Raw genomic sequence first — 54,379 nt, 5'->3', positions numbered from 1 at the left:
GTCAGCGAGCGGAGGGTCGCGCCCTGGTGCCAGCCGTACCGGGGGTCTTTCAGGCCCAGCGCCTCCGCGACGGCGCGGGCGGTGGCGTGGTCGGGCTCGCCCTCCAGGCAGAAGAGGAGGAAGCGGCGGCCCCCCGGCGCGATGCGGATGAAGAGGTTGGGGTCGAGTTCGAGCTGCTGGGTACGGCTCACTTTCTCGGCGCGGCCCTGGGCGTAACGCAGCGCGTCGCGGATGCGGACGGTGACGGTGGGGAAACTCACGCACCCTCTCCCTTCCCGGCGCGCAGGCCGCCGAGCAGCATGTCGGCATAGCCCTCCGCCACGTCGCGCGGCGAGAGGGGGCCGCCGGGGCGGTACCAGGTATACGCCCAGTTCACGGCGGAGAGGATCAGGTTGGCGGCCATCCTCACGTCGAGGTCGGCGCGGAGCACCCCCTCGCCGACGCCCTGCCGCACGAGGTCACGGTAAAAGGTGTCGATGGTGTCGCGCCAGTCGGTGACGTGGCGGTACGCGGCGGGCGAGAGGTGCTTCCACTCGTGGAAGAACACGGTCGCGCTCTCCATGTTGTCGGCGACCACCCGCAGGTGGCGGTACATCGCCTCGCGCAGCTTGGCCTCGGCAGGAAGGGCCTCATCCCGCAGCGGGAAGAGGGCCGCGTCGAACTGCCGCGCCGCCCGGTTGACGATCTCGATCAGCAGTTCCTCCTTGCCGCTGATGTGGGCGTAGAGGCTGCCCCCCTGCATCCCCAGCTCCCCGGCGAGGTCGCGCATGCTCGTCGCGTGGTACCCGCGCTCGGAAAAGAGGCGGATCGCCACGTCGTGAATCTGCTCCCGGCGGGTCCGGGCGGGGGTGGGCGGGTCGGCGGGCAGGTCGGTCATGGGCGGGAAGGGCGCGCGGGGCGCGGTTGGGGCAGGCTACCACGCGGGGGAACGAACGTCCGTTTGGCCTGGGTAGACGCGCGGCGGGGCAGGGGTGGGAGAATGAACCCCATGACCTCCGAACCCCTCTCCCGCACGGGCGACCCGGCAGGGGTGCGCGACGCCGTGCGCGCCGTGCCCGCCTATCCCTTCACGCCGGTCGACGTGCCCGTCAAACTCGACCAGAACGAGAGCCCCTACGATTTCCCCGAGGGACTCAAGGCCCTCGCCGCCGAGCGGATGCTCGCCCGGCCCTGGAACCGTTACCCCGACCTGCACGCGGACACCCTGCGGGAGCGCGTCGCCGCCTTCGAGGGCTGGGACCCGGAGGGCGTGGTCGTCACGCCGGGGAGCAACGTCCTCATCAAGCTCCTCACCGAACTCGCGGGGATCGGGCAGACGGTCTTGACGGTCAGCCCCACCTTCAGCGTGTACACCCTGGAGGCGCAGCTTCTCGGCGCGCGGCTCGTGCAGGTGCCGCTCAACGCCGACTTCTCGCTGCCCGTGGAAGGGCTCAAGGCCGCCTTGCGCGAGAACCCCCCGGGCGTCCTGTACGTCACCCAGCCCCACGCGCCGACCGGCCACGCCGACCCGGAGGCCGCCGTGCGCGAGGTCGTGGGGGCGGCGGATAAGTGGGTCGTCGTCCTCGACGAGGCGTACCACCAGTTCAGCGGCACGGACTACCGGGGGCTGGTCCGGGCGGGCGGCAACCGGATCGGCCTGCGGACCTTCAGCAAGGCGTGGGGGCTGGCGGGTGTGCGGCTGGGCTACGCGCTCGGCACGCCCACGCTGGCCGCGCACGTGCAGAAGCTCGTCTCCGCCTTCAATGTGGGCACGCTCGCCCAGGCGGCGCTGGAGGTCGCGCTCGAACACCCCGGGTACGTGGAGGACCGCGCCCGCGAGGTCGTCGCCGAGCGGGCCCGCGTGCTCGCCGCGCTGGAGGGGCACCCCGTCTGGCGGGCCCACCCGAGCCAGGCCAACTTCTTCCTGCTGCGGACGCCGGACGCGGACGCCGCGTACCGTCACCTCCTCGCGCGCGGGATCGTGGTCCGCCGTCAGGACAGGTTGCCGGGCCTCCAGGGCTGCCTGCGGGTGGGCATCGGCACCCCCGCCGAGAACGACGCCCTGCTGGCGGCGGCGCGCGCCTTCCGGTAGAGGTGTGGGAGGCGACCGACCCCGCCCGAGGTCAGGTCACACAGCGGCCCGCGTCAGGGGGGTAACCTCCTTGCTGCCTCCCTATGGACCCCTTCGCCGCGCCCCCCGACCTCCCGCCCCGCTCCGCGCTCGTGCGGGAGTGCACGGCGTGTGGGGCGTGCTGCGCGGCGCCCGACATCCACGCGCTCGGCAAGCCGCTGGGGGTGACGTGCGTCCACCTGGGGCCGGACTGTCTGTGTGCCGTGTACGCGGCGCGGCCCGGAGTGTGCCGCAACTACCGGCCCGACTGGGTGTGCGGCGAGGTCGCGCCCCTGCCCACCCTGGCGGCGCGGGTGGAGCGGTTTCTCCAGCTTTACGGGCTGGAGGAAGAGGCTCTGGCCGCCCGCTGAGAGGAGGGCCGGGTCACAGCCCCACCCACCCCAGCCCGGCGCAGGCCCCGACGACCGCCCAGGCCGGAAGCCGCCCCGCCGTCAGTCCCGCGTAGGCGAGCAGGGCCAGGGCCAGCTCACGCGGGCCACGGACGCCGGAAGTGAAGACCGGATCGTACAGCGCGGCGAGGAGCACCCCCACCACCCCGGCATTCAGGCCAGCCAGGGCCGAGCGTGCGGCGGGCCGGGCGGCCAGCGTCGCCCAGAAGGGGAGGGTGCCCGCCATCAGCAGCGCGCCGGGCAGGAAGACACCGAGGGTGGCGATGACCGCCCCGGCCCAGGCCGGAATCGCCGTCTGCGCCGCGCCGAGGTAGGTGGCGAAGGTGAAAAGCGGCCCCGGCACCGCGTTCGCCGCCCCGTACCCCGCGACGAAGGTCTCGTGGGTCAGGAAGCGGGGCACGAGGCCCGTCTCCAGCAGCGGCAGCACGACGTGCCCCCCGCCGAAGACCAGCGCCCCCGCCCGGAAGGTCGCGTCCGCGAGCGCCCACCCGGCCCCCAGCGGCGCGAGGAGGGGGAGCAGGAGCAGTCCCGCGCAGGCGAGCAGCAGCGCCGCCCCCACCCGGCGCGGGACGGGCACGCGCGGCAGGCTGCCCCCTCCCCCCGTGCCCGCCGGAAGGAAGCGCCACCCCACCACCGCACACGCCACGAGCGCCCCCACCTGCGCGGGTGCCCCCGGCACGAGCACGAGTGCCGCCGCCACCCCCAGCGCCAGCCCAGCCCGCCGCCGGTCGGTCACGAGGCTTCCCCACATCCCCGCCACCGCCTGCGCGACGACGGCGACCGCCGCGACCTTGAGCCCCGCGAGCCACCCCGCGTCTCCCAGGCTGCCCGCGCCCGCCACCCCGCGCGCGAAGGCGAACATCAGCAGGGCGCTCGGCAGGGTAAAACCCGCCCACGCGGCGAGCATCCCCGCCCACCCGGCCCGCAGCAGGCCCACGGCCATCCCCGTCTGGCTGCTCGCGGGTCCCGGCAAAAACTGGGCGAGCGCCACCACGTCCGCGTACCCCGCCTCGCTCAGCCAGCCGCGCCGCGTCACCAGCTCCGCGCGGAAGTAGCCCAGGTGCGCCACCGGCCCCCCGAAGCTTGTCAGTCCCAGCCGCAGGAACACCGTGAAGACTTCGAGGGCACGCATCGGGCCCAGCCTACCGGGCGGAGGTCGGGGCGGGCTTCGGGAGGCCCGTGAGGGAAACCAGGCCCCGGGCCTCCCCGAACCAAAGAGAAACGGCCCCCGCCGAAGCAGGAGCCCTCCCGTTTTGCTGGTTGCTGGCGACTGGCCGCGCTCCCTCAGTCGTCCGCCGCCTGCCCGCCCTTTTTCGGCACGGCGGGGTTTTCCACGAAAACGGTGGGGTCGAGCCGGTCCATGCCGAAGCCCTTCTCGTAGTCCTGAATCTTGACGTGGAGGCGGCGCACGTCGCCCTCGACCTGACCGTAGTCGAAGGTGTCGAAGATGGCGGTCGTCTTGAAGTTGCCGCCCTCGAAATCGGGCACCTCGCGCGTCTTCTTGATGCCCTCCTCCAGCGCCTTGCGGCTCTCGATGCCGAGGTTGCGGAAGGCGACCTGCATCACGTCGCGGTTGAAGTCGCGCGGGCCGTAGATTCCGGCCCGGTAGACCGTCTCCGAGAACTCCTGCCAGTCGGGGACGAGCTGCGCGGCGGGCATCGAGAACTGCCCGATCACGTTCTTGATGGCGTCGAGCGTGCGCTCGGGGTAGTAGTAGAGGTACATCCGCACGCCCTCAAGGAAGAAGTTGTAGTGCGCCGCCTCGTCCACCGCGATGGTCTGCGCGACCTTGGCGAGCACCGGGTCCGAGATGCCCGCGAGGTGCGGCTTCTCGCTCTTGCCCTGGGCGATCTTCATCATGTTCAGGTAGTTGAGCTGGGTGGCCCGCTCCTGAAACACGGTGTACACGAGGTTGTGAATCGCGTCGGGAAAGGGCAGCTCCCACGTCTGCGACTTCAGGCGGTGCTTGTACTCGGCGATCCACTCGGGGCTGCGCTGCTCGGAAAAGAGCACGGCGTTTTCCCAGGCGTCGGCGTGCTTTTCCTCCTCGCTGCCCCAGCGGAGCTGGAAGTGGCTGCGGCCGTGTGAGCGGCGGACGAGGTGCAGCAGGCTGCTCGTGAAGTCGGGCGCGTACTGCTCGACCGCGAAAAAGCCCTGCATCACGGTCACGATCTCGGGCGGGAGGGTCTTGCTCATCGCCCGCCAGTCGAAGCTCTGGTCGGGGTTCCAGTTGCGCGTCTCCTGGCTGCGCGCCGTGTACCAGCGGTACAGCCCGAGGAAGCCGCGTTCGATCAGACGGTCTTTTTCCGCGTTGCTCAGCAGCCCGGCGGGGGTCCGCGGGCGTTCGTTCAACATGTTGGGGGGCATGATGTCGGCCATGACAAGGCTCCTTGCCGTCCCGGCGAGGTGGTGCAGGGTGGGGACGGTACGCAGTCAGGCTATCCCCCCCCGTCCGGCGGGGCCGTGAACTGGGACGCGGTGCAAGGGGCAGGGACCTTCACGCTTCGTTGGGGTGGGGGGAGGGGGAGGTCCTTTCCGGGAAAGCCCCCCTAGCCCTCGCCCACCCCGTCCACAGTTCGCGCCGAGCGGGGGCCGCTACACTCTCGCCATGAGCCTTCTCGGTCAGCCCGCGCCCGATTTCACGCTCCCCTCCACGGGCGGCGAGCCGGTGACCCTGAGCAGTTACCGCGGGCACAGGCACGTGGTCCTGGTGTTCTATCCCCTCGACTTCAGCCCGGTGTGCTCCATGCAACTGCCCGAGTATTCCGGGCGCCAGGACGACTTCGCCGAGGTGGGCGCCGTGGTCCTGGGGGTCAACCGCGACAGCGTGTACGCCCACAAGGCCTGGGCCGCCGAGTACGGCATCGAGGTGCCGCTCCTCGCCGACATGAACCTCGCGGTCGCCCGGCAGTACGGGGTCGCCATCGACGAGCGCGGCATCAGCGGGCGGGCTGTCTTCCTGATCGACCGGGCGGGCGTCGTGCGCTTCGAGCATGTGGAGGCCAAGACGAGCGAGTACACGGTGAGGCCGGAAGTGGTGCTGGGCAAGATCGCGGCGCTGTAAAAGGACAAGGCTGGATAAGCCTTCAGGCCGAGGCATGGGGGAGGGCGGGCACGGCACACTCCAGCCATGTCCGCCCTTCCTGAATCCGTCTCCTACGAGGCGTTTGTGGCTCTGCATACCCAGCCCCTCGCCCCCTGGAAGTCGGCGCTGGAGGAGGTGCGCGCCCGCCACGCCCTGCCGCCGGGCGAGTTCCGCCGCTTCCCCCTCGGCAAGAACGCGGTCTTCGCCCTCGCTGACGTGGCCGTGAAGCTCGTGCCGCCCCTGTGGTCCGGGGACGCGCGGCGCGAGGCGGCGGCGTTGCGGCTGGTACGGGGCCGGTTGTCGCTGCCCACGCCGGAGGTCGTCGCGTCCGGTGAACTCGGGGCCTGGCGCTACGTCGTCACGGCCCGGCTGCCCGGTCGCCCCCTGCGCGAGGTCTGGTGGGACCTGCCCGGAGCCGAGCGGGCACGGTTGGCGGAGGAGCAGGCGGCACTCCTGCGCGAGGTCCACGCGGTCCAACTTGACCCCGCTGCCGCCGCCGAGCTGCACTTCGACTGGCCGGGTCTGCTGCTCGTTCAGGGCCTCGAACTGCCGCGCGAGCTGCGGGCCCCACCCGTTTTGAGGGAGGGTGCGGCGGCTTTTCTGGAAGGCGTCTTCCGCGCCGGGCCGGGGTTCGCCCGCCCTCACGCCCTGCTGCACGGCGACCTGAACTTCCTGAACCTGCTGTGCGAGGAGCGAGATGGACGGGTGACCTTGACCGCCCTGATCGACTGGAGCGACGCCCGCCTCGGCCCCCCGACCCACGACCTCATCTCGCCCGCCGTGAACCAGTTTCGCCGCGATCCCGCCGCCCGCCGTGCCTGGAGCGCCGCCTTGGGGCTCACCCCCGACGACGTGCGGGAGGCGACCGCCCGCGCCCTGCTGTATTACCCGGACGAGTGGGCGGGTCTGCTGGCGGACCTTGGGGCGCAGGGGGCGAGGGACTGGCCGGAGGTCGGTGCCGTCTTGTTCGGCCTGACCTGAAGCTCCCGGACTGCGCCACTCGGCGGATGCCGCCCCTCTCCCCATTGCTCTAGCCTGAAGGGATGCAAGGTGCGCCCGGCCCCTCCTCGACCCTTCCGTCTCCACCGCGCTCCGGGGCCGCGCGGGTGCTGCGCGAGTACCTGGGGCCGCTGCGCGGGCAGGTGGCCGCCCTCGCCGCCCTGCTGCTGACGGGCACGGGCCTGAACCTGCTGTTGCCGCAACTGCTCCGGCAATTCGTGGACGGGGCGAAGTTGGGTGCGGGGGCCGACGTGGGCCTCCTCGCGCGGCTGGCGGGGGCCTACATCGCGCTCGGCGTGGGGGTACAACTCCTCACGGCGGGGGCGACGTACGTGGGGGCGCAGGTGGGGTGGACGGCCACCAATAGATTGCGCGCGGACCTGATGCGCCACCTCCTCTCCCTCGACCTGCGCGAGCACCAGGAACGCACCCCCGGCGAGATGATCGAGCGCATCGACGGGGACGTGACGGCCCTGAGCAACTTCTTCTCCCAGTTCGCGGTGCGCGTGTTCGGCGCGGCCCTGCTCCTCGCGGGCGCCCTCGTGATGTTCTTCCTGGAGGACTGGCGGGTCGGGCTGGGCGTGGCCGTCTTCGCCGCCGTGACGCTCCTCGCCCTGAACCGCACCCGGCGGGCGGGGGTCGAGCCCACCCGGCTGGAGCGCGAGAGCAGCGCCCGGCTCTTCGGCTACGTGGAGGAGCGGCTGGCGGGCCTGGAGGACGTGCGCGCGCTGGGGGCGGGCGAACACCACCTGCGCGGCTTCCTGCGGGTGCAGCGCGAGTTCTTCGGGCGCAGCACGTGGTCGTGGCGGCGCCGCAGCATCGTGTGGCAGGTCAGCATGGCCCTCTTTGCCGTCGGGTACGTGGGCGTGCTCGGCGCGGCGGTCGGCTTGTACGCGGCGGGGGCGATCACGCTGGGCACGGCCTTTCTCCTCTACCAGTACATGAGCATGGTGGAAGAACCCATCGACCAGCTCACCCAGCAGCTTCAGGACCTGCAAAAGGCGGGGGCCAGCCTCGTGCGCGTGGGCGAATTGCTGGGGCTTCAGTCCGCCCTGCCGGAGGGACCGCGTGATCTCCCATTCGGCCCCCTCGACCTGACCTTCGAGGACGTGACCTTCAGCTACGTGCCGGGGGACCCCACCGCCCGGCCCGTCTTGCAGGGCGTGAGCTTCCACCTCCCCGCCGGGCAGACCCTCGGCCTCCTGGGGCGCACCGGGAGCGGCAAGACGAGCCTCACGCGGCTGGTCTCGCGCCTGTTCGACCCGACCACCGGACATGTGCGTTTGGGCGGCCTCGACACCCGCGAGGTGCGGCTGGAGAGCTTGCGAACCCGCGTCGCCGTCGTCACCCAGGACGTGCAACTTTTCCAGGCCAGCGTGCGCGACAACCTCAGCTTCTTCGACCCGGAGGTGCCCGACGGGCGGGTGGAGGCCGCCCTGCGCGAGGTGGGGCTGGGAGAGTGGCTCGCCCGCCTCCCCGAGGGCGTCCGCACCCCCCTCCCCACCGGGAGCCTCAGCGCGGGGCAGGCCCAGCTCCTCGCCTTCGCGCGGGTGATGCTGCGCGACCCTGCCGTCGTCATCCTCGACGAGCCCAGCAGCCGCCTCGACCCCGCCACCGAAACGCAGCTCACCCGGGCGATGACCCGGCTGCTGACCGGGCGCACCGCCATCGTGATCGCGCACCGCCTGGAGACGGTGGCCCGTGCCGACCGCATCCTCGTCCTGGGGGAGGGCCGGGTGCTGGAGGACGGCCCCCGCGCCCTGCTGGCCCGCGATCCCGGAAGCCACTACGCGGGGCTGCTGCGGGCCGGGCTGGACGGGGCCGAGGTGGAAGGGGTGCTGGCGTGAGGGGGTTGTGGGGAAAAGCCCGTGCATCCCGAATCGCTGTTTTTGTTCCTACGACCTACAACCCACACCCTACAGCCTTCCCTCGGAGCCTCCCATGACCACCTCCCCGCCCCCCGCCGCCCAGGACCGCACCCTCGCCCTCTCCGGTCGGCTCTTCGCCTACCGCCCGTGGCTCTTCGCGGTCAACCTGATCCTGTGGACGCTGGTGCGGATCGCGCCCGCCCTGCTCACAGTGGCGGTGAGCGACGTGTTCCGGGAGTTGGAGGAGGCCGAGCGGCTGCGGGCGGGCGGCGAGGCCATCGGAACGGCCCTGGCGGCGGCGTGGGTGGCGGTCGGGTGGTTCGCGTTCGTGCGGGTCAGCCGTTTCGGCATCTTCTACGGGGGGTTCCGGGTCTGGATCGAGTTGTGGTACACCCTCGACGCGCTCGTGCGGCGCAACCTGCTGGGCTACCTCCTCACCGCGCGGGGCTCGCGCCGCCTGCCCGACACGCCCGCCGAGGCGGTCAGCCGCTTCCGCGACGACGTGGACGACGTGGCCGCCTACACCGAGGTCTGGGTGGACGGGGTGGGCTTCGTCGCCTACTCGGTGATCGCCGTCGTCCTGATGAGCCGAGTGGATCCCCTGATCACCGCGCTCGTGTGCGCGCCGCTGCTCCTGATGGTCGTCTTCGTGCAGCGCCTCTCGCCCGTCATCCGCGCCTACCGCCGCCGCCTGCGCGAGGCGACCGCCCGGGTGACCGACTTCATCGGCGAGAGCTTCGGGGCCGTCTCGGCGGTCAAGCTCGCCGCCCGCGAGGGGGGGATGGTCGCGCACCTTGCCGCGCTGGGAGAGGTCCGCCGCCGCGCCGCCCTGCGCGACGTGCTCCTCACCGAGCTGATTCGGGGCGTGAACACCAACATGGTGAACGTGGCGGTCGGGCTGGTGCTCCTCCTCGGCGCGAGCCGGGTGCGCGGCGGCACGATGGACGTGGCCGACTTCGTGCTCTTCATCGGCCTGCTGCCGCGCCTGACCGGCAGCATGGGCTTTTTCGGCGACGCCATCGCCCGCCACCGCCGCACCGGGGTCAGCTACGACCGCATGGAGCGCCTCTTGCAGGATGCGCCCCCCGGCACCCCCGTCGCCCACCACCCCACCTACCTCCACGAGGACCCGCCCGCCCCGCTCCCCGCGCCCCGGCCCCTTCCCCTGCGCGAGCTGAGCGTCGAAGCGTTGACCGCCCACCACGCCAGCGGCTTGGGCGTCACCGACGTGAGCTTCACCGTGCGCCGGGGCGAGTTCGTGGTCGTCACCGGGCGCATCGGCAGCGGCAAGACGACCCTGCTGCGGGCCCTCCTGGGCCTGGTCCCCATTGATGCGGGCCGCATCCTCTGGAACGGGGAGGAGGTGCCCGACCCCGCCACCTTCCTCGTGCCGCCCCGCGCGGCGTACACGGCGCAACTGCCCGGCCTCTTCTCCGAGACCCTGCGCGAGAACGTGCTGACGGGCGCGGACGAGGAGCGGCTGGGGCGAGCCGTGCGGCTGGCCGTCCTCGAACCCGACCTCGCGGGGCTTCCGGGGGGGCTGGACACCCAGGTCGGGGCGCGCGGCGTCAAGCTCTCGGGCGGGCAGGTGCAGCGCACGGCGGTCGCCCGGATGCTCGCCCAGCACGCCGATCTCCTCGTGTTCGACGACGTGTCGAGTGCGCTCGACGCCCGCACCGAGGCGCTGCTGTGGGAGGGCCTCTTCCGCGAGGAGGGGACGACCTGCCTCGTCGTCTCCCACCGCCGCGCCGCCCTGACCCGCGCCGACCGCATCCTGATCCTGGAGGGCGGGCGCCTCACGGGCGAGGGCACCCTCCCCGAACTGCTGGAGCGCAGCGAGGAGATGCGGGCGCTGTGGGCGGAGGAGAGCCAGGGCGTGTAGGCCGAGGATGGACACAAAAAAGGCGTGCCTGTGGTGGCGGGCGCGCCTTAAGTCAGACGGGAACGTAAGGAATTCGAACCCTTGAGCCGCAACCCGGACGACTGGGCGTCCCTCCGGCTCATCGGGTCCAGCCACCCTGACGAGCCCTCAACGGGGACGCCCACATTCAACCACTCTGTCAACGCCCGTCCGCTCTGATCCTACCCAAGGTCAGAAACATCCTCTCCTCGGCCCATACGCCTGACCACTCATCCCCGCCCCCGCAGATACTCCTGAAACCAGAAGTAACTGTCCTTGGGCGTCCGGGTCAGCGTCTCGAAATCGACGTGGACGAGGCCGAAGCGCTGGCTGTACCCCTCCGCCCACTCGAAGTTGTCGAGCAGGCTCCACACGAAGTAGCCGCGCACGTCCGCCCCCTGGGTCATCGCCTCCCAGACGGCCTCCAGGTGCGCCTCGTGGTAGCGGATGCGGGCCTCGTCGCGCACGCGCCCCCGCTCGTCCACCCGGTCGGGGTAAGAGCACCCGCTCTCCGTCACATACAGGGGCGGGCAGGCGTCCCCGTACCGTTCCTTGAGTCCGGTCAGCGCCTGCGTCAGCCCCTCGGGCACGACGGACCAGCCGAAGCCCGTCTTCTCGCGCCCCGGGACGCTCCCCGCGTGGCCCCCGAATGGCGAGAAGAGGTCGGCGCGCACCCAGTCGGGCTGGTAGTAGTTCACGCCCAGGAAATCGAGGGGCGCGGCGATGACGCCCAGGTCGCCGGGCCGCACCGCCTCCAGCACGTCAGGCACGCGCTCGGACAGCAGCTCGGTCACCTCTGCGGGATACTCGCCCCTGAGCAGCGGGTCGGTGAACAGCCAGTTGCGCCACGCGTCCAGCCGCGCCGCGGCCCGTTCGTCCGTCTCCCGGTCGCTCGCGGGCCACGACGGGGCATAGTTGTTGGCGAGGCCGACCCGCCGCGCCCCCGCCTCGCGCAGCGCCCGCACCGCCAGCCCGTGCCCGAGGAGTTGATGGTGCGCCACCGGGAACCCGGCCAGCCCCAGCCGCTTCCCGGGCGCATGGTTGCCGAAGATGTGCCCCAGCAGGAACACGACGACGGGTTCGTTCAGGGTCATGAAGCCGCTCACCCGGTCGGCGAGGCGTTCGCCGACCAGAAAGGCGTACTCCTCGAAGCGGTGGGCCGTGTCGCGACTTCTCCAGCCGCCCGCGTCCTCCAGCGCCTGCGGCAGGTCCCAGTGGTAGAGGGTCGCCCAGGGCTGGATGCCCGCCCCCAGCAGCTCGTCTACCAGGCGGTCGTAGAAGGCGAGGCCCGCCTCGTTCGCCCGCCCGCGCCCTTCCGGCTGAATGCGCGGCCAGGCGATGCTGAAGCGGTAGGCCGTGAGCCCCAGGTCCCGCATCAGCGCCACATCCTCACGGTAACGGTGGTAATGGTCGCAGGCCACGTCTCCGTTGTCGCCGCCCTTCACGTGCCCCCGGGTGTGGGAGAAGGTGTCCCAGATGCTCGCGCCGCGCCCACCCTCGCGCACCGCCCCCTCGATCTGGTAGGCCGCCGTGGCCGCGCCCCACAGGAAATCCGATGGAAGATTCGTCATGGGGGCATTTTGCTGGTGGAGAATGTCGACGTGACGCCGAACGTGTTGAGCCTACGTTGGCCTCCCAACAGTGCCGGTGAGGGTCGAGAGGTTGAAGTCCTCGTAGACGGGTGAACCTCATCGAGCGGGCACGGGCCTGGGAGGTCGAGCACACGCCCGAGCCGAAGCTCGCTGGGAGTTATTCCAGCGTGAAGGAGTGGAACGCGCAGGACGACTGACGTGAGTGGGTTACCCCCACACAGGACCCGGTGAGCCTGTTGGTCTGCGAGTGCGGCGAGTGGGGGTGCTGGCCCCTCCGGGCTCGCGTGACCCGTAAAGGCGATCACGTCGTCTGGAGCGACTTCGAGCAGCCACGCCGTCGGGGCAAATGGTCCTACGACGGCTTCGGACCGTTCGTATTCGACGCCGTGCAGTATGACGCTCAGGTGAGGGCTCTGCTGAACAACGTGAAGAACTAACTCGGAGGGAAAGAGGGCTACCCGTTCGGCGGCCCTCCGCTTTCCCCCTGTCCTATGCCTCCCGCTGCCCCGTCACCCAGTACCTCACCCGCTCGGCCACGTTCTCCATATGGTCGCCGACGCGCTCCAGGCTGCGGCCCACCCGCATCAGGGTCAGGGCCTTGGACATGTTGCGGGGGTCTTCGAGCATGTAGGTGACGAGTTCGCGCTGGATCTGCTCGTACAGTTCGTCCACCTCGTCGTCCATCTCTATCGTCGCCTCGGCACGGGTCACGTCGCGGTCGGCGATGGCGGTGCGCAGATTCTGGCTCATTTCACCCAGCCGTTCGAGCATCCGCGCGAGGTTGATGTAGCGCTTCAGGGTCGGGGCCTGCGCGAGGTCGGCCCCGTCGGCGGCGACGTGGACCACATAGTCACCCATCCGCTCGATGTCGGACAGGCTCTTGAGAATCAGGGCGACGAGGCGCAGGTCGCGGGCGACAGGCTGGTGCAGGGCGATGATCCGCAGGCATTCGGCCTCGATTCTCTCCTCCTGCGCGTCCACCTCACGGTCGATGGCCCGGACGTCCTCCAGCCTGGTGGCCTGGGCGTGGATCAGCACGTCCCCGGCGATGGGCAACATCCGCTCGACGGTGCCGAGCATGTTCAGGGTGCCGTTGAGGACGGTGCGCAGGTCGGTTTCGAGGGCTTCACGCATGGGGACTCCTCTCAGGAACGTATCACCCCCGGTGGGGCGGGAGGGTCATGGAACTGTGATGGCCGGTGGCCGGGCGCCGGACTTCCCGCGCCCCACCGCTCCCGCTGAGCGGAGCCTGAGACGTGTTGGGGCGGTTTTCATCGAGCTGCCCCCCTCAACCGGGTCCAGCCCTCTCAAGGCCACCGCTCGTCTTTAATCGCACATTGGCCTCGGCTTCAGACAGCGTTAGTTTCAAGTTTACACCTTAACTTTCTCAGACAAGACGAAGTTGCATTTCGCACAATGGCCGCGAAGTCAAGTCACACCCCACAAGGAGCGAAGAAGATGCCACACCTTCACCGTCTGTCCGATATCTCCAACAGCTACCGCGAGGATTTTCAGGACTCAGGGATGTACAGCCCGGTGGGCGCGACCGCCTACGCCGGGGGAAGCCAGATCGGCACCGTCCGTGACGTGCTCGTCGACGACGACTACGGCAAGATCCGTTACCTGCTCGTCGACGACGACAACGGCAGCCTCAACGGCGCGCTGATCGTGCCCATCGGCTACGCGCGGATCGAAAACGACGGCGTGTACTTCGACAGCATGACCGGCACCCAGCTCTCCTCACTGCACCGCTACGACGAGAACGAGGAGTACGTCTTCGACGTCGAGGAAAGCGACGAGCGGGTGCTGCGTGGCGCGAACACGGCGATGGGGACCACGACCTCGACGACCACCACGACCGCTGTGGCGGGCACCACGATGGGTGACGCGGCGATGGGCACGGCGGCCACGGGTACGGCGGGCACCTTTTACGACCGCGAAGCCCGGGACCGGATGTTCAAGACCCCCGACCGCCTCCAGCTTCTGGAGGAGCGTCTGACGGTCAACAAGGAGAAGTACCGCGCGGGCAGCGTGCAGATCGGCAAACGGGTGGAGACCCACCAGGAGACCGTGAGCGTGCCGGTGCAGCGCGAGGAAGTGATCATCGAGCGCCACCCTGTCAGCAACCCTCAGCCGGTCCAGGGTGACGTGCTCTCGTCGAGCGGCACTGAGACCGTGCGGGTGGAGTTGGAAGCCGAGCGCGCCCAGGTCAGCAAGCAGGCCTTCGTCACCGAGGAGGTCGAGGTCGGCAAGCGCGTCGTGACCGAGCAGCAGACGGTGACCGACACGGTGGGCCGCGAGGTGCTGGAAGTCAACGAGACGGGCGACGTGCGGGTCACGGGCGACGACGATCTGCGGAACAACCGCAAGTAAGCCCACCTTTCCCTACCTGAGCCCCACGACTTCCCCCCAATTGCCCCTGCCGGAGGACCGAATGACCCCCAATATGCGCAACCTGATTCTTGCTCTGGCCCTCGTCTCCACTCCGGTGATGGCGACGGCGCAGACGGACGCGGCCACCACCGACACCACGACGACGGACACCACCGCGACCGATACGACCGGCACGGACACGACCGGGACCGATACCACGGGCACGGACGTTCAGAACGACGCCATCACCACCGAGACCGAGAGCGACGGCGCGGCCGGGAACGAAGTTCAGGGGACGGACACGACGGGGACCGACACCACCGGGACGGACACGACCGCGACCGACACCACGACGACGGACACGACCGGGACGGACACCACGGGCACGGATACGACCACGACCGACACCACGACGACGGATACGACCGGGACGGACACGACGGGAACCGACACCACCGGCACGGACGCGGCGACCACCGACACGACCACGACGGACACGAGCACGACGGACGCTACGGCGACCGACGCCGCGACGACGGGGACGACCGATACCACGACGACCACCACCACGAACAACAACCGGGGCTTTCCCTGGGGCCTGCTCGGCTTGATCGGCCTCGCGGGGCTGGCGGGCCGGGGTGGCGGGCAGCGCACCGAGGTCCGGCTGGGTGGACCCACCGACGGGCCGCGCCGCTAAAACACACGTTGAAATGAGGAGAGGGAGCGACGAAGGCTCCCTCTCCTTCCGTTGGTCCGGCCTACCCGAGTCCGGCGACCCCCGGCAGCGTGAAGCAAAAGGCGTTGCGCTCACCCCGGCGTTCGGTCCAGGCCTGACCTCCCCAGCCGTGAACGATGCTGCGCACGATGTACAGCCCCATGCCGCTCCCCTGCCCGGTGGCGTGCCTGCCCCGGGTGTGGGCGCGGAAGAGGGCCCCGGTGTCCTCCAGCGGGGGGCCGTGGTCGAGGACGGTGACCTCCACCCAGGCGCCCTGCCGCGCGGTCTGCACCTCGATGGGGCGGCCGGGGGGACCGTACCGGAGGGCATTCTCGATCAGGTTGAGGAGGACCTGAAGCAGCTTGTCGGGGTCGGCGCGCACGAGGTGACTCTCACCGAAGGACAGACCCGCGCCGCGTGATCCGACCTCGGGAGCGAGCAGGCGCTCGGCACGGGCGAAGGCGTCGGCGAGCGGCAGGGTGCGGGCGCGGGTGGGCCGGAAACCGACCGCGAGGTCCTCGACGAGGCGGGCGAGACGCTCGACCTCCTGAAGGCCCTGACGCACGAAGTTCTGCGCGAGTTCGGGGGGCATGTCGTACTCCAACGCCTCCAGCACGCCTCTCAACCCGGTGACGGGCGTGCGGAACTCGTGCGAGAGGACGGCCGTGGCTTCCCGCAGCTCGGCCTCCCGGCGGCGGAGTTCGGTCACGTCCTCGACGATCAGGGCGCCCTCCTCCTCCCCCTCCGGCGGGACGGCAGTGCAGCGCAGGGTCCGCCCGCTCGCCTCCAGTTCGAGTTCGCCGCCGCGACCGGCGAGCGCCTCCAGGGTATGACGGCGCACGACCTCCAGCAGGGGGCGGCCCGCCGCGCGCTCGCGGGGCACGCCCCACAGCCGCACGGCGGCGGCGTTCACCCAGGTCACCGTGGGGGCGCGCGGGGCCGCCTCGCCGGTGCGGAAAAGCAGCACGGCCTGGGGCAGGGCGTCCATCCAGGCCCCCAACCGGGGAGCGGGCTCGCAGGTCACGGCGACGCCCAGGGGCGCATCCGGTAGCCCTTGCCGCGCACGGTCTCCAGAAAGCGGGGGTGGGCCGGGTCGTCGCCCAGGTGCGCGCGCAGTTGGGTGACGTGCTGGTCCACCGTGCGCTCACCGCCCAAAAAGTCGGCGCCCCACACCCGGTCGAGAAGTTCGGCGCGCGAGTACACCCGGCCCGTGTTGCGGGTCAGGAAGGCGAGCAGGTCGAACTCGCGGCGGGTGAGGTGCAGCCTCGCTTCCCCCAGGCGCGCGGCGGCGGCCCCCAGGTCCAGCCCGAGCGGGCCGTTGCTCAGGACCTGCGGGGCGTCGGGCAGCGAACGCCTCAGCAGGGCCCGCACCCGCGCCACAAGTTCGGCCGCCGAAAAGGGCTTGGTGAGGTAGTCGTCCGCGCCCGATTCCAGCCCCTCCACCCGCTCCGCCTCTGCCGCTCGGGCGGTGAGCATCAGCACCGGGAGGCGCCGCCGCTCGGGGTCGGCGCGCAACCGGCGCAGCAGACCCAGGCCGCTCTCGCCCGGCAGCATCCAGTCGAGCACCAGGGCGTCCGCCCCGGAAAGCGCTTCCTCCGCCGCGCGCGCCGTGTCGAACACACTCACCCGCAGCCCGGCGCGTTCCAGGTGAAAGCGCACCACCTCCCGCACGGTGCCCTCGTCCTCGATCACGACCACATGGCTCATGGCCCTCATTGTGGGGCGCGAGGTCAGGCGGATGTCAGGGGAGGGGGCAGCCAGCCCTCAGCTCTCGGCGAAAGCGTGACGGGGCTGGCCGATCTCCCTCACAGCGTCCGGTCCGCCGTCTGCTCGGGGAAGTTCATCACGTGGGCGTCGCTCCAGAGGCCTTCGAGGTCGTAATACTCTCGCGCCTCGCGGGTCATGATGTGGACGACGATGCTGCCGCCGAAGGCCAGGAGCAGCCAGCGTTCGCTGGGGCCCTCCACGCTGGGGCGCGGGAGTCCCGCCTCCTGGGCCTTCTCGCGGATATTCTCCTGCACGGCGCCCAGTTGCAGCCCGGCGGTGGCGGTGCAGATCACGAAGTATTCGAGGGTGGAGGAGACCTCGGTCAGGTCGAGCACGACCACGTCCTCGGCGCGGCGTTCGCGGGCGGCGTCCACGATGACGCGGAGCTGGTGGAAGGTGGGGTCGCTTGGGTGGGCTGTCGAGGTCATGGATTCTCCGTGGTGGGCACGCGACTCAGCAGGGGCCGGTCCGCGCCCCGGCTGAGGGCGGCGAGGGCGGCGAGGCTGACGCGGGCGTCGGCCCCCAGCAGGATACCGACCTCGCCCGCCGAAACCGGGAAGCGCTCACCCTGGAGCCGGGGCAACCCCAGGGTGAGCGCGAGCTCGTTCGCGGCCTCCACGCTCTGCCCGGTCAGGACCTGGCTCGCCTCGCGGCTGGGGGGCGCCGTCTCCACCGTCACGCGAGTGTACCCCAGCGCCCGCAGCGCCCGCGTCAGCCCCGCCCCGAGCCCCGCGCCGCTGGCGTCCACCACGCGCACGCCCACGTCCGGCGCCGTCCGGGAGGCGCCCGCCCCCGTGCCCTGCCCCCACACCCGGGCGAGCGCCTCCCGGTCCGCCGCGAGGTTAAAGGTGCCCGCAATCGTCCCCGTGGGCAGGGTGGCGAACGAAAGCCTCAGGTCCGGCAGGTGCGGCAGCAGGGTGGTCAGCAGGCCGGGATCGACGTTCGTCTCCACCCCGTTGCCGATGCCGCCCAGGATGGTGGGCAGCGCCGCCAGCCCCTGCGGCGACCGCAGCCGCGCGGCAAGCTGGGTCAGGGCCTGCTTCTGGTGGTCGATGCGCCCGTAGTCGTCGCCGAACCCCTTGCGCACCCGCAGGAAGAGGACGGCCTGTTCGCCCTGAAGGTGGTGCTGCCCCGCCGGGAGGCGCAGGTCCACCCCCGCCGCCTGATCGACCCACTCGATGCCGCCCTCGGGCACGGTCACGTCGAGGCCGCCGAGCGCGTCGATCACCCGCGCCACGTAGTCGGTGCGCACGATCATGTAGGCGTCCACCCGTTCGCCCGTGATCGTCTCCACCGCGCGGGTGAGGGCCTGCGGGCCCCCCGACCAGTAGCGGCTGTTCACCTTCTGCGCGGCGACGGACGCCTGGGGGTCGAACTCCCCCACGTTCGTGTCGCGCGGGATGTTGAGCACGCTGACCTGCCCGGCGTCCACCTTCACGAGCATGAGCGTATCGGTGTTGGGGGGCTGGATCAGGCCGGTGCGCTGCTCCTGGTCCCGGCAGGGCGTGCGGTAGGCGCAGTACACGATGTCCCGCCCGGCGAGCAGCAGCGTGAAGTGCGGCACGCCTCCCCGCACCGGGGTGGCCTGGAGCGGCGACGCACCCGGCGTGCCGAGCACCGCGAAGCCCCCCAGCGAGAGGGAGGCGAGGCTCAGCCCCCCGAGTTGCAGCGCGCGCAGCCGGGAGCGGCGGGTGGCCGGGCCGAAGGTCATGTGTGGGAGGAGGGGCGGCGCCGACGCGGGGGCCGGAGGGCCGGCCCGTCCGGGGCGGGGCACAGGGGCGCTTCCTGCCCCCCGGCCAGCGCCTGCCGCACGCAGGGCAGCGCGTGGTAGGCGCGCAGGGTGCGGGGATGCACCGTGATGCCGCGCCCCTGGAGGTAGGTCACCTTGGAGACGAGGGCACCACTCAGCGCCGCCGGAAGGTCGTGCAGCGCGAGGTCGCGGATGTGCTCGTTCACCCCGCGGCCGGGCTCGGACACGTCGGCGACGTACACGCAGTCGGCGACCGGGTTGCCCCCGCGCGGGCCCGTCGTGTGGTCCTCGACCGCCTCCAGCACCACGGGGTCGCGGTAGCCCCAGCGTTCGAGCAGGGTCCGGGCCGCCCGCCCGTGCAGCGCGAGCGGGTGCACGGCGTCGATGTCGCACTCGGGGGGGGCCAGCCGCAGCAGCTCGGCGTCCGGCAGGTCGCGGGCGAGGTCGTGCAGCAGCCCCGCCGCGTAGGCCCGCGCCTCGTCGAGCCCGTTGGCGCGCGCGATGCGGCAGGCGAGGTCGGCCACCCGCAGCACGTGTTCGTACCGCCGGGGGCGCACCATCAGCCGCACCCGCTCGTCCCAGCCGGCGAGTTCGGCCAGCGGGTGCTGAAGGTCGAGGAATTGGGCAATCATAGGGACACTGGAGTGCCGCGCCACACCATGTGTGAAGTATACCGCCCCCCGGGCCCCGCATCTTGACGTGAAAGACGGTAGCGCTTCCATTTTGGGTGGGTTCTCCACCCGGGGAAGCCGCCTGGACCTCAGGGGGAGGGGGGGTTCGGCGCCGGAGCGGGTGGGGGCCCGCCGTCTGGCCCGGGCGTGGGCGTGGGGCGCTCGACGGTGAGGCGCACGCTGACGCCCTCGAGCGCCTGGGCTCCTGCCGGGACGCGCAGGGTGACGGGGGCGGTGTAGGTGCCTTCCCGGTACGCGACGACCCCGGTCACCTCGCGCAGCCGGGCGAGGAGTTCAGGGGCGGCGATCAGGCGCACGCTGCTGGGCTGCACGCTGACCGAGGTGACGCGCAGGCCGGCGGGCGGGTCGCTCAGCACCACCCGCACGGCCTTGACGGGCAGCTCCCCGGTGTCAAGGCGGCGCACCGTGACGCTGGCCGGGTTGGTCGTCACGCCGGGGACGGGCTGCCCCCCGGCGTCGAGGGCGATCAGGGCCGCCTCGCGCTCGTCGCCGGGGGCGAGGCTCAGGGGCGTACTCACCAGCCGCGCCACCTCGCGCACCACCCGGCCCGGTCCGGCCACGGTGGCCCCGTCGGGGCTCACGCCGTAACGCGGCAGGCTCGCCTCGGGGGGGGTGGCAACGCTCAGCGTGACGGGCAGGCTGCGGGTCAGCCGGGTGTCCACGAAGCCCTGCACCCGCCGGGGCCGCTGCTCGCGCAGGGTTGTGCCGGTGGGGGGTTCCACCGCCACGGGCAGGGTGAAGCTCCCCTCCGGCACGCCGGTCACGTCCACCACCGCCCGCACGTCGTCGCCCGTCAGCTCCTGGAGCCGCTCGGGCCGCCCGCTCAGCGTCACCCGGACGGTCGCCGGGGTCAGGCCGCTCACGGCGCGGGTGCCCTCGCCCCGCCCGCCCGTCGTGTCCGAGACTGTCAGGGGCACGTCGAAGCCCTGCTCCACGTTCGCCCGGCGGTCGCTCGTCGCCACGAACCACAGGGTCACGGCCACCAGGAACGCGAGCACCTTGGCGGGCAGGTTGTGCAGCGCCCGCCGCCACAGGTAGCGCGGGTCGAGCCAGCGCCGCAGCTCGCCCCCTGGGCCCTTCACGCGCCGCCCCGCTCGGGCTTGCCGCCGGCCTCGGGCTCCAGGGCCGCGGGCGCCGCGCCCGGCAGCTCCCCGATGAGGTCCAGCCGGTCATACACCAGGGCCCGCAATTGTTCGCGCAATTCCGAGCCGTTGAGGTGCGGGCCCAGCCTGCCCGCCAGCGCGATCCGCATCGAGCCGCGTTCCTCGCTCACGACCAGCACCACGGCGTCCGTGAGTTCGGACAGCCCGATGGCCGCCCGGTGCCGGGTGCCGTAGCGGCGGTAGGTGCCGTCGGCGGCCTGGAGGGGGAAAAGGCACCCCGCCGCCACCACCCGCGACTCCTGAATGATCACGCCCCCGTCGTGCAGCGGGGCGTTGCGGGCAAAGAGGGCCTCCAAAAAGGGCACGCTCACCACCGCGTCGAGCCGCACGCCCGTCGCCGCGTACTCGCCGAGCGGGGTACGGCGCTCGATGGCGATCAGCGCCCCCGTCTTGCGCTCGGCGAGACGCTCCATCGCCCGCGCAAGGTCCTGCAAGGCCGCCCCGCTCTGCCCGGCGTCCCGCCCGCGTGGACGGCCCACCCGCTCCAGCGCGGCGCGCAGCTCCGGCTGAAAGAGCACCACGAGCGCAAAGAGGCCCACCGTCCCCGCCCGGTCGAGGAGGTAACTCAGGGTGGCGAGGCCCAGCACCTTCGAGACCACCCACACCCCCGCGAAGACGAGGATGCCGCGCACCACGTTCACCGCCCGCGTGCCCACCACCAGCAAGTAGCCCTGGTAGATCAGGAACGTCACCAGCAGCACGTCGAGAACGTCCTGAAGGGTCAGTGAACCGAGGGAAGGCAGCAGACCCGGCGCTCCTTTCCCCCGCGTGGGCAACCGTGCGGCACGCGTCCACTATACGGGGCCGGGAATGACCTCCCCCGCAACGCGGCCGTGTCAAGTCCTCCCCCCGCCGAAGCTCAGCGAAGTCGAAATCCGGGGCACGTCCGGCCCCGGCCCCGAGCCTTTAGCGTGGCGTCATGCCCCTCCAGCTTCGCTTCCTCGGCCAGAGCGCCTTCCTGCTTCAGAACGGCGAGCACCGCGTCCTGATCGACCCTTTCATCGCGGGGAACCCCAAGTCGCCCGTCACCCTGGAGGAGGCGCTGGGCTGGAACGTCAGCGCCGTCCTGATCAGCCACGCGCACGGCGACCACTGGGGGAACGCCCTCGACTTCGGCCGGGCGGGGGTACCCGTCATCGGCACGGCGGAGATCGGGAACTACGCGGGCCAGCACGGCGCCGCGAACGCCATCGGCGCGAACATCGGCGGCACCGTGCGCGGCGAGTGGGGCAGCGTGTATTTCACCCCCGCATGGCACTCGTCCTCCTTCCCTGACGGCACCTACGGGGGGATGCCCACCGGCCTCGTGATCGAGATGGGCGGCGTGCGCGTCTACCACGCGGGCGACACCAACCTCTTTTCCGACATGCGCCTGATCGGCGACCGTGGCCTCGACGCCGCCCTGCTGCCGGTCGGCGACCATTACACGATGGGGCCGGAGGAGGCCGCCCGCGCGCTGGAGCTGCTGCGCCCCCGCGTCGCCGTCCCCATGCACTACGGGACCTTCCCGCCCCTGACCGGCGACCCACAGGTCTTCGCGCGGGAGGGGCAGGCGCGCGGGGTGGACGTGCGGGTGCTGGAGCCGGGGGAATGGGCGGAGGTGTGATGGGTGGAGAGTGAAGGGCAGCTCTGCTCTGGCGGCCGCGCCTCGTCGCTCATCCCCTCCCTTCCCCCGTCTTCTGGAACTGCACCTGTACCCCCAGCCCGTCCGCCGTCTGCCGCGCCTCCTGCAAGCGGGCGAGGGCGTCTGGGAGGAGGGCACGCTCGGGCCGCTGCCAGAGGGCCTGCGCCACCTTGCTCGCGCGCCGGACGAACAGCACCTCGCCGGGGCGGGCCAGCGTCACGGCGGCGAGGAGGGCCTGGGCACTCGGCGGCACGGCGGAGAGGGGCTCAAGGTGAACGTGCGCCGTGACCCGCTCCCCGTGACGGCGCAGGCTGACGCGCGCCTCGGGGCTGCTGGGCCGCTGCTCGATGAGCACGTCGGCGTGCGGCCCGGCGACGGCAGGAGTCGTCAGGCCCCGCCGGGCGTCGTTGGCGAGGTCGTGGGCGGCGAGCATGTGCCGCCGGGTGCGCGGCGCGTAACTCACCCGCAGCCGAACGCCGCGCGCCTCCGTCTCGTCTTGAACCTCGCGGGCCTGTTCGGTGAGCGAGTGCGGTCCCCGTCCCCGCCCCACCGACGCGATCACCGCCTCGTTGTCGGTGTACACCGCCAGCGACTCGTTCGCCGGGGCATGGCGCACGGCCTCCAGCACGGCGCGCAGCTCGGCGGCATTGTTGTCCGGCGCGTCGAGTTGCCCCTGGTAGCGGGCGGGGAGGGCTTCCGGCAGCAGGAGCACCAGACCCCAGCCGCCGACCCCCTGCCCGCCCGGGAGTTCGTGCCAGCTCGCGTCCACATAGGCCTGATTCACGCTGCGCCCCCCGGCTGGCCGGTCCTACAACGCCACGTCGAGCGTGTGGGCCAGGACCCGGCGGGCGAGCACGTGGAGACTGCGGGGGTCGTACTCCCCGCGCTCGACGGCGCCGAGCAGGTGGGGGTCGAGCCCCGCCTCCCGCGCCACCCTCCGCAGCGGGATGCCGAGCAGCAGGCGGCGCGAGCGCAGGGCGAGGGCGTGGGGAAAGGGGGGCGCATGGTCAGGGGACTCCATGCGCCATGATAGGGAAGGAACGTGCCGGGCCGCTGTGTGAGGTCCCGCGCTCGGGCGGCGGTGCGATACTCCGGGCATGGACGTTCTGGCCCTGTACCGCGAGGCGGGCGCGTATCACGAGGGGCACTTCCTGCTCGCCTCGGGCCGCCACTCCCCCAAGTTCCTGCAATCCACCACCCTGCTCCAGTACCCCCACCTCACGGAACGCATCGGCCAGGGCATAGCGGAGAAGCTACGTAAGGCGGGGGTACATGCCACGGTCACCGTCGGCCCCGCGATGGGCGGCGTGGTCCTCGCCTACGAGGTCGCCCGCCACCTGAACCGGCAGGGGGGCACCCGCGCCATCTTCGCCGAGAAGGACGGGCGGGGCGGCATGAAGCTTCGGGAGGCTTTCACCCTCGCCCCCGGTGAACCCTTCGTCGCCGTGGAGGACGTGCTCACGACGGGCGGCAGCGTCCTCAAGGCCGTGCGCGCGGCGGAGGCGGCAGGTGGGAAATGCGTCGCCATCGCCTGCATCGTGGACAGGCGGAAGGAGGAGGGGCCGCTGGAAGGTTACCCGCTCGTCAGCCTGGCCCATCTGACCTTCGACACCTACGCTCCGGATGAAGTGCCGGAGTGGCTGGCGCAGAGGCCGTTGCAGGAGATTTGAGGGTGTGGGGTGCGGAAGCGGGCAGAACCGATCCCGCACGACCCTTAAGCCGTCGTTTTACTCCTCCCCTTGAGGGGGGAGGTTGGGACTCGTAGAGCTGTGGAGCAGAGGGGGTGAACGGGCAGGGCCGCCCAGGAACTAAGAATGACTCTTCCCTGTAGCTATTCGTAGATTCCCCACGCCCCCCGGAACTCCTCTGCGGCAGTATCAGCGTGAGTCACGGCGTCGGCGCCTTGCCACGTGAAGAAGCGGCGCACGAGTTCGTAGCCGAGGGCGTACCCGGTCCAGCGCGGCAGGCCTGCCGCCTCCGAGCCGAAGAACCAGGCGTTGTGATCGTAGGTGGGGCTGTCCAGTTCCGCCTGTGCTCGGGTCCACAGGGAGTTGAGGTCAGTGGAGGAGCGTGCGTAGGGCGGCGCTTCACCACGCTCCTCTGCCTCGAAATGTTGGGCCAGCCCTTCGCTGACGAGCGCTTCTAGCAGCGTGATTCCGTACCCGGGCCCCTGCCAGCGCCGCGCGTGGTGGAGTTCGTGGGCGAGAGTCGCGGGAATCTCGGTGCGCCAGCACGCCGCGAAGTTTGGATTCTCGGGAGTGAGGGTGACCTGCACCCAATGCGGAAGCGGCGCGTAGCCTCCGACTCCTGTTTCCGGCAGCGTCCACGGAGTTCCGTACACTGCTACGTCCACTCCATCCAATCCCAGCCGGGCCGCGTGCCGCGAGAGGGCCGCCCCCGCCACCTCTCGCACTTCGGCTTCCAGGGCGGGGGAGAGGAGCCCGCCCGCGTTCATCAAATGCAGCACGTTCGCCACGCCTCCACCCTACAAACAAAACCAGCGGCCAACCCCGAGGGGCTGACCGCTGAAAGCTGACTGCTTCAGACTTCCAGCAGCATCCGCGCCGGGTCCTCCAGCGCATTCTTGATGGCGACGAGGAAGAGCACGGCCTCGCGCCCGTCGATGATGCGGTGGTCGTAGCTCAGGGCGACGTACATCATCGGGCGGATGACGACCTGACCGTTCTCCGCGACCGGGCGTTCGATGATGTTGTGCATCCCCAGGATGGCGCTTTGCGGCGCGTTGATGATCGGCGTGCTCATCATCGAGCCGAAGGTGCCGCCGTTCGTGATGGAGAAGGTGCCGCCGCTCATGTCCTCCAGCGTCAGCTTGCCGCCCTTGGCCTTCTGGGCAAAGCCCGCGATCTCCTTCTCGATGGTGGCGAGACCCATCCCGTCGGTGTCGCGCAAGATAGGCACGACGAGGCCCCGGTCACTGGCGACCGCGATGCCGATGTCGTAGTAGCCGTGGTAGATGATGTCCTTGCCCTCGACCGAGGCGTTCACGACCGGGAACTGCTTGAGGGCCTCGGTCGCCGCCCGCACGAAGAGGCTCATGAAGCCGAGCTTGACCCCGTGCTTGGCGACGAACTGGTCCTGGTACTTCTTGCGCAGGTCCATCGCCGGTTTCATGTTCACTTCGTTGAAGGTGGTCAGCAGCGCGGCGGTGTTCTGCACCTCCTTGAGCCGCTCGGCGATGCGCTGGCGGATGCGCGTCATGGGCACGCGCTGCTCGGCGCGGGGGCCGCTGGGCTGGGTCGTCGCGGGCTGGGCCACGGTGCTCGGCGTGGCCTGGGCGGTGGCGACGGCACCCACCGCGTCCGCCTTGGTGATGTTGCCCTTGGGGCCGGTCGCGGGAATCTGGGACGGGTCGAGGTTGTTCTCGGTCACCACGCGCCGCACGGCGGGGGAGAGGTCGTCGCGCCGGGTCGCCTCGTTGCCGAGGTTCGCGCTGTCGGGCTGGGTGGCGGTGCCGCCCGCGCTCGTCTCGTTCGCCACCGGGCCGCTCGCCTGATCGGGGGCGGTGGCCGGGGCCGGGGTGGCAGGAGCGGCCTGCGCCGCGGCGCCCGCGTCACCGACCGTGCCCAGGACTTCCTCGCTGAGCACGGTGTCGCCCTCGTTCTTGGCGATGCTCTGGAGCACGCCGTCTTGCTGGGCGGTGACTTCCAAGACCACCTTGTCGGTCTCGATCTCGGCGATCACCTCGCCGCGCTTGACCTCATCGCCGGGCTTCTTGTGCCAGGTCAGCAGCGTGCCCTCGCTCACCGACTCGGAAAAAACGGGAACCTTGATTTCGGCCATAACGTGTCCCTTTATACCCCCCGGGGGGCGTGACTGACGCGGGGACGCTCCACGTGCAGGCGCACACAACACACGAAAGGGGCGGAGGTGGTCTCCCGACCTTCCTCCGCCCCCGGGTGCCCGGTTCAGGCCTGCGCCGTCGCCTCCTTGACGGTCGCCACCTGGGCGTCGATCTTCCCGGGCGTGACCCGCTCACCGAGCGCGTCGGCGATGACCTGCGCCTGCTCCTTGACGTGGACGCTGGCGTACCCCACCGCCGTGCTCGCAGCGCGCGGGCGGGTGGCGTGGGTCAGGCGCTGCTCCGGGGCGAGCACCTTCTCCAGGTCGTCGCGGATCATCAGCCACGCGCCCTGGTTCTGGGGTTCCTCCTGCGCCCACACCACCTGGGCGCCGGGGTGCTTTGCCAGCTCGGCCTTCAGCGCCTCCGCCGGGAAGGGGTAGAGCTGCTCCAGCCGCACGAGCGCCGTGCCCGCATACCCCTCCTTGTCGGCGTCGCGCGCCTCGGAGAGTTCCCAGTGGAGCTTGCCGCTGCTGATCACCACCCGGCGGGCCCGCTGCACCGTGTCGTCGCCGATGACCTCCTGAAAGCGGCCCTCGGCGAGCTCGGTCAGCGGACTCATCGCCAGCTTGTTGCGCAGCAGGCTCTTGGGCGTCATCACGATCAGGGGCTTGCGGTAGGGCCGCAGCACCTGGCGGCGCAGCAGGTGGAAGATCTGCGCGGAGGAGCTCGGCACCACGACCTGCATGTTTTTCTGCGCGCACAGTTGCAGGTAGCGTTCCAGCCGCGCGCTGGAGTGCTCGGGCCCCGCGCCCTCGTAGCCGTGGGGCAACAGCATGGTCAGGCCCGAGAGGCGCTGCCACTTGCTCTCGCCCGCCGAGAGGAACTGGTCGATCACGACCTGCGCCCCGTTGGCGAAGTCGCCGAACTGCGCCTCCCACGCGACGAGCGCCTTGGGCTCCGAGGTGCTGTAGCCGTACTCGAAGGCGACCACCGCCTCTTCCGAGAGCGTGGAGTCGATCACCTCGACCCGGCCCTGATCGATTGAGAGGTGCGCGAGGCCGAGGTACTCCTCGTTCATCGGGTCTTGCGCGCTCTGGTCGTGCAAGATCGCGTGGCGGTGGACGAAGGTCCCGCGCCCCGAGTCCTGGCCGTCGAGCCGCACGTGGTAGCCCTCCACGAGCAGCGTCGCATACGCCAGCATCTCGCCCATGCCCCAGTCGAGGGGCTGCTCACCCCGGCTCATCGCCCGTCTGGCTTCGAGCACGCGCGCCACGCCCCGGTGCGGCTGAAAGCCTTCCGGAACCTCGCTGATCTTGAGGCCGAGTTCGGTCAGCGTCGCCTGGGGCACGCTGGTGGGTGTGTCGTCGGTCCAGGGGGTGCCCACGTACCCCTTCCAGTCGGCGGCGAGCCTGCTCTGCTCCAGATTCTCCATCTCCTCGACCACGGCGCCGCCCGCGTCGAGCTGGTCGCGGAATTTTTCCACCAGGCGGTCGCCCTCGCCCGCCCCCAGCACGCCCGCCGCTTCCAGCTCACGCGCGTACAGGGCGCGGGTGCCGGGGTGCGCCTTGATCTCGCGGTACATGATGGGCTGGGTCATCGTGGGATCGTCCGCCTCGTTGTGGCCGTGGCGGCGAAAGCAGATCAGGTCGATGAACACGTCCTTGCCGAAGCTCTGGCGGTACTCCAGCGCGAGGTCCGCCGCAAAGGCCACCGCCTCGGGGTCGTCGCCGTTCACGTGCATGACGGGCGCGTTGGCGATCTTCGCCACGTCGGTCGAGTGGCGGCTGCTCCGCGTGTCGCGCGGGTCGCTCACCGTGAAGCCGATCTGGTTGTTGATCACGATGCGGATCGCCCCGCCCGTCGTGAAGCCGCGCAGGCGCGACATGTTCAGCGTCTCCATCACCACGCCCTGCCCGCTCACCGCCGCGTCGCCGTGCACGGTGACCGGCAGCACCTGCTTGCGCTCCGCGTCCCCCCGGCGGTCCTGGCGGGCGCGCACGGAGCCGTGGACCACGGGCGAGACGATCTCCAGGTGCGAGGGGTTGAAGGCCAGCGCGAGGTGCATCGGGCCACCGGGCGTGCGCACGTCGCTGGAATACCCCATGTGGTACTTCACGTCGCCCGCGATGTCCGGGTCGTCGCTGATCTTCTTCTTGCCCTCGAACTCGGCGAAGAGGTCGCTGGGCTTCTTGCCGAAGATGTTGACGAGCACGTTCAGGCGCCCGCGGTGCGCCATGCCGATGACCGTCTCCTTCACCCCGAAGGTTCCCGCCTGCTGGATGATGCGGTCGAGCAGCGGGATAAAGCTCTCGCCGCCCTCCAGCGAAAATCTCTTCTGGCCCACGTACTTGACGTGGAGGTAGCGCTCCAGCCCCTCGGCGGCGTTGAGCTTGACCATCAGGCGGCGGCGCTCCTCCGGCGAGTAGCGGCCCCGGCCCCGCCCGGCCTCCACCCGCTCCTGAAACCACGCGCGCTCGTTCGCCGGAAGGTAGTTGAACTCGAAGCCGATGGCCCCGCAGTACGTCTCCTGGAGCTGGGCGATCACCTCGCGCAGCGGGCCGCGAAACTCGCCGTCGTGGACGGTTTCGTTGAGGTCCGCCTCGGACAGGCCGTAGTACTCGGGGGTGAGTTCGGGCACGACGGGCAGGCCGCGCATCTTGAGGGGATTGGTCCGCGCGCTGACGGAGCCGTACACCCGGTAGGCCGTGATGAGCGCCCCGGCGGCCTGCTGCGCGCCGCTGACCCCTGCCGGGGCGGGGAGGACCGCGCCGCCCCGGCGCTGCGTGCCGAGCTGGTAAAAGGCCTGCTGGACCTGGGAGTGGGCGGTCTCGCGGGCCCCGCCGCGCACCTCGTCGAAGTACGCGCGCCACTCGGGGTCCACGCTCGCCGGGTCGGCGAGGTACGCCTCGTACAGCCCCTCGATAAAGGCCGCGTTCCCGCCGGACATGATCGTCTGAGCCTGCGTCATAACGCCCTCCAGCATACCCCCCGGTCCGCCGACGAATGGCGGCGTCCGCACTCCCCGCGTTGTTCCCGCGCGGGGCACAGGATCGGGCCCCGCCCCGGTGATCCGAATGGGCCGGCCCTGCATAGCCATGTGTGGGGGAAAACCGGCTCTCCCAAGAACGTCCGTCCGGGTCGCTTGTAAGGAAGCCGTGAGCCCGGCGACGCTCTAGTGGGGTCTGGAGAGTGGGCGCTGGGACCGGGGCCGCGTGACGGGGGCAGGCCACCGGACGGCGCGGAGCCACGGCGGAAAGGAGGACGGACCATGACGAGCAAGCTTCAGGACACCCCCGCGCCGCCCTGCGCCGTGCTCGTCGTCAGCGCGAGCGTGGGACGGGGCAAGGCCGCCGAGCGCCTGGTCGAGGGCCTAGGCCTGCGCGCCCGCCGCGCGGCCAGCCTGGCGGGCGTTCGGGCCGCCCTGCGCGCCCGCCCGGCGGCCGTGCTGCTCGACCTGCCGCTGGCGGGATTTGGCGGACCGGGTGACCTCCACCTTCCGCCGGGCACGCGGCTGCTCGCGTTCGGCACGGAGGTCCCGGGGACGGTCTCCTCCCTGGGCCCGGTGCTGAGTCCCGAGACGCTGCGCTCGGCGCTGGCCCCCCTCCTGCCCGAGCCCTCCGCGCCCCCGCCGCCGCCCCCCGCCGCCCGGCGCCTGATGCGGGACCTGCTCGGCAAGCCGGGGGTCTTGGGCGTCACCCTGTTCACGGGGTGCCGCCAGCCCCTCGGCGCGGAGGGCGAGGCGCTCCCGGCCGCGCTGCTCCCGCCCCTGTTCGCCCTGCTCGACGCGTCCCACGCCCTGGGCGAGTTGCCGCAGGGGGGCCCGCTCTTCTCGGCGCAACTCGAATTCGAGCACCGCACCCTGCTGGTCGCCCTGCACGGGGACCTCCTGATCGTCTGCGTGCTGCGCGACCCCAGCCTGGCGAGTCTGGTCCGCTATCTGCTGCGCTCGCGCCCGGCCGCCTGAATCCGTCCCCGCCTCCCCGTCCATGAGCGGTGCGGCGCGTGAACGGTAAAAGCCCCCGGCCTTGTGACCGGGGCCCGCGCGCGCTTGAATGGTTCTCCACCCCCGAACCCCGGCGGGCACGGAGAGGCCGTGCTCCGGCGTTCACCCCACCACGGAGGCTCCCATGACGACCGATCCGAACGACCCTCCCAGCGACCAGAGGGGCACCGACCAGACCGGCAGCGGCCAGATCGGCCTGGGCACCGACCCCGCGGGCACCGACGGCACCGTGGACCGGGTGGGCGACACCGGCGCGACGAGTGCGGACGACGCCGACACGCCGATGGGTTCGCTCGGTGGCGGGCTCAGCCGCGACGACGACCGCTGAGCCCGGGGAAGGAGATCACCCATGACCAAAGACGATGCCCGGAGCCGCGACCGTCAGGGCGGCCTGCCGCAGGACGCGGGCAACGGCATGAGCGACCGCGCCGGATACCAGGACGAGTCGGAGAGCGGCATGACCGATACGCCGGTGGCCGTGGGCGACGCCACCCGCATGAGCGAACGCGCCCCCGGGGGAGTGCCCGGGGCGCCCGGCCTCGCGGACGCCCCGACCTCGACCGGCACCACCTTCGGCACCGGCGACGACGACAAGCAGATGTAAGGGGCGGTCTGGCGGGGTGGGGGGACGGAGGGGCCTCGCCACCCCGCCGGCTTCCGGTCCCCTACGCCGTGATCGCCAGGGACCCGTTCCCGCGCGCCGTCTCGGGGGCGGCGTCCGGTGTGCGGACCCGGCGGCGAACCCCCTCGGCGTACTCGGCGAGTTCGGTCAGGAGGTCACGCACATCGGCGCGCAGGAGGAACTGCCCGCCCGGCAGCGGCGTGAGGGCCAGGAAGGGAGCGCGGGTGAGGGTGTCGAGGATGCTGCTCAGCTCGGCGGTGTTCACCCCGCTGCCGAGCTTCTCGGCGAGGCGGGCGCTGCTCACGACGCTGTGGGCCGGGCAGCCCGCCAGGGTGAGGAGCACGAAGGAAAAGGCCCCGCGCTGGGCGAGGTGCGCCCCCACAAGTTCGGACACGCTCGCCGCCGTCTCCAGGTCGAGGTTCCCGGCCTTCCAGTACCCGCGCAGGTCGATGGGCGAGAGCGGCGCGAGCCGCGCGTGCTCGATCAGGGCGCCGAGCGCCTCGCGGGTCAGGCGCGGCAGGCCCTGGGGCCGCTCGCCCTCCCCGGTCACGAGCGCCGTGTGCTCCGCCCCCTGCCCCCAGGCGGGCGAGCGCGTGGCGGCCTCGTCCAGGGCGACGTGCACCGTGTACCCGTGCGCGCCGAGGTCGGCGCGCAGCCGCGCGATTCCCGGTGCCGGGAAGTCCAGGCGGTAGCCCGTCAGCCGCGCGAACTCCGCGAGCTGACCCTCCACGCTGCTCGGCGCCGGGCGCGACAGGTTGACCTCCGGCCGCGCGCCCGTCCGGGAGCGTGGCGCCTGCGCGGCCGTCTCGGCGGGCACCGGCTGAAGGGGCGCGGCGGCCTGCCCCGGGCCGAGCGGCGCCGGGGCGGTGGCGGCGGGCGCGGGGCTCTCGGCAGCGGACGTGGGCCGCACGGTCGCGCCGGGCTGCGCCGAGGTCGTCTCCTGACCCTCGGGCCTGGGGTGCTCCAGCCTCACCTCGCGGACGTGGGGCGTGGCCGACACGACGACGCGGCGGGGTTCGGGGGCCTTGGGCGCCGTGCGGGCGGGCGGGGGCGGGGCGGCGTGCGGCTTGACGGTGGCCTCGACCTGGAAGCGGCCGGGGGCCAGCGGGGTGATCGTCAGCACGTCGTTCACCCCGAGGTTCAGGTCGTGGAAGAGCTTGCCCAGACCCCAGACGCGGCCCTGGGCGCGGTCGATCTGCACCGTGTGCTCGGTGCCCCGGTCGTCCACGAACTGCGCCGGGCCACTGTCCGGAAAGGTGGGCTGGAGGTATTTGACCAGTCGCAGGCTGCCCTCTTGCAGGCAGGGCCGGGTGATGATGTAGCGCACAGGGTTCACGCGGAGAGTCCTCCATTTCGCGGGCGCCCCGCAGCAGACGCGGGAAACGCAGGGGTTCAAGTGTGTTCAAAGTAGCAGACGCGGCTGTCGCCGTGGCCGCAAAGGACGCCTGTTGGCAGGGACGAGACTCCTGCTCCCCCATCATGCCCTTTTTGGAGAGGGCCGATGAGCTTCACCGTCCGGTCACGTCGGCCAACTCCGCCCTTCACGCTGCCTACACTGCCCCTCATGACGGCATCCGACTCCCAGGCGGCCACCCTCGACCTCGTGCGGCGCTACTACGCGGCCTTCAACGCGGGGAACGCGGAGGGAATGCTCGCCCTGCTGGCGGACGACGTGCGGCACGACGTCAACGAGGGGGGGACCCAGACCGGCGTGGACGCCTTCCGCGCCTTCCTGAACCGGATGGACGCCCACTACCGCGAGCGGGCCGAGGAGCTGGTGGTGATGGCGACCCCGGACGGCACGCGCGCCGCCGCCGAGTTCGTGATCCACGGCGAGTACCTGAAGACCGACGCGGACCTGCCGGAGGCGCGCGGCCAGACCTACGTGCTGCCCGTGGGCGCCTTCTTCGAGGTGCGGGGGGGCCGCATCGCCCGCGTGACGAACCTCTACAACCTCGCCGACTGGTCCCGGCAGGTGAGCGGGGGCGGAGGGGCGTGACGGACCCGCCCACCGTCCGCCCCGCCACCGGGGACGAGCTGCGCGCCTGCATCCCCGATCTCGCCCGGCTGCGGCAGGAGGTCTTCCGCGCCTTCCCCTACCTCTACGAGGGCAGCGCGGAGTACGAGGAGGGCTACTTGCGGACGTACCTGGGCGCCCCCGGCGCCCTGGTCGTCCTCGCCCGCGACGGCGAGCGGGTGGTGGGGGCGAGCACGGCGGTGCCCCTGACCCGGGAGACGCCGGAGGTGCGCGCCCCCTTCCGGGCCCCCGAGTTCGACCCCGGCGACGTGCTGTACCTCGGCGAGAGCGTGCTGCTGCCCGGGTACCGGGGGCGCGGGGTGGGCCACCGCTTCTTCGACGAGCGCGAGGCCCACGCCCGGCGCCTGGGCCTGGGGGTCGCGGCCTTCTGCGCGGTGCGGCGGCCGGAGGACCACCCCGCCCGGCCGCCGGGGTACCGCCCGCTGGACGCCTTCTGGCAGGCGCGCGGCTACACCGAGCGCCCCGACCTGGAGACGACGATGACCTGGCGGGACGTGGGCGAAGGGAGGGAGACCCCCAAACCGATGCGTTTCTGGATCAGGCGACTGGGCTGAGACAGGGCTGGGCTGATCTCGGGGCGCCTACGCCTTCTGCGGCCCCTTCCACCCGTGCGCGCGCACGGCGTCCACCGCGAACCACACGGCCACCGCGCCCCACAGCAGGGCGGGGAGCCATTTCGCCGCCAGCCCGTAGTGCACGGCGGGGGCGGCGCACACGAGCGCGAGGACGACGCTGAGCACAAACACGATGTGGGGGGGCACGCGGCGACCGAACATGGCGCCCAGCGTACCCCCCGCCCTGTCACGCGGTTCTGTCTCTTCGCCCGGCGGGTCGGGCTCGGTCCAGGCGAAGACGGCGGTGGGAAGGGCCGGGACAAAGAGGATGGCCCCGAGCGAGAGGCTTATCCAGGCCATCCTCGTGGCGGGCGTCGGCAGGTGGTGTTGGATCGCCAGCAGGAAATACAACGCCGCGAGCAGGAAGAGGGCGCCCAGGAGACGGGACGCCGTGATGTGCGCCTGGGAGAGCCGCTGCCCCTGCCGCTCGTCCAGTCCACGCTCACGGCCTTCCGGGAGACCCAGGCGGGCGGGCCTCATCAGCTGGACGCCGCCGAGGAAGGCCAGCACCATCCCTCCCACCCCGAACAGGAGCAGCAGGATGTCCGGCAGGCCGAACAGGCTGTCGGGCGCCACGGTCAGCAGGGACAGGGCATAGCCCCCGAACGCGGTCAGCACGACCCGGCGGCGGGCAGCGAGGGGCGCGAGGGGGCGGAGCCGGGGCAGGGTCGCGTTCATGCTGGACCTCCGTAGACTTGCTCGCTGAGCGGCGTGAAGGGCGTGCGCGAAAAGATCGCCTCGATGGGCAGCCCGAAATACTCGCCCAGCCTCAGCGCGAGGTCCAGGCTGGGGTGGTACTCCCCGCGCTCCAGATACCCGATGGTCTGGTAGTTCACCCCCACCGCCGCCGCGAGGTCCTGCCGACTCAGCCCCCGCTCGGCGCGCAGCACCGGCAGCCGGTTGAACAGCGGCGGGGGAGAGGGACGACCTGCCGCCTTGGCGACCATGCCACGCATTGTTGTATTCCTACAACAGAAAGTCAGGAAGTTGCGGCGGCGAGGGGGCGCGTGCCCGGCGTTGAGGCCCGGTTCCCGCCTGCCCCCGAGCCTCCCGCCCCGCCTGGGCGCCGCCGAACGCGGTATCCCTGACCATCTCCCGCCTGCCCGGTATGACAGGATTCGGGCCGGATGCCGGATTTCGACGTGATCGTGATGGGCGCGGGCCACAATGCCCTGGTGACCGCCGCCTACGCCGCCAAGGCGGGGCTGCGGGTGGGGGTGTTCGAGCGGCGCCACCTCGTGGGCGGGGCGGTGAGCACGGAAGAACTCGTGCCCGGCTACCGCTTCGACTACGGCGGCAGCGCCCACATCCTGATCCGCATGACGCCCGTCGTGCGCGAGCTGGAGCTGACCCGCCACGGCCTGCACTACCTCGAGGTGGACCCGATGTTCCACGCCTCGGACGGCGAGACGCCCTGGTTCGTGTGGCGTGACGCCGACCGCACCGCCCGGGAGCTGGAGGCCCTCTTTCCCGGGCAGGGCGAGGCGTACCGCCGCTTTCTGGACGACTGGACTCCGTTTGCCCGAAGTGTCGCCGCCCTCTTCAACGCGGCCCCCGGTCCCCTGGAGATGGGGAAGATGCTGGTGGGAAGCGGGCGGGGCCGTGACGCTCAGACGCAACTGAGGCGCATCCTGCGGCCCTACGGGGACGTGGCGCGCGAGTATTTCTCCGAGGAGCGGGTCCGCGCCCCCCTCGTCTGGATGGCGGCCCAGAGCGGCCCCCCGCCGAGCGATCCCCTCAGCGCCCCCTTCCTGCTGTGGCACCCCCTCTACCACGAGGGCGGCGTGGCGCGGCCGAAGGGGGGATCGGGGGGGCTGACGAAGGCCCTGCGGCGGGCGGTCGAGGCGGACGGGGGCGAGGTCTTCGTGAACGCGCCCGTGAAACGCCTCCTCGTCAGGGACGGGAAGGCGCAGGGCATCGAGCTGGAGAACGGCGAGACCTACACCGCCCGCGCCGTCGTGTCGGGCACCCACGTCCTGACGACGGCAGACGCGCTGCCCGACGAGTACGTGCCCCCCGCCGCGCGGGGTGGCCGGGTGGGCAACGGGTTCGGGATGATCCTGCGCCTCGCCCTCAGCGAAAAAGTCCGGTACAGAAACCACACCGAGCCCGAGAGCCGGGTGGGCCTGGGCCTCCTGATCAAGGACGAGCGCCAACTGATGAAGGGCTACGGCGAATATCTGGCGGGGGAGCCGACGACCGATCCCCCGCTGGTCGCCATGAGTTTTTCCGCCGTGGACGACAGCCTCGCGCCCCCCGGCGGCGACGTGCTGTGGCTGTGGGCGCAGTATTACCCCTACGAGCTGGCCTCGGGAAGCTGGGAGACGCGCGCGGCGCAGGCGCGGGAGAACATCCTGCGGGCGTTCGAGCACTACGCGCCGGGCACGCGGGACACCATCGTGGGCGAACTCGTGCAGACGCCGCAGTGGCTCGAGACCAACCTCGGGCTGCACCGGGGCAACGTGATGCACCTGGAGATGAGCTTCGACCAGATGTTCGCCTTCCGCCCCTGGATGGCGGCGAGCGGGTACCGCTGGCCCGGCGTGAAGGGCCTGTACCTGACCGGGGCCAGCACCCACCCCGGAGGCGGCATCATGGGCGCGTCCGGGCGCAACGCGGCGCGCGTGCTGCTGCGCGACCTGACGCGGCGGGGGTGGAAGTGAGCGGCACAGGTGGGCGTATCGGGGCGGGCGTCGCGGTCCTGCGGGGCGGCGAGGTCCTGCTGGTGCGGCGCGGCGACGACGGGCGCTGGGACGTGCCCGGGGGCGGGGCCAGAGCGGGCGAGACACCCGCGGACGCGGCGCGGCGGGAACTGCGCGAGGAGACGGGCCTGGATGTGGGCCCCCTGCGCCCGGTCGGCGTCTTTCCGCACCGCCACAGCTACCCGGACGGCAACACCGTGGACTGGGAAACCCACGTCTTCACCGCCGCCTTCACGGGTGGGGAGGCGCGGGCTGGAGACGACGCGGCGGAGGTGCGCTGGTGGCCGCTGGACGCCCTGCCCGATGACGTGGCTGGAACGACCCGTGTCTATTTCGACGCGCTGCGGGAGGTGGCGGGTTGACCCTGCGCTTCTCTCCCGCCACGCGGCGGGCTGGCCTTGCCCTCGCCGCGCTGGGGGTGGCTTTTCTGGGGGCGCTGCTGGTGCTGCGGGGTCTCGCGGGGGGCTGGACCCTGATCCTCCTCGGGCTGCCCGCCTCGCTGGGGCTGGGGCTGGCGGGGGACGCGCTGGGGGGCGACTTCCCCGGCACGCTGCGGGCGCGCTGGGCGGCCCTGGCCGGGCAGACGCGGCCCTGGATGCTGTGGCTGGCCCTCTACGCCGCCCTGAAGGTGCCCGTGCCGCTGTGGCCGGAGGGCTTTTCTCTGCTCGCGCTGCTCAGCACGGGCGCTCTCTTCGTCTCGGCGCTCGCCTACGCCTGGGAGCGGGCGGGGGCGCGGCGGGCCCTGGGGATGGCGGTGCTCGCCTCCTCGGTAGGGCTGGGCGTCGAGTTGCTCGGCAGCCGCACGGGCTTTCCCTTCGGCGTCTATACCTATGCGGGTGCCCCGGCGCCGACGCTCCTCAGCGTGCCCCTGATCGTGCCGCTCGGCTGGTTCGCCCTGACGCTGGCGACCACGCTCCTCGCGGGGGGGCGCGCGTGGCTGGCCGGAGTCCTGATGGTGGCCTGGGACGTGGGGCTGGAGCCGCTGATGACCGCGCAGGGGTACTGGACGTGGAGCGATCCGGCGCCGCTGTGGGCGGGGGCCCCCCTCCAGAACTTCCTGGGGTGGTGGGCGGTGGGATCGGGGCTGAGCTGGGCCTTCACGCGGATCAGCCCGGGGACGTTCGGACCGGGGCGGCGGGCCCGGAATCTACCCATGCAGGAACGGGCGGTGCGGGTGTCTTTCAAGGTGGAGCCCGTGACTGTGGAACGCGTCATCCAGCCCCAGCCCGACCTCTCCCGCCTGACCTTCGGGGTCGCGTATCCGGTCGAGACCTTCTTCCTGCCGGGTGGGCTCGTGCTCGTCGGGCGGTACCTGGAGGCGGGGGTGACCCTGGCGGCGATGCTGGCGGGGCTGGCCCTGGCGCGGGCCGTACGCGGAGGGCGGGCGTGAGCTTCGACCCGGTGACGGCCCTGCTGAACACGAGCGTTCGCCGCAGCGTCCACACCGACCTGCGGGGGGTCTGGGTGCGCGGTCCCCTGCCCGGGGGAGGCGCCGTACTCGCCCCCAATCACCACTCCTGGTGGGACGGGTACGTGTTGCGCGAGGTGACCTGGGTGCTGGGGCTGGACTTCCGGGTGCTGATGACGGAGGGACAGCTCGCGCGCTTCCCCTTCCTGCGGCGGCTGGGGGCGCTCGGCACGCGCGACCTGCGGGAGGCGGTGCGCGCGGCGCGGGCGGGTGCCTGGGTGGTCGTCTTTCCGGAGGGGGCCCTCCAGCCCGCCGGGCCACCCCGGGGCGTGCAACCGGGCGCGGCCTGGATTGCCCGGACGGCGGGCGTGCCCCTGGTGCCCGTCGCCCTGCGGGTCACGCTGCGGGGCGCCCAGCATCCCGAGGCCTACGCGCGCTTCGGCCGGGCGGTGGCGGGGGCTGGGCTGGGAGAGGCCCTGACCCACGAACTGACCACCCTCGACGCGGAGTTGCGGGAGAGTGACCCCGAGGCGCCGCTCGCGGGCTACCTGCGCCTCTCGGGGGGGCGGGGCAGCGCGCAAGAACGCCTGGACCTGCCGGGCCGCGCCCTGGCGTGGCTGACGGGGGAACGGTGAGGCCCGGCCCCCTGCGGGCCTACCGCGAGGTCACGCGGGGCTTTTTCACCTACAAGGCGGTGGTGTTTTTCCTCAACGTGCTGACCTTCCCCCGGCTGCGGCCGCGCCCCCTGCCCCCGGGCGGCCCGCGCGTGTCCATCCTGGTGCCCGCCCGCGACGAGGCACACAACCTCGTCCACACGCTGCCGGGGCTGCTCGACCAGGGCGCGCACGAGGTGCTCGTGCTCGACGACGGCAGCCGCGACGGCACCGGGGAGCTGGCGCGGCGGCTGTGCGCCGGGGTGCCGGGCGCGCGGGTGCTGTGCGGGAGGCCGCTGCCGACGGGGTGGCACGGCAAGCCGTGGGCCTGCCAGCAGCTCGCGCGGGCGGCGACGGGCGACGTGCTGATCTTCACCGACGCGGACGTGCGCTGGGAGCCGGGGGCGCTGGGGGCCGTGCTGCACGAGCTGGGGAGATCGGGCGCCGACCTCCTGAGCGTGTGGCCCCGCCAGCGCAATGTGACGCTGGGGGAGCGGCTGATCACGCCCCTGGTGGAGGTCGTGCTGCTGACCTTTCTGCCCGCGCCGGGACTCAGGCTGCCCTTTCCGGCGGCAAGTGCGGCGAACGGGCAGCTCATGGCCTTTCGCCGCGCGGCCTACGAGCGGGTGGGCGGGCACGGCCTCGTGCGGGGCGAGGTGCTGGAGGACGTCTTGTTCGGGCAGCGCCTCAAGGCGCGCGGCGGGCGGCTGGCCCTCGCGCTCGCGGGGCGGCTCGTCGAGGTGAGGATGTACCGCAGCTACCCGGCCTCGGTGGCGGGCTTCGGCAAGAACGTCTCCCGGGTGCATCTGCGCTCGCGCCCGCTGCTCGCCGCCTCGCTCGCGTGGCACCTCGCCGTGTACACGCTGCCGTGGCTGCTGCCCGCCCGGCGGGCCCGCTGGCTCTGGGCCCTGCGCGCCGCCGGGCTGGTCGAGCGTTCCCTGGTCAACCTCGTCACCGGGCGCCGCCGCCCCGCCGACCTCGCCGAGGGACTGCTCGGCCCGGTCACGCCGCTGCTCGCCCTCCCCGTGTACCTGCGCGGCCTGCGCCGTCAGGTGGACTGGAAGGGCCGGGAGTACGAGCCGTGAGGGGGAACCGGGGCGCCCCTCCCCCCTCCCCCGGCCACGTCGTCGTGCTCGGGGCGGGCTTCGCGGGCCTCGCGGCGGCGCTGCGGCTGGCGCGGGAGGGGGTGCGGGTCACGGTTCTGGATCACCTCGACCGCCCCGGCGGCAAGGCGGCGCTGGGCTACGAGGATTTTTCCAGCGGGCCGACGGTGGTCACCATGCCCCAGGTCTTCCGCGCCCTGCACGAGCGGACCGGGCTGACCCTCCCGCCGCTCGACCCCGCGCGCCCCACCACGACCTACCACGCCCTGGACGGACGGACCTTCGCCCCGGAGGCGCTGCATGTGGCGGGGAGCCTGGAGCCCACCCTCGCGCAACTCGGCCGGGAGGAGGGCCGGGAGTACGTCCGGCTCCTGGGAACCGCCCGCCGCATCTACCAGGGCGCCGCGCCCACCTTCCTCTTCGCGTCTCCTCCCGGCCGCTTGAAGCTGGCACGTTACGCCGTCACGCGCGGACTCGGTGCCGCCCCCTGGTCCAGCCTCGCCCGCCTGGTGGAGAGCGGTCCCTTCCTGACCCCCTTCTGGCTGCGTTTCGCCACCTACCTGGGCGCCGACCCCTACCGCGCGCCCGCCGTGCTGCACAACGTCTCCTGGGTCGAACTCGGCTCCGGCGTGTGGCACCTGGAGGGGGGGCTGGGGGCGCTCGCGGTCCGGATGCGGGAGCGGGCGGAGGCGCTGGGGGTGCGCTTCGAGTTCGGCACGCGGGTGGAGCATCTGGTGACACAGGGAGGCCGGGTGGTCGCCGCGCACACCGGCCGGGGCGTCCACACCGCTGATGCCTGGGTGAGCGCCGCCGACCGGGCCCTCACCCGGGGCTGGCTCGGTCTGCCGGAGGACCGCACCCCGCGCGGGGTGAGCGGCTTCGCGCTGCAACTGCGCCTCTCGGAGGACCGGGGCCACGCCCACCACATCCTCTGGCCCGCCGAGTATGCCCGCGAGTGGCGCGACATCCGCGCCGGGCGGCTGCCCACCGACCCCACCCTCTACCTGCACCTCGACGGCGACCGGGCCTTCCTCCTCGTGAACGCGCCGCCCGACCCGGGAGTGACAGACGACCCGCGCGGCTACGGCGCCTTCCTGCTGCGGGGGCTCCAGGCCCGCCTGCCCCTGCCGGTGACGGACTGGCACGCCCTCTCGCCCGCCGAATACGCGCGAACCTCCCTGCGCGGCGCCCTGTACGGCCGCGCCCCCCACGGGCTGACGGGCAGCCTGCGCCCCGGCTGGACGCATCCCGGCGCGAGCAACCTCGTGCAGGTCGGCGGCACCGTCCATCCCGGCGGCGGCGTGCCCCTCTCCATGCTGAGCGGCTGGAACGGGGCGGGCGGGCTGCTGGGCCTGCCCTACGACAGCCTGGATGGCCCCCGGGTGCCGGGGGAGGGCGAGACGTGGGACGGGACGCAGACGCCCCCGGGCTAGACGCGGCCCGCCCGGACCGTTCCTTTTGCCCAACTTCGCGCGGCTGTGCCCGTGCCAGAATGCGCCCCGTGCCGAACCCGACCGCGCCGAAAATTTCCCCGACCGATCCGGGGGTGCGCGGTCTGGACGCCCTCCCCGAGCCGCCCGCCCGCCCCGGGGACGGGCACCTGCGCGACTGGGCCCTGGCACCCCTCGGGCTGGTCGAGGAGGGCGCGCGGCGGGCGAGGGCACAGGGCTCGGACCTCTTCCGCCTGCGCCTGGGCCTGCCTGCGGTGGTGGGCTTCGGCCCCGCCTGGAACCGCCGACTGCTGGGGGACCTCGCCACCTTTCGCAGCGCGGGCAGCTTCTCGCGGGTGGTGCCGTACCTCTCGGGCGGCGTGATCCTGACCGACGCGCCCGGCCACGGCCCCCGGCGGCGGGCGGTCAACCCCGGCTTCGGGCGGCGGCACCTGGAGGGGCTGCGTGCCCGCGTGCGCTCGGCCCTTCCCCCCATTCCGGCGGGGGAGTTCGACGCCCTGACCTGGGCCGACCGCGCCGTGCTGGGGATGCTCAACGCCGCGTACTTCGGCGGGGCGTTCGATTCCGGGCTGCTCCACGCCTTTCTCGCCCCGTTGCGGCTGCCCTTTCCCCTGCCCACCGTGCCGCGCCCGCTCCTCTTCGCGCGGGTGAATGCCGAGCTGCGCCGCCTCGCCGACCGCAGGCTCGTCCGGGGGGGCGGGGACGACCTGCTCGCCCTCCTCGCGCCGCTGCCCGGCGGGCTGGAGGAGACGCGGGTGAGCCTCGCCGCCGCGCACGACACGACCACCCACGCCCTCGCCTGGGCGATGTGGCACCTCGCCGCCCACCCGCAGTGGCACGCGCCGGAACACCACCCCGCCGTCCTGAGGGAGACCCTGCGCCTCTTCCCCCCCGGCTGGATGGGCAGCCGCCGCCTCGCCCGCGACCTGACCTGGGGGGGCGTGCGATTGCCGCGCGGCACCCTGGCCCTCTACAGCCCCTACCTCAGCGCCCGCGACCCGGGGCTGTGGGACCGCCCGGGCGAATTCCGCCCGTGCCGCTGGCAGGCCCCGCCCCCCGCCTGGGCGTACCTCCCGTTCGGCGGCGGCGAGCGGGTGTGCCTGGGGATGCACCTCGCGCAGCTCCTGATCCTGGAGGCGCTGGCCGCCCTGCCGCCCCTGGTCCCCCTGCGCGGCGACCCCACCCCCCGCCCCGGCGTGACCCTGGGGCCGACCGGGCCGCTGGTGGTCCGGGTTGCAATCTGAGGGGGTTTCTGTTTCAGATGGGAAGGGACGGAGGACCCCATGAACAAACCGCTGCTGCTCGCCGCCGCCGTCCTCGCCCTGGCCTCCTGCGCCCCGCGCTACAACCCCTACGCGCCCAAGCCGGACGCCGAACTCTCCTGCCAGGAGATTCTGGCCGAGATCGACCGTGCCCAGAGCGCCCGCGCGGAGGCGGGCCGCAACCGCGGGCTCAGCGGGCAGAACGTCGCGTGGGCGATCTTCTTCCTGCCGGGCGTGCTCGCCAACGAGTACACCAACGATCAGGTCCAGCAGGCCGCCGACCAGCGCATCGCCACCCTCAACCGCCTCTACGCCGCCAAGGGGTGCAGCTAGGAGCCGCCGGGCGCCGGGGTCGGCCCCGGCCGGAAGGGCGCCCCCCCGTGGGCGCTTTTTTCCATTCCTCCCCGCATTTGTCCCCCCACCGGGCCGTTAGCCTGTCGGCATGACCGTTGCCGTGCCCCCCACCCCGCCCGCCCGCGCCTTCGTGTCCCTGATCGGGGCGGGGCCGGGCGATCCGGGGCTGGTCACCGTGCGCGGGGTGGAGGCGCTTCAGAAAGCGGACGTGGTGCTCTTCGACTACCTCGCCAACCCCGAGCTGCTGCGCCACTGCCCGGGGGCCGAGACGATCTACGTGGGCAAGAAGGGCTTTTCCGAGTACATCTCCCAGGAGCAGATCAACGGGCTGATCGTGGAGAAGGCGCGGGAAGGCGGCGGACGCCGGGTGGCCCGCCTCAAGGGCGGCGACGTGTTCGTCTTCGGGCGCGGCGGCGAGGAGGCCGAGGCGTGCGCGCTCGCGGGCATCGCCTTCGAGGTCGTGCCCGGCGTGACGAGCGCCATCGCCGCCCCCGCCTACGCGGGAATTCCGGTGACCCACCGCGAGGCGGCCCGCTCCTTTGCCGTCCTCACGGGCAACACGAAGGAGGGCGGCGCCCACTACGAGCGGCTCTCCGGGGTGGACACCCTCGTCCTCTTGATGGGCGTGCGGAATCTGGAGCAGATCAGCGCCGACCTGATCGCCTCGGGCCGCGCGCCGGAGACCCCCGCCGCGACCATCCAGTGGGGGACCACCCCCCAGCAGCGGGTGGCGACGGGCACGCTCGCCACCATCGCGCGGGCGGTGCGCGAGGCCGGGCTGGAGGCCCCCGCCGTCACGGTCGTGGGGGAGGTCGCCCGGCTGCGGGACCATCTGCGCTGGTTCGACGTGGGACCGGGCTTCGGCGGTCCCCTCGCGGGCCGCAGCGTCGCCGTGACCCGCACCCGCGACGGGGCGAGCGTCCTCTCGGACCTCCTGCGTGCCCGGGGCGCCTCGGTGCTGGAGGTCCCCCTGATCCGCTTCGCGGAGACCGCCCGCGAGGCCGAGTTGCACGCCCGGCTGCGCGACCTGACGGGGGTGGCGTGGCTGCTCCTCACGAGCAACCAGGCCGCGTCGGCCCTCTTCACCCACCTGGGCCGCCTGGGACTGGACGCCCGGCACCTCGCGGGGGTGCGGGTGGCGGCGGTCGGCCCCAGCACCGCCCGGTCGCTGGCCGAACGCGGGCTGCGCGCCGACTTCGTGCCCGCCACCCCCGGCGCCGCGCACCTCGGTGCGGAGCTGCCCGCTCACCCCGGCGAAGTCGCCCTGCACCTCACCAGCCAGGTCGCGGAGGCCGATCTGGAGCGCGAGCTGGAGGCACGCGGCCTGCGCTACGAGCGCGCGGAGCTCTACCGCACCGAGCCCGCCCGGCCCGGCGAGCACGCGATGAACCGCCTGCGGGCCGCCGACGTGGTGACCCTCGCCTCGGGGAGCGCGGCCCGGCACCTCGCCGCCCTCGCCGGGACCGACCTCGCCGTCGCCGCGATGGGTCCCCAGACCGCCGACGCCGCTCGCCGGGCGGGCTTCACCCGCGTCACCGTCGCCGAGGCCCCCACCCTGGAGGCCCTGGCGAACGCCGCCGGGCGGGCGGTGGCGGGCCGCCCGCTGGCGGCGGGAGGAGAGGCCTGAGGGCCGCTCCCGGGAGGACGGGAAGCGGATGGAAATGCCGTCCACATCGCGTTTCTTACCGTTCGGTCGGGGACGTGCGCCCCTCCTCCCAGGCGCTATGCTGCGCCCCGTGAGTCTGGCGGCCTTCCTGAATCTGCGCGGCGAACCGGCCCTGGTGGTGGGGGGCGGCCCGGTCGCCCTGCGCCGCGCGCGGACGCTGCTGGACGCGGGCCTGCGTGTCACCGTCGTCGCGCCCGACCTCCACCCCGACTTCGCGGCGCTTCCCGTGTGCGCCGAGCGCCGAGCCTACCGCCCCGCCGATCTGGAGGGCGTGCGCGTGGTCGTGGCGGCCACCGACCGCCACGACGTGAATGACGCCGTGACCGGGGAGGCCCGCGCCGCCGGGGTGCTCGTCAACCACGCGGGCGACGCGGAAAAAGGCACCCTGCGCTTTCCCGCCGCCCTGGAGCGTGGCGGCGTGCGGGTGGCGGTGAGCACCGGGCGCGAGCTGCCGGTGCTGGCCCAGGCGCTGCGCGAGCGGATCGAGTCCCTCTTGCCCGAGCCGGGGACGGTGGACGCCTGGGCCGCGCGGCGCGAGGAGGCGCTGGGGCTCCCCGCCGCCGCCCGCGAGGGGGCGATGGACGCCCTGCGCGCCGATATCCGCGCCGCGTTCGGGCTGCCGGGGGCGGGCCGTCCCGGGGGAGCCGCGTGACGCTCGCCTGCCCGACCGCCCGCGCCCTCCTCGCCCGGCCGCAGACGCCTCACCCCGCCCCCCTCGACTTCGCGGTGGTGGGCCTCAACCACCAGACGGCGCCCGTCGAGGTGCGTGAGCGGGCCGCCGTGCGCGCGGGCGACGAGGCCGCGATCCTGAGCACGCTCTCCCGCCACGCCGCCGAGGTCATGCTCCTCGCCACCTGCAACCGCACCGAGGTCTATCTGGCGGGCCTGCGCGGGGACCCCGTGCGCGCCTTCGCGGACGCCTGGGGCGACGGCCTGGGCGGGTTCCTGTACGTGTACCGGGGAGACGCCGCCGTCACCCACCTGTACCGGGTCGCCTCGGGCCTCGACAGCCTCGTGATCGGCGAGACGCAGATTCAGGGGCAGGTCAAGCGGGCCTGGCAGGCCGCGCACGGGCGCAATCCGGACGGCAAGCTGCTGAACAAGATCGCCCAGGGGGCGCTCGCCGCCGGGAAGCGCGTGCGCTCGGAGACCGGCCTGAGCGACAAGGTGGTCAGCGTGTCGAGCGCCGCCGTCGAACTCGCGCAGGCGGCGCTGGGCGACCTCACGAGCCGCACCGCCCTGATCCTCGGGGCGGGCGAGACCGCCGAGCTGACCCTGACCCACCTGCGCGCGGCGGGGGTGCGCGACGTGATCGTGGTCAACCGCACCGAGGCCCGCGCCCGGCAGCTCGCCGAGCGGGTGGGGGGCCGCGTCTGTGCCGCCGAGTACCTCCACGAGGTCTTGCCGGAAGCCGACGTGGTGATCGCGTCGAGTGCGGCGCCGCACCACGTCCTGCACGGCGAGGGCGTGCGCGCGGCGCTGGAGGACCGCCCGGACCGTCCCATGTTCCTGATCGACATCAGCGTGCCGCGCATCCTCGACCCCGACATCTCGGACGTGGAGGGCGCCCACCTCTACAACCTCGACGACCTCACCGCCATCGTGAGCCGCAACCTGCAAAGCCGCCGCGAGGCCCTCCCCCACGCGGGGGCGATCATCCGCGAGAGCGTGGCCGACCTCGCCCGCTGGCACCTGACCCGCGAGGCCCAGTTGGGACGGCAGCGGGCACTGGTGAGTTAGGGGTCGGCGGGGCGCGGCCTCCCGGCCCTTCCCGCGTACCGCGCGCCACGAACCGCCGCCCCCTTTTCCCGTACCCTGCCCCCATGTGGACCCCCCTTCCTTCGAGCGGGCTGCGGCTGACGGGCGCCGACCGGGTGGACTTCGTGCAGGGGCAGATGACCAACGACCTGCGCGGGCTCCGGACGCCGGGCGTGGTCGCCTGCTGCTTCCTGAACGTGCGCGGCCAGATCGAGTTCTTCGCGCGGGCCTACAGGCGCGAGGCGGACGTGTATCTCCACCTCGACGCCGGGCAGGCGGAGGGGCTGGCGGCCCGGCTGCGGCGCTTTGTCATCTTCGATCAGGTCGAGATTCAGGACGTGTCGGGGGAGCTGCGAGGCGTCCACGTCTGGGGTCAGGACGTGCCCGGCTGGACCCCCGAGGGGCCGGACGCGCAGAGCTTCGAGCTGGCGGGCGCCACCGTCCTCGGCGGGCGGGTGAACCGGACGGGCACCCCCGGCGTGGATCTGCACTTCCTCACCCGCCACGAGGACGCGGTGCGGGTGGCGCTCGGGGGAGGGGAGACCTCCCTGACCATGCTGGAGGAGGCGCGGGTGCGGGCGGGCATCCCCGACGTGGTGCGCGACGGCCTCAAAGGCACCCTGCCGCAGGAGGTGGGGCTGGACGTGGGCGGTCCCCTCCCCGTCATGAGCTACCGCAAGGGCTGTTACGTCGGGCAGGAGATCATGGCCCGGCTGGAGGCACGCGGCAACGCCCGATATCACCTGGGGCGGCTGGAGGGCCAAAACCTCTCCGACCACGCCGAGGTCACCCGCGAGGGCAAGGTCGTCGGGCAGGCAGGGGCGCACGCGGACGGCCTGAGCCTCGCCCGCCTGCGCAAGGAACTCGCCCCCGGCGACCGGGTGGAGGTGGGCGGCGTCCCCGCCACCGTCCAGGCCTTCGCGCCCGCGCCCGCCGATGTTTGAGGCGCTCGCCCGCGACCTGCGCGCCGGGACGCCCGCCGACCTGACCCGCGCCGCGAGGCGGGCGCTCGTCGCCGCCTTTCTCGTCATCGCCGTGCCGGGGTTGCCGCTGGGTGGGCTCTACCTCCTGACCCGCCCCGCCTCCCTGCCTGCCGGGTGGGTGGCCGCCCTCGTTCTCCTCGCCGCCGTGCTCGCCGCCGCTGGCCTGCATCTCGCTCGCCTCGCCGCCCGGGACCCGGCCCAGGCCCCCTCCCGCACCGTCCTCACCGCCGCCTTCCAGGCCGGGACCGCCCCCGCCATCCCCTTCCTGCTCGGCTGCGTCTTCTTCCAGCAGCCCGCCGCTCTCGCCGCCCTGTGGCTGGTGTCGGGCCTCGCCTTCCTCGCCGCGTGGGTCAGCCTGCCCGGCTGGGCCGAGGCGGCCGGAGAACGTGCCTATTGAAGGGTCTCTTGCTCCCCCTTGACTTCCAAAGCCGCGAAGCAGCGGGAGCGGGCCGGGCATCCAGCGAATGAAGAACGCTCACTCCCATCCGACCAAGCGCGACGCCCCCCGGCCTTCACACCAGGGGGCGTCCGTTTGAGGCTTTCTACCGGCTCTTGGGGTCCAGCGCATCCCGCAGGCCGTCGCCGAAGAGGTTGAAAGCGAGGCTGAAGGTCACGATGAACAGCGCCGGGAAGGCCAGCACGTACCAGTAGTCGGGCTTGAGCCAGGGCCGCGCGAACTCGACGAGCTGGCCCCACTCGGCGTACCCGCTCTCGAAGCCCAGCCCCAGGAACGAGAGGGCCGCCACGCTGAGCGGAATGGTGGCGAGATCGAGCACCGCGAGCGTGAGCACGCTGGCGAGGCTGTTCGGAACGACGTGCCGGAGCACCAGCCGCCAGTCGCGCGCCCCCAATGAGCGGGCCGCGTCCACGTATTCGAGCTGCCGGGTCCTCAAGACGTCGCCGCGCACCACGCGGGCATATCCCGCCCACCCCGCGATGCAGAAGGCCAGGATGATCGGCCCGGTGGGATTGCCCCCTGGATTTTGCGCCCGCAGGATGGTCAGCAGCACGACCGTCAGGATCAGGGGCGGCAGGGCGAACAGCACGTCGATAAAGCGCTGGATCAGGTTGTCCACCCAGCCGCCGTAGTAGCCGCTGAGCGCCCCGATGATCACCCCGACGACCAGCGTGATGCCCACGATGATAAAGGCCATCTTGAAGGTGGTCCGGGTGCCCCAGATCAGCCCGTAGAAGATGTTGTAGCCGTTGGAGGTGCCGAAAAGAGCCTCCTGGCTGGGCGGCGTCGGGGTCGAGGCGAAGCTCAGGCGCTCGATGGCGTAGCAACTCTCGGGCGGCGCGAGGATGGCCTGCCAGAAGGCGCCGCCCAGCGGGTTGTAGACCTCGTTGGGGCTGGAGATGTTCAGGTCGCGCAGGCAGTTGCCGCCCGGCTTGGCGATCAGCGGCGCGAACAGCGCGACGAGACCGAAGAGCAGCGTGATGATCAGGCCCGAGATGGCGAGCTTGTTGCGCCGCAGCTTGCGCATGGCGGGGCTGGTCCAGAAGAGGTTCCAGCGGCTGCGCCCGGAGGCGGGAGCGGGGGCGGTGACCGTCATCAGTCGAACCTCACGCGGGGGTCCACGACCCCGTACAGGATGTCCACGACCGTGCTCACCACGACCACGATCAGCGCCGAGAGCAGCCCGAAGCCCAGCACGGCGGGAATGTCGAGCCGTAGCCCGGCCTCCACCATCCACAGGCCCACCCCAGGGTACCCGAAGATGAATTCGGTGATGAGCGAGCCGCTCAGCAGGTTGATGATCAGAAAGCCCCCCAGCGTCACGATGCTCAGCAGCGCGTTGCGCCGGGCGTGCTTGTTGTTCACCACCCGGCTCGACAGCCCCTTGGCGCGCGCCGTGCGCACGTAGTCGCTCGTCAGCGCCTCCAGCATGTTGTTGCGCATGACCTTTACGATGGTCGCCGCGCTCACCACCGTCAGGGTCGCGGCGGGCAGGATCAGGTGCTGGATCACGTCCCAGGCGATGTCCCAGCGCCCGTTGAGCGCCGCGTCGAGGCTGAGCAGCCCGGTGTAACGCCGCAGGTCTCCGAGGGCGAACTGGTTGATGATGCTGACCTGCCCGGCGCCCGGCAGCCAGCCCAGGTACCCGTAGAACACGGCCAGCAGCACGATCCCCAGCACGAAGGTCGGCAGGCTGTAGCCCAGGATGGTCAGCACGCGCAGAATCTGGTCGATCAGCTTGTCCTTGTGCAGCGCACTCAGGGTGCCCAGCCACACGCCGAGCAGCAGGATCGGCAGGGCGGTGAGCAACGTGAGCTCGATGGTGTTCGGCAGCCGCTCGCGGATCGTCTGGAGCACGTCCTGGCCGCTGGCGCGCGAGAAGCCGAGGTCGCCTTGCAGGGTGCTGCCGAGCCAGTTGCCGTACTGCACGACAAAGGGGTCACGCAGGCCGCGTTCCTCGATGATGGCTTCCAATCGGGCGGCCTGCTGGTCGCTGCGGATGTACCCGGCGGCGCGCTGCTCGGGCGTCAGGAGCTGGGTCAGCCCGACGATGAACAGCGAGAGCACGAGCATCACCAGCGGAACCTGAATCAGCCGCCTGACGATGAAGTTGAGCATAGGGTCCTCTACGGTGGGGCGAGGGATAAACGCCGAAGCGGGGGGACAGCCGCGTGAGGCCGTCCCGCCCGCCGGGAGTGCGGGTCAGCGCTTGCTGAGGTCCTTCCAGAGGGTCCCGGTGTCGAACGAGGTCATCGGGTTGTACGTCGCCGCGCTCACGCCCTGGAGGTTGTCGCGGAAGAAGGTGTAATTCACGCCCGCCGGAACGTTGATGTAGGGCGCCTGCTCGTAGGCTCGCTGCCCCACCAGGCTGTACAGGCGGTTGCGCTGCGCGGTGTTCACCGTCGAGCGGGCCTGGTCGAGCCACTTGTCCACCGAAGCGTCCTTGAAGTTGCTGCGGGGGGCGTAGAAGCCGTTGGACGAGTAGAAGGTGTAGAGGAAGTTGTCCGCGTCGGCGTAGTCGGGCGCCCAGCCGATCAGGACCATCGCCTCCTTGCCGTTCTTGGAGTCGGCCAGCATTTCGGACCACTGCTTTTGCTGGATGTTGACCTTGAACTTGGGGTTCAGCGACTCGATGTTCCGCTTCAGGATTTCCATCGCGGTCTGCGAGGGCACGCTGCCCGCGCGGTAGTTCGCAGTCAGGGTGAAGCCGTTTTTCCAGACGTTGCCACCCCAGGCGCGCTGGAGGTAGGTGCGGGCCTTCGCGGGGTCGAAGGTGTAGGTTTTGACCTCGGCGTCGTAGCCGGGGAAAGAGCTGGGAAGCAACATGGTGAGCTGCTTGCCCTTGCCCTGCTGCACGTCCTGGATGTACTGCCCGTAGTTGAAGGCGTGGCTGAAGGCCCGGCGGACGTTCACGTCGCTGAAGAAGTTCGCGGGAATGCCCTGGCCGTCGAGCTTGCCGCTCCCCAGCAGCTTCGGGTCCTGAACCTTCTGGTTCATGAAGATGGCGAACGCGCTGGTGTTGGGCAGGTTGTCGAGCCATGCCACGCCGGGCTTGCCCTTGATCTGCTGCTCGTCCACGCTGCGCCCGCCGCCCTCGATGATGTCGGCGTCCCCGCGCAAGAAGGCCTGCTGGCGCGCGGCGATCTCGGGCACCTTCTGGAGCACCACGTTCTTGATGGCGGGCTTCTTGCCCCAGTAGCCGTCGAAGGCCTGAAGCAGCGTGGCGTTCGCGTCGCGGCGCACCAGGCGGTACGCGCCCGTGCCGCTGGGCTGCTTGTTCAGGTTGCTGCCGGTCAGGTCCTTGCCGACCTGAGCCTTCCAGTCGGCCTCGGTGCCCTTCCACTCGCCGATGGCGATGGCGTGCTTGCTGTCCACAATGCTCTGCCCGGTGTAGGCCAGCTTGGCGAGGAACGCCGGGTCGGGCTTGGGCAGCGTGAAGACGAGCTGACCCGCGTTGTTGCACTCGACGGCCTTGTCGATCCGCGCCCAGGTGATCGTCTTGTCGTCGTTGGCGTTGCTGCCGGTGCCCAGCAGGCTCTCGGAGATGAACCAGTTGCCGCTCTCGGCGCTGTTGGTGACCAGGTTGCGCTCGAAGGTGTACTCGGCGTCACGGCAGGTCATCGCGTTGCCGGTGTGGAACTTGACGTTCTTCCGCAGGTCGAAGGTCACGGTCCGGCCGCCGTTGCTGACCGTCGGCGCCTTGCTGGCGAGCAGCGGCTCCAGATCGCGCAGGCTGTTGCCCCGGTAGGTCAACAGCGTCTCGTAGATGTTCTCCACGAGGGCGCCCGATGACGTGTCGTAGGTGACGCCCGGGTCGAGGGTGGGAACATCGGCGGACTGCTGAATCACCAGGGTGTCCCTGGGGGACGCGGCGAAGGCCGAGCCGACGAGCAAGAGGGTGCTGAGCAGAGCGAATTTCTTCATGGAGCCTCCCGAGAATTCGGTGCGGGCCGCTTCACAGCCTGGGATGTGGGGCGACCGGCACCTGAGTGGATGGACGACAGGCATCATAGCGTAGGCTGAGCGGCGGATGTGAGAATTTCCAAAGAGCCACCCGCCCGTGCCAGACACCCTTTTCACGGCGTTCTGAACTCGGTCTGAAGCGCTCCGTGAGGGGGAGTGCCATACTGCGCCGCGTGAAAAGACGCATCCTGCTGCTGGCGGGCGGGCAGTCCGGCGAGCACGAAGTCAGCCTGATGAGCGCCCGCAGCGTTCTCGCGGCGCTGCCCCGCGACCAGTTCGACGTGACCCCGGTGGTGATCAGCCCCCAGGGCCGCTGGCTGCCGCCCACCGAGACCGCGCGGGCGCTGGAGACGGGCCGCGCCCAGGGCGGCGGCGACCTCGTGCTGCACCGCGCCGCGAGCGCCGAGGGCTACGACGCCGTGTTTCCCCTCCTCCACGGCCCGATGGGCGAGGACGGCACCATCCAGGGGCTGCTGACGCTCGCCGGAATCCCCTTCGTGGGCTCGGGGGTGCTGGGCTCGGCGGTCAGCATGGACAAGGTGATGACCAAACAGGTCCTTGCCTCGGCGGGCATCCCGCAGGTCGCGTGGAGGCTCGCCGTGCGCCGCGAGTGGCAGGAACGCCCCGGTGAGGTGGAGGCCCGCGCCCACGAACTGGGCTTTCCCCTCTTCGTGAAGCCCGCCAACCTGGGGTCGAGCGTGGGCATCTCCAAGGTCTCCCGCCCCGGGGAGCTTCAGGGGGCGCTCGACCTCGCCTTCAGCCTCGACCGCCGGGTCATTCTGGAGGCGATGACCGCCCACAAGCCCCGCGAGGTGGAGGTCGGCATCCTCGGCAACGACGCGCCCCTCGCCAGCCCGGTGGGCGAGCTGCGCTTTAGCGCCGAGTTCTACGACTACGAGACGAAGTACACCGAGGGCCGCGCGACCATGCACATTCCCGCGCCCCTGCCGCCCGAGGTCGCCGAGCGGGTCCGCAGCCTCGCGCTGACCGCCTTCCGCGCCCTCGACGGTGCCGGGCTCGCGCGGGTGGACTTCTTCTACGTCGAGGAGACGGGCGAGCTGTTTCTCAACGAGGTCAACACCATGCCCGGCTTCACGACCACGAGCATGTATCCCAAACTCTTCGAGGCGGCGGGATTGACCTACAGCGAACTCGTGACCCGGCTGGTGGAACTGGCGCTCGAACGGCGGTAGGGAAGGGGGGCGGTTCCTCCCCGCCCCGCCCGACCTCCAGTGTGATCTGGCTCAACATCGGCGGGCACATAAACGAGTAAACACTCACTTATGCCCCGGCCCCGCCTGATCACCGACGAACGGCTCGTGGCGGCGGCCCGCGAGGTGTTTTTCGAGCAGGGGTTTTCGGCCACGACCGCCGAGATCGCGCGGCGGGCCGGGGTCTCCGAGGGGACCCTCTTCAAGAGATTTGCCTCGAAAGAAGACATCTTCGAGGAGGTCGTGGGGCTGCGCGACTACGCCGCGTGGCGGGAAGAACTCACCGTGCTCGTGGGGGTGGGCGACGTGCGGCGCAACCTGGAGCGGGCGGCGCTGCGCTTCGTCGAGACGGCGGGGCGCATCCTGCCCCACCTGATGCTGATCTTCTCGCGCGGGCACGCCCCGGCGCACAACCCCATGCTCGAACGGATCGGCAACCCCATCCGCCACGACGCCGATGCCGTCGCCGCCTACCTGCGCGCCGAGGTGGCCCTCGGGCGGGTGCGGCCGGTGGACGCCGACGTGACGGCCCTCACGCTGATGGGCACGCTGACCCACTACGTCCACCGCGAGCACATGACCCCCGACCCCACCCGCGAGCCGCTCGACGCCGGACGCTTCGTGCGCGGGCTGTTCGACGTGCTGTGGCCCGGTCTGGAACCCTAGCCCGCGCCGGGCCGTATGGGGTCCGTATGCCGCCCGCTCGCCGTAGGCAAGTTCTCACTCACTAACCCCACCGACCACCGAGGTTCCCCATGCGTTCTCCGCTCCGTCCGGCCCCTCTCATGCTGCTGCTCGTGCCCCTCGCCCTCGGGGGTGCGCGGGCGCAGACGGCCCCGCCCTCCCCCGCAGCGGCGGCCCCGGCCCAGAGTGTCTCCGCGCCGCTGACCCTGCAAGGCACCCTGGCCCGGCTGCGCCAGAGTCCGGGGTGGCAGGGTGCGGACCTGCAATACCGCGCCGCCGAACTCGCGCTCCAGAGCGCCCGGGCGCGGGCGGGCCTCAACGTCACCGTGGGCGCGGACGCGAGCGCCGTAAAGGTGCCCCTCTCCTCGGGTGACCTGACCCTGAACACGACCGTGACCGCGCAGGTCTCGGCGAGCGTGCTGCCGTGGTCCCCGGCTCTGGAGGCCGTCCGCAGCGCGGAGCGCGGGCTCAGCCGTGCCGGGGCCGACCGGCGCGCCGCCCGGCTGACCGCCACCGTGAACGCGGTGCAGTCGTATCTCGCGGCCCGCAACGCCGCCGCGAGCCTGGCGCTGGCGGACGCGCAGGTCAACCTCACCGCCCGGCAACTGGAGGTGGCGCAGTCGCAGCGGCAGTCGGGTGTCCTCACCGCCGAGGGGCTGCTCGTGCGGCAGGGGGCCTTCGACGACGCGCAGGCGGCCCAGGAGCAGGCCCGCACGAACGTGGACCTCGCCGCGCGGGGGCTCGCCAACCTGCTCGGCCAGCCCGTGACCCTCCCGGCCGGGGCTACCGCCTTCGGTCCGCTCCCCGCCGCGCCGGGACAGCCCGCCGCCCTGGAGGCCCAGATCACCCGCGCGCTGGCGACCCGGCCGGAGGTGGCGCGCGCGCAAAATGACCTCGCGGACGCGCAGGCGCAGCTCCGGGCGGCGCAGCTCGACGTGCGGCTGCCCGACCTCAGCGCGTCGGCGCAGTACGGCCAGCTCACGTCGAGCACGAGCACCATCGCCACCCGCACCGTGGGCGGCAGCCTCGACGTGAAGACGGGTGTCCTCGCCGGGCAGGTGAGCTTCCCGCTGCGCGACCCCGGCGACCTCCCGACCGGCCTGGCCCTGACCCTGAGCGCCGACCTGCCCGTCCTCGGCGGCACGAGGCGCACGGCCCTGACCTCCGCCGAGGTGGGGGTGCAGCAGGCGACCCTCGCCCTCGACACCGCCCGGCAGAGCGTGGACCTGGAGGTGCGCCAGCGTTACGCGGACCTGCGGACGGCCCTGGACACCCTGGGGAGCCAGCGCGGCGCCCTGACCCGGGCGCGGGCGGCCCTCGCCACCACGCTCGGGCGGCTCACGGCGGGTCTCGCCACCGCGCTCGACGTGGAGGCCGCCGAGCTGAACCTGCGGCAGGCCGAGCTCAATGTGGACATCGCCACCGTGAACGCCTACCTCGCCTCGCTGCGGCTCTCCCAGGCGACCACCGACCTCGACCCCACCCTCCTGACCACCCCCCCCTCGACCCCGACCGCGCCGGAGGCCCGCCCATGAACCGTCTCGTCCTCGCCCTGACCCTCACCCTCGCCTCCCCGTTCGCCGCCGCGCAGACGGTGGGCCTCACCCTGGACAGCGCC

Annotated in this window: 56 protein-coding genes (2 of these 56 cut by a window edge); 32 read left to right on the top strand and 24 right to left on the bottom strand. The window is 72.0% G+C overall.

The annotated features are described in order from the left end of the window. Both IC605_RS13405 and IC605_RS13400 read right to left on the bottom strand, forming a co-directional pair. A protein-coding gene (locus IC605_RS13405; protein ID WP_216324802.1) for a hypothetical protein crosses the window boundary here: on the bottom strand, positions 1-260 show its 5' portion. The gene continues 79 nt to the left of window position 1, outside the view; 260 of the gene's 339 nt are visible here — the first part of the coding sequence; it begins with the start codon at positions 258-260; its stop codon lies off the left edge, out of view. Further along, a complete protein-coding gene (locus IC605_RS13400; protein WP_216324799.1) occupies positions 257-877 on the bottom strand; it encodes a TetR/AcrR family transcriptional regulator in 621 nt (206 codons plus the stop codon). The genes IC605_RS13405 and IC605_RS13400 overlap by 4 nt, the downstream gene beginning before the upstream one ends. Positions 878-988: 111 nt before the next feature. Between IC605_RS13400 and IC605_RS13395 the strand changes: the two genes are divergently transcribed. Further along, positions 989-2,071 carry a pyridoxal phosphate-dependent aminotransferase gene (locus IC605_RS13395; protein ID WP_216324796.1) on the top strand — a complete coding sequence of 361 codons (1,083 nt, stop codon included), beginning with the start codon at positions 989-991 and terminating at the stop codon, positions 2,069-2,071. Between the two features lie 83 nt (positions 2,072-2,154). Next, entirely contained in the window at positions 2,155-2,460 is a 306-nt protein-coding gene (locus tag IC605_RS13390; protein WP_216324792.1) for a YkgJ family cysteine cluster protein, read from the top strand. A gap of 13 nt (positions 2,461-2,473) precedes the next feature. Here the strand turns inward: IC605_RS13390 and chrA are convergent, their stop codons facing one another. Then, entirely contained in the window at positions 2,474-3,631 is a 1,158-nt protein-coding gene (chrA, locus tag IC605_RS13385; RefSeq protein ID WP_216324788.1) for a chromate efflux transporter, read from the bottom strand. A 152-nt stretch (positions 3,632-3,783) separates the two neighbouring features. After that, a complete protein-coding gene (locus tag IC605_RS13380; RefSeq protein WP_216324785.1) occupies positions 3,784-4,878 on the bottom strand; it encodes an acyl-ACP desaturase in 1,095 nt (364 codons plus the stop codon). A 229-nt stretch (positions 4,879-5,107) separates the two neighbouring features. Between IC605_RS13380 and IC605_RS13375 the strand changes: the two genes are divergently transcribed. The 4 genes from IC605_RS13375 to IC605_RS13360 all read left to right on the top strand — a co-directional run bounded on the left by IC605_RS13375 (position 5,108) and on the right by IC605_RS13360 (position 10,333). Next, complete coding sequence (locus IC605_RS13375) at positions 5,108-5,563, top strand: peroxiredoxin (protein WP_216324782.1); 456 nt, start codon at positions 5,108-5,110, stop codon at positions 5,561-5,563. A gap of 66 nt (positions 5,564-5,629) precedes the next feature. Further along, complete coding sequence (locus IC605_RS13370; RefSeq protein WP_216324779.1) at positions 5,630-6,565, top strand: phosphotransferase family protein; 936 nt, start codon at positions 5,630-5,632, stop codon at positions 6,563-6,565. A gap of 62 nt (positions 6,566-6,627) precedes the next feature. After that, positions 6,628-8,430 (top strand): ABC transporter ATP-binding protein, encoded by a 1,803-nt coding sequence (locus IC605_RS13365; protein ID WP_216324776.1) that lies wholly within the window; start codon positions 6,628-6,630, stop codon positions 8,428-8,430. A gap of 94 nt (positions 8,431-8,524) precedes the next feature. Beyond that, positions 8,525-10,333, top strand: a complete 1,809-nt coding sequence (locus IC605_RS13360; RefSeq protein ID WP_216324773.1) for an ABC transporter ATP-binding protein — start codon at positions 8,525-8,527, stop codon at positions 10,331-10,333. A gap of 248 nt (positions 10,334-10,581) precedes the next feature. Here IC605_RS13360 and IC605_RS13355 read toward each other — a convergent pair whose 3' ends face one another. Further along, positions 10,582-11,922 carry a GH1 family beta-glucosidase gene (locus IC605_RS13355; RefSeq protein WP_216324770.1) on the bottom strand — a complete coding sequence of 447 codons (1,341 nt, stop codon included), beginning with the start codon at positions 11,920-11,922 and terminating at the stop codon, positions 10,582-10,584. Positions 11,923-12,432: 510 nt separating this feature from the next. Then, positions 12,433-13,077 carry a phosphate signaling complex protein PhoU gene (gene phoU / locus IC605_RS13350; RefSeq protein WP_216324767.1) on the bottom strand — a complete coding sequence of 215 codons (645 nt, stop codon included), beginning with the start codon at positions 13,075-13,077 and terminating at the stop codon, positions 12,433-12,435. A 324-nt stretch (positions 13,078-13,401) separates the two neighbouring features. On the opposite strand from phoU, the gene IC605_RS13345 reads away from it, so the two are divergent. Both IC605_RS13345 and IC605_RS13340 read left to right on the top strand, forming a co-directional pair. Further along, entirely contained in the window at positions 13,402-14,316 is a 915-nt protein-coding gene (locus IC605_RS13345) for a PRC and DUF2382 domain-containing protein (RefSeq protein WP_216324764.1), read from the top strand. A 61-nt stretch (positions 14,317-14,377) separates the two neighbouring features. Then, entirely contained in the window at positions 14,378-15,013 is a 636-nt protein-coding gene (locus tag IC605_RS13340) for a hypothetical protein (protein WP_216325097.1), read from the top strand. 61 nt (positions 15,014-15,074) lie between these two features. On the opposite strand, the gene IC605_RS13335 is transcribed toward IC605_RS13340, so the two are convergent. The 7 genes from IC605_RS13335 to cdaA form a co-directional block, all read right to left on the bottom strand. Continuing rightward, positions 15,075-16,019, bottom strand: coding sequence for a sensor histidine kinase (locus tag IC605_RS13335; protein ID WP_216324761.1), 945 nt, complete (start codon positions 16,017-16,019; stop codon positions 15,075-15,077). 32 nt (positions 16,020-16,051) lie between these two features. After that, on the bottom strand, positions 16,052-16,738 hold the full coding sequence (locus tag IC605_RS13330; RefSeq protein WP_216324758.1) for a winged helix-turn-helix domain-containing protein: 687 nt from the start codon (positions 16,736-16,738) through the stop codon (positions 16,052-16,054). A 98-nt stretch (positions 16,739-16,836) separates the two neighbouring features. Then, positions 16,837-17,226: a ribosome silencing factor gene (rsfS, locus tag IC605_RS13325; RefSeq protein WP_216324755.1), complete on the bottom strand. Its 390-nt coding sequence runs from the start codon at positions 17,224-17,226 to the stop codon at positions 16,837-16,839. Beyond that, complete coding sequence (locus IC605_RS13320; protein WP_216324752.1) at positions 17,223-18,509, bottom strand: LCP family protein; 1,287 nt, start codon at positions 18,507-18,509, stop codon at positions 17,223-17,225. Before IC605_RS13320 ends, rsfS begins: the two co-directional genes overlap by 4 nt. Then, a complete protein-coding gene (yqeK, locus tag IC605_RS13315) occupies positions 18,506-19,180 on the bottom strand; it encodes a bis(5'-nucleosyl)-tetraphosphatase (symmetrical) YqeK (RefSeq protein WP_216324749.1) in 675 nt (224 codons plus the stop codon). Before yqeK ends, IC605_RS13320 begins: the two co-directional genes overlap by 4 nt. Positions 19,181-19,308: 128 nt before the next feature. Then, complete coding sequence (locus IC605_RS13310) at positions 19,309-20,322, bottom strand: CdaR family protein (RefSeq protein WP_216324746.1); 1,014 nt, start codon at positions 20,320-20,322, stop codon at positions 19,309-19,311. Then, positions 20,319-21,146, bottom strand: a complete 828-nt coding sequence (cdaA, locus tag IC605_RS13305; protein WP_216325085.1) for a diadenylate cyclase CdaA — start codon at positions 21,144-21,146, stop codon at positions 20,319-20,321. The genes IC605_RS13310 and cdaA overlap by 4 nt, the downstream gene beginning before the upstream one ends. 176 nt (positions 21,147-21,322) lie before the next feature. On the opposite strand from cdaA, the gene IC605_RS13300 reads away from it, so the two are divergent. Next, positions 21,323-22,009, top strand: coding sequence for a metal-dependent hydrolase (locus IC605_RS13300; RefSeq protein WP_216324743.1), 687 nt, complete (start codon positions 21,323-21,325; stop codon positions 22,007-22,009). Between the two features lie 49 nt (positions 22,010-22,058). On the opposite strand, the gene IC605_RS13295 is transcribed toward IC605_RS13300, so the two are convergent. Beyond that, entirely contained in the window at positions 22,059-22,811 is a 753-nt protein-coding gene (locus tag IC605_RS13295; protein ID WP_216324740.1) for an RNase H family protein, read from the bottom strand. 24 nt (positions 22,812-22,835) lie between these two features. After that, the gene (locus tag IC605_RS13290; protein ID WP_216324738.1) at positions 22,836-23,048 is read right to left on the bottom strand and encodes an XRE family transcriptional regulator; all 213 of its coding nucleotides are present in this window, start codon (positions 23,046-23,048) and stop codon (positions 22,836-22,838) included. Positions 23,049-23,124: 76 nt separating this feature from the next. On the opposite strand from IC605_RS13290, the gene pyrE reads away from it, so the two are divergent. Further along, positions 23,125-23,697, top strand: a complete 573-nt coding sequence (pyrE, locus tag IC605_RS13285; RefSeq protein WP_216324734.1) for an orotate phosphoribosyltransferase — start codon at positions 23,125-23,127, stop codon at positions 23,695-23,697. A 161-nt stretch (positions 23,698-23,858) separates the two neighbouring features. Here the strand turns inward: pyrE and IC605_RS13280 are convergent, their stop codons facing one another. From IC605_RS13280 to IC605_RS13270, 3 genes are all read right to left on the bottom strand, one after another. Beyond that, positions 23,859-24,503, bottom strand: coding sequence for a DUF2268 domain-containing putative Zn-dependent protease (locus IC605_RS13280; protein ID WP_343216614.1), 645 nt, complete (start codon positions 24,501-24,503; stop codon positions 23,859-23,861). Between the two features lie 65 nt (positions 24,504-24,568). Beyond that, entirely contained in the window at positions 24,569-25,828 is a 1,260-nt protein-coding gene (gene odhB / locus IC605_RS13275; RefSeq protein WP_216324732.1) for a 2-oxoglutarate dehydrogenase complex dihydrolipoyllysine-residue succinyltransferase, read from the bottom strand. A gap of 125 nt (positions 25,829-25,953) precedes the next feature. Continuing rightward, the gene (locus IC605_RS13270) at positions 25,954-28,797 is read right to left on the bottom strand and encodes a 2-oxoglutarate dehydrogenase E1 component (protein ID WP_216324729.1); all 2,844 of its coding nucleotides are present in this window, start codon (positions 28,795-28,797) and stop codon (positions 25,954-25,956) included. 300 nt (positions 28,798-29,097) lie between these two features. Between IC605_RS13270 and IC605_RS13265 the strand changes: the two genes are divergently transcribed. The 3 genes from IC605_RS13265 (at position 29,098) to IC605_RS13255 (ending at position 30,436) form a co-directional block, all read left to right on the top strand. Continuing rightward, a complete protein-coding gene (locus IC605_RS13265) occupies positions 29,098-29,793 on the top strand; it encodes a hypothetical protein (protein ID WP_216324726.1) in 696 nt (231 codons plus the stop codon). Between the two features lie 163 nt (positions 29,794-29,956). After that, the gene (locus IC605_RS13260) at positions 29,957-30,160 is read left to right on the top strand and encodes a hypothetical protein (protein WP_216324724.1); all 204 of its coding nucleotides are present in this window, start codon (positions 29,957-29,959) and stop codon (positions 30,158-30,160) included. Positions 30,161-30,181: 21 nt separating this feature from the next. Beyond that, positions 30,182-30,436, top strand: coding sequence for a hypothetical protein (locus IC605_RS13255; RefSeq protein ID WP_216324722.1), 255 nt, complete (start codon positions 30,182-30,184; stop codon positions 30,434-30,436). Positions 30,437-30,497: 61 nt separating this feature from the next. Here the strand turns inward: IC605_RS13255 and IC605_RS13250 are convergent, their stop codons facing one another. Continuing rightward, a complete protein-coding gene (locus IC605_RS13250; RefSeq protein ID WP_425514226.1) occupies positions 30,498-31,790 on the bottom strand; it encodes a hypothetical protein in 1,293 nt (430 codons plus the stop codon). 228 nt (positions 31,791-32,018) lie between these two features. On the opposite strand from IC605_RS13250, the gene IC605_RS13245 reads away from it, so the two are divergent. Then, complete coding sequence (locus IC605_RS13245) at positions 32,019-32,453, top strand: ketosteroid isomerase-related protein (RefSeq protein WP_216324720.1); 435 nt, start codon at positions 32,019-32,021, stop codon at positions 32,451-32,453. Continuing rightward, on the top strand, positions 32,450-33,046 hold the full coding sequence (locus IC605_RS13240; RefSeq protein ID WP_216324718.1) for a GNAT family N-acetyltransferase: 597 nt from the start codon (positions 32,450-32,452) through the stop codon (positions 33,044-33,046). Before IC605_RS13245 ends, IC605_RS13240 begins: the two co-directional genes overlap by 4 nt. Before the next feature lie 27 nt (positions 33,047-33,073). Here IC605_RS13240 and IC605_RS24675 read toward each other — a convergent pair whose 3' ends face one another. Together IC605_RS24675 and IC605_RS13230 are read right to left on the bottom strand one after the other, a co-directional pair. After that, a complete protein-coding gene (locus tag IC605_RS24675; RefSeq protein WP_246580804.1) occupies positions 33,074-33,784 on the bottom strand; it encodes a hypothetical protein in 711 nt (236 codons plus the stop codon). Continuing rightward, a complete protein-coding gene (locus IC605_RS13230; protein WP_216324715.1) occupies positions 33,781-34,053 on the bottom strand; it encodes a helix-turn-helix transcriptional regulator in 273 nt (90 codons plus the stop codon). The genes IC605_RS24675 and IC605_RS13230 overlap by 4 nt, the downstream gene beginning before the upstream one ends. Positions 34,054-34,233: 180 nt before the next feature. On the opposite strand from IC605_RS13230, the gene IC605_RS13225 reads away from it, so the two are divergent. From IC605_RS13225 to IC605_RS13165, 13 genes are all read left to right on the top strand, one after another. Then, the gene (locus tag IC605_RS13225) at positions 34,234-35,769 is read left to right on the top strand and encodes a phytoene desaturase family protein (RefSeq protein WP_216324713.1); all 1,536 of its coding nucleotides are present in this window, start codon (positions 34,234-34,236) and stop codon (positions 35,767-35,769) included. Next, positions 35,766-36,170 (top strand): NUDIX domain-containing protein, encoded by a 405-nt coding sequence (locus IC605_RS13220; RefSeq protein WP_343216613.1) that lies wholly within the window; start codon positions 35,766-35,768, stop codon positions 36,168-36,170. The genes IC605_RS13225 and IC605_RS13220 overlap by 4 nt, the downstream gene beginning before the upstream one ends. Continuing rightward, positions 36,167-37,198: a carotenoid biosynthesis protein gene (locus IC605_RS13215; RefSeq protein WP_281416277.1), complete on the top strand. Its 1,032-nt coding sequence runs from the start codon at positions 36,167-36,169 to the stop codon at positions 37,196-37,198. The genes IC605_RS13220 and IC605_RS13215 overlap by 4 nt, the downstream gene beginning before the upstream one ends. After that, positions 37,195-37,851 (top strand): lysophospholipid acyltransferase family protein, encoded by a 657-nt coding sequence (locus tag IC605_RS13210; protein WP_343216612.1) that lies wholly within the window; start codon positions 37,195-37,197, stop codon positions 37,849-37,851. Before IC605_RS13215 ends, IC605_RS13210 begins: the two co-directional genes overlap by 4 nt. Further along, positions 37,848-38,954 (top strand): glycosyltransferase family 2 protein, encoded by a 1,107-nt coding sequence (locus IC605_RS13205; RefSeq protein WP_425514225.1) that lies wholly within the window; start codon positions 37,848-37,850, stop codon positions 38,952-38,954. The genes IC605_RS13210 and IC605_RS13205 overlap by 4 nt, the downstream gene beginning before the upstream one ends. Next, positions 38,951-40,405, top strand: a complete 1,455-nt coding sequence (locus tag IC605_RS13200) for a phytoene desaturase family protein (RefSeq protein WP_343216611.1) — start codon at positions 38,951-38,953, stop codon at positions 40,403-40,405. The genes IC605_RS13205 and IC605_RS13200 overlap by 4 nt, the downstream gene beginning before the upstream one ends. A 113-nt stretch (positions 40,406-40,518) precedes the next feature. Continuing rightward, on the top strand, positions 40,519-41,667 hold the full coding sequence (locus tag IC605_RS13195) for a cytochrome P450 (RefSeq protein WP_343216617.1): 1,149 nt from the start codon (positions 40,519-40,521) through the stop codon (positions 41,665-41,667). 39 nt (positions 41,668-41,706) lie between these two features. Then, positions 41,707-42,018 (top strand): hypothetical protein, encoded by a 312-nt coding sequence (locus IC605_RS13190; protein ID WP_216324709.1) that lies wholly within the window; start codon positions 41,707-41,709, stop codon positions 42,016-42,018. Between the two features lie 109 nt (positions 42,019-42,127). After that, entirely contained in the window at positions 42,128-43,666 is a 1,539-nt protein-coding gene (cobA, locus tag IC605_RS13185; RefSeq protein WP_216324704.1) for a uroporphyrinogen-III C-methyltransferase, read from the top strand. A gap of 109 nt (positions 43,667-43,775) precedes the next feature. After that, positions 43,776-44,357 (top strand): precorrin-2 dehydrogenase/sirohydrochlorin ferrochelatase family protein, encoded by a 582-nt coding sequence (locus IC605_RS13180; protein ID WP_343216610.1) that lies wholly within the window; start codon positions 43,776-43,778, stop codon positions 44,355-44,357. Further along, positions 44,354-45,445, top strand: a complete 1,092-nt coding sequence (gene hemA, locus IC605_RS13175) for a glutamyl-tRNA reductase (RefSeq protein WP_216324699.1) — start codon at positions 44,354-44,356, stop codon at positions 45,443-45,445. The genes IC605_RS13180 and hemA overlap by 4 nt, the downstream gene beginning before the upstream one ends. 83 nt (positions 45,446-45,528) lie before the next feature. Then, positions 45,529-46,407, top strand: a complete 879-nt coding sequence (gene ygfZ, locus IC605_RS13170) for a CAF17-like 4Fe-4S cluster assembly/insertion protein YgfZ (RefSeq protein WP_216324696.1) — start codon at positions 45,529-45,531, stop codon at positions 46,405-46,407. After that, positions 46,400-46,843, top strand: a complete 444-nt coding sequence (locus IC605_RS13165; RefSeq protein WP_216324693.1) for a hypothetical protein — start codon at positions 46,400-46,402, stop codon at positions 46,841-46,843. The genes ygfZ and IC605_RS13165 overlap by 8 nt, the downstream gene beginning before the upstream one ends. Before the next feature lie 145 nt (positions 46,844-46,988). Here the strand turns inward: IC605_RS13165 and IC605_RS13160 are convergent, their stop codons facing one another. The 3 genes from IC605_RS13160 to IC605_RS13150 form a co-directional block, all read right to left on the bottom strand. After that, positions 46,989-47,999, bottom strand: coding sequence for an ABC transporter permease (locus IC605_RS13160; RefSeq protein ID WP_216324689.1), 1,011 nt, complete (start codon positions 47,997-47,999; stop codon positions 46,989-46,991). Beyond that, positions 47,999-49,021, bottom strand: coding sequence for an ABC transporter permease (locus IC605_RS13155; RefSeq protein WP_216324687.1), 1,023 nt, complete (start codon positions 49,019-49,021; stop codon positions 47,999-48,001). The genes IC605_RS13160 and IC605_RS13155 overlap by 1 nt, the downstream gene beginning before the upstream one ends. A gap of 84 nt (positions 49,022-49,105) precedes the next feature. Next, positions 49,106-50,827, bottom strand: coding sequence for an ABC transporter substrate-binding protein (locus IC605_RS13150; RefSeq protein ID WP_216324685.1), 1,722 nt, complete (start codon positions 50,825-50,827; stop codon positions 49,106-49,108). A 212-nt stretch (positions 50,828-51,039) separates the two neighbouring features. Here IC605_RS13150 and IC605_RS13145 point away from each other — a divergent pair, with 212 nt between their 5' ends. From IC605_RS13145 to IC605_RS13130, 4 genes are all read left to right on the top strand, one after another. Further along, entirely contained in the window at positions 51,040-52,059 is a 1,020-nt protein-coding gene (locus IC605_RS13145) for a D-alanine--D-alanine ligase family protein (RefSeq protein WP_216324682.1), read from the top strand. A gap of 90 nt (positions 52,060-52,149) precedes the next feature. Continuing rightward, positions 52,150-52,743 (top strand): TetR/AcrR family transcriptional regulator, encoded by a 594-nt coding sequence (locus tag IC605_RS13140; RefSeq protein WP_216324679.1) that lies wholly within the window; start codon positions 52,150-52,152, stop codon positions 52,741-52,743. A gap of 89 nt (positions 52,744-52,832) precedes the next feature. Continuing rightward, positions 52,833-54,296, top strand: coding sequence for a TolC family protein (locus tag IC605_RS13135; protein WP_216324677.1), 1,464 nt, complete (start codon positions 52,833-52,835; stop codon positions 54,294-54,296). Beyond that, on the top strand, positions 54,293-54,379 hold the beginning of the coding sequence (locus IC605_RS13130) for a TolC family protein (RefSeq protein WP_216324674.1). It continues 951 nt past the right edge of the window; 87 of the gene's 1,038 nt are visible here — the first part of the coding sequence; its start codon is at positions 54,293-54,295; the stop codon falls past the right edge of the window. The genes IC605_RS13135 and IC605_RS13130 overlap by 4 nt, the downstream gene beginning before the upstream one ends.

The organism is Deinococcus aestuarii (assembly GCF_018863415.1).
GTDB lineage: Bacteria > Deinococcota > Deinococci > Deinococcales > Deinococcaceae > Deinococcus > Deinococcus aestuarii.
The sequence above is the reverse complement of the archived record's forward strand: the minus strand, read 5'-3'. Positions and strand labels throughout refer to the sequence as shown.

What these genes read in the sequence shown, in the direction of transcription:
- IC605_RS13330 (WP_216324758.1), bottom strand. Translation starts at nt 16,738, where the DNA reads ATGAGCCATGTGGTCGTGATCGAGGACGAGGGCACCGTGCGGGAGGTG.
- IC605_RS13165 (WP_216324693.1), top strand. Translation starts at nt 46,400, where the DNA reads ATGTTTGAGGCGCTCGCCCGCGACCTGCGCGCCGGGACGCCCGCCGAC.
- IC605_RS13225 (WP_216324713.1), top strand. Translation starts at nt 34,234, where the DNA reads ATGCCGGATTTCGACGTGATCGTGATGGGCGCGGGCCACAATGCCCTG.
- IC605_RS13340 (WP_216325097.1), top strand. Translation starts at nt 14,378, where the DNA reads ATGACCCCCAATATGCGCAACCTGATTCTTGCTCTGGCCCTCGTCTCC.
- yqeK (WP_216324749.1), bottom strand. Translation starts at nt 19,180, where the DNA reads ATGATTGCCCAATTCCTCGACCTTCAGCACCCGCTGGCCGAACTCGCC.
- rsfS (WP_216324755.1), bottom strand. Translation starts at nt 17,226, where the DNA reads ATGACCTCGACAGCCCACCCAAGCGACCCCACCTTCCACCAGCTCCGC.
- IC605_RS13395 (WP_216324796.1), top strand. Translation starts at nt 989, where the DNA reads ATGACCTCCGAACCCCTCTCCCGCACGGGCGACCCGGCAGGGGTGCGC.
- IC605_RS13265 (WP_216324726.1), top strand. Translation starts at nt 29,098, where the DNA reads ATGACGAGCAAGCTTCAGGACACCCCCGCGCCGCCCTGCGCCGTGCTC.
- cobA (WP_216324704.1), top strand. Translation starts at nt 42,128, where the DNA reads ATGACCGTTGCCGTGCCCCCCACCCCGCCCGCCCGCGCCTTCGTGTCC.
- IC605_RS13230 (WP_216324715.1), bottom strand. Translation starts at nt 34,053, where the DNA reads ATGGTCGCCAAGGCGGCAGGTCGTCCCTCTCCCCCGCCGCTGTTCAAC.
- IC605_RS13300 (WP_216324743.1), top strand. Translation starts at nt 21,323, where the DNA reads ATGCCCCTCCAGCTTCGCTTCCTCGGCCAGAGCGCCTTCCTGCTTCAG.
- IC605_RS13380 (WP_216324785.1), bottom strand. Translation starts at nt 4,878, where the DNA reads ATGGCCGACATCATGCCCCCCAACATGTTGAACGAACGCCCGCGGACC.
- IC605_RS13270 (WP_216324729.1), bottom strand. Translation starts at nt 28,797, where the DNA reads ATGACGCAGGCTCAGACGATCATGTCCGGCGGGAACGCGGCCTTTATC.
- IC605_RS13365 (WP_216324776.1), top strand. Translation starts at nt 6,628, where the DNA reads ATGCAAGGTGCGCCCGGCCCCTCCTCGACCCTTCCGTCTCCACCGCGC.
- IC605_RS13370 (WP_216324779.1), top strand. Translation starts at nt 5,630, where the DNA reads ATGTCCGCCCTTCCTGAATCCGTCTCCTACGAGGCGTTTGTGGCTCTG.
- IC605_RS13135 (WP_216324677.1), top strand. Translation starts at nt 52,833, where the DNA reads ATGCGTTCTCCGCTCCGTCCGGCCCCTCTCATGCTGCTGCTCGTGCCC.
- IC605_RS13255 (WP_216324722.1), top strand. Translation starts at nt 30,182, where the DNA reads ATGACCAAAGACGATGCCCGGAGCCGCGACCGTCAGGGCGGCCTGCCG.
- IC605_RS13360 (WP_216324773.1), top strand. Translation starts at nt 8,525, where the DNA reads ATGACCACCTCCCCGCCCCCCGCCGCCCAGGACCGCACCCTCGCCCTC.
- odhB (WP_216324732.1), bottom strand. Translation starts at nt 25,828, where the DNA reads ATGGCCGAAATCAAGGTTCCCGTTTTTTCCGAGTCGGTGAGCGAGGGC.
- IC605_RS13140 (WP_216324679.1), top strand. Translation starts at nt 52,150, where the DNA reads ATGCCCCGGCCCCGCCTGATCACCGACGAACGGCTCGTGGCGGCGGCC.
- IC605_RS13400 (WP_216324799.1), bottom strand. Translation starts at nt 877, where the DNA reads ATGACCGACCTGCCCGCCGACCCGCCCACCCCCGCCCGGACCCGCCGG.
- IC605_RS13245 (WP_216324720.1), top strand. Translation starts at nt 32,019, where the DNA reads ATGACGGCATCCGACTCCCAGGCGGCCACCCTCGACCTCGTGCGGCGC.
- IC605_RS13335 (WP_216324761.1), bottom strand. Translation starts at nt 16,019, where the DNA reads ATGGACGCCCTGCCCCAGGCCGTGCTGCTTTTCCGCACCGGCGAGGCG.
- IC605_RS13260 (WP_216324724.1), top strand. Translation starts at nt 29,957, where the DNA reads ATGACGACCGATCCGAACGACCCTCCCAGCGACCAGAGGGGCACCGAC.
- IC605_RS13150 (WP_216324685.1), bottom strand. Translation starts at nt 50,827, where the DNA reads ATGAAGAAATTCGCTCTGCTCAGCACCCTCTTGCTCGTCGGCTCGGCC.
- IC605_RS13320 (WP_216324752.1), bottom strand. Translation starts at nt 18,509, where the DNA reads ATGACCTTCGGCCCGGCCACCCGCCGCTCCCGGCTGCGCGCGCTGCAA.
- IC605_RS13345 (WP_216324764.1), top strand. Translation starts at nt 13,402, where the DNA reads ATGCCACACCTTCACCGTCTGTCCGATATCTCCAACAGCTACCGCGAG.
- IC605_RS24675 (WP_246580804.1), bottom strand. Translation starts at nt 33,784, where the DNA reads ATGAACGCGACCCTGCCCCGGCTCCGCCCCCTCGCGCCCCTCGCTGCC.
- phoU (WP_216324767.1), bottom strand. Translation starts at nt 13,077, where the DNA reads ATGCGTGAAGCCCTCGAAACCGACCTGCGCACCGTCCTCAACGGCACC.
- IC605_RS13160 (WP_216324689.1), bottom strand. Translation starts at nt 47,999, where the DNA reads ATGACGGTCACCGCCCCCGCTCCCGCCTCCGGGCGCAGCCGCTGGAAC.
- IC605_RS13190 (WP_216324709.1), top strand. Translation starts at nt 41,707, where the DNA reads ATGAACAAACCGCTGCTGCTCGCCGCCGCCGTCCTCGCCCTGGCCTCC.
- ygfZ (WP_216324696.1), top strand. Translation starts at nt 45,529, where the DNA reads ATGTGGACCCCCCTTCCTTCGAGCGGGCTGCGGCTGACGGGCGCCGAC.
- IC605_RS13390 (WP_216324792.1), top strand. Translation starts at nt 2,155, where the DNA reads ATGGACCCCTTCGCCGCGCCCCCCGACCTCCCGCCCCGCTCCGCGCTC.
- chrA (WP_216324788.1), bottom strand. Translation starts at nt 3,631, where the DNA reads ATGCGTGCCCTCGAAGTCTTCACGGTGTTCCTGCGGCTGGGACTGACA.
- IC605_RS13375 (WP_216324782.1), top strand. Translation starts at nt 5,108, where the DNA reads ATGAGCCTTCTCGGTCAGCCCGCGCCCGATTTCACGCTCCCCTCCACG.
- IC605_RS13290 (WP_216324738.1), bottom strand. Translation starts at nt 23,048, where the DNA reads ATGGAGTCCCCTGACCATGCGCCCCCCTTTCCCCACGCCCTCGCCCTG.
- IC605_RS13355 (WP_216324770.1), bottom strand. Translation starts at nt 11,922, where the DNA reads ATGACGAATCTTCCATCGGATTTCCTGTGGGGCGCGGCCACGGCGGCC.
- pyrE (WP_216324734.1), top strand. Translation starts at nt 23,125, where the DNA reads ATGGACGTTCTGGCCCTGTACCGCGAGGCGGGCGCGTATCACGAGGGG.
- IC605_RS13155 (WP_216324687.1), bottom strand. Translation starts at nt 49,021, where the DNA reads ATGCTCAACTTCATCGTCAGGCGGCTGATTCAGGTTCCGCTGGTGATG.